Genomic DNA, 57507 nt, shown 5'->3' on the forward strand with positions numbered 1-57507 from the left:
GTATTGTTCATTTGTGTGGGCATAGAAAGGACCCGCCTAAAATTTGGGAAATGCTTTACCCACAGTGGGTTTCACTTATCTCCAGAACGTTCAGGACGGCACTAGTTTGATGATGCGGGACAATATGCTGTTTGACAAGATGTGCTCGGTCATCTCGTAGGCGGCTTTTATACTCGACGGCGTGATCGCAGTATCCCTAAATCGGAAATCGACGCGTTGGACTATCGTCGGGTGGACCGAAACCGGAGTGGAGGTTCGAAAATCTGTCCAATCGGATCGCTTGGGCGCGTATGATCCCACGATCTAGATGGTGTTCATCCTGGACAGGCTATCGCAGTGGATGAATGCGCCAATCGCCTGATTATTTTTTTTGCCGGAATACACGCACCGCATTCATGGACTGATGCGCTTCGATGACCAATCCACGCTGCCAAACACGAAGGTTTTGGTACCGGCCAATCGCTGTCGAGCTTGCTCATGCAACGCGGCTTCTCTCCACCACCAGCCAGGGCGAGTTGAACTATAACAAAGTTTGGGAGATCGCCATTGTTCTTCCAAGTGGGTGCGACGCGAGCCAGAATGTTCTCAAGAAGCGGGTTGAGCCCCATTTGTCTTCGATATTCAAGGCTATCCGGCGCAGCTGTTCCACAATACGGTCCCATGTCCCGCACATCATCGAGCAGGCAGCCCTTGTCGATTGTTGGTCGCTTCACACAAAGGCCGTTGCTAATGGCTGGTGATGCCGAGATAAGGTTGTAACAGAGTCTTTGGGACTTCTATGATAATCAGTACGAATACAAATGGGTTTGCGTGACCCGAACAGGCTGTAGCTCACTGAACGGGACGCTCACGCAATCGAGATTATGGGAAGGCACAATATCTGTGTGGATCGAAAGTTTGCGGATCGATGGAGGGGTCCTCGATGGATTTAACCAGAAGTTTAGCCCCGGATTGAACGTGATTATCGGCGGTCGAGGAACAGGGAAGAGTTCCGTGATTGAATTGTTGCGGTACTGTGTGGGTGCGAGACCTTATATTGAGACGTCAAAGCGATCCGCGTACGAACATGCAGTTGGCGTCCTTCGCGACGGGCGCGTAGAAGCGACAATTATTGATGGTGGTGACCGTATTACGGTTTCCCGCACAGCGCTTGAAGATGCCAACTCAAATGTTCCATCGTACTATGCTCCATTTGTCTTCTCTCAGTCGGAGATCGAAGCTATCGGGTTGCAGAGCGCATCTCGCTTGAGACTAATTGATGACTTCCTCCCGGCAGAGCCGAGTTCAAGAAGTAAGCAAGCGATAGTAGCGCGAATAAAATCCATAACAGCCGAAATTCGGTCTCTCATGACTGACGCTGAAGATATCGAGGAGCGACTGGCTGACCTTCCGACGCTCAGGCTTCAGCTCGAAACCGCCATAACAGAACGAAGAATGACCGCTGCGACTACCGAAATCGGGCAATATCGAGAGCAGCTTGAAATTCTCAGCCCACAGCTGACCGCCGCCAACGTTGAAAATGAATTCCTCTCGGTTGTAACCGAGAGATTTCAAAACTGGTTTTCACAGTTAGAACGGCTTGTCGAAATACGCCCTGGGTATGAGACGTTACCGGAAAAACTCGCACTCGACGCCGAATTAGGCGATTTGAGAAAGAAACAGCGGTCCGCCTACCAGCAAATGGAAGCCGCACAGGACAAACTCCGCGAGGTCGCCGATCTTTTGGATCAGCGCACTGCAGCTTCCCGAGAACGCTTAAGTGCAATTGAAAATATTGGTCGTGTATACCGCTTGAAAATTGAAGAGCAGCAGGTGGGAGCCAGTTCGATTGATCGTCAGATCGCTCATTTGACTCAACAGATATCTGTGCTTGAGACGCTCAAAGCGACATTGGATGACCGAAAAGTCAAAGTAGCAAGCCTGTCTACGCTTCGTGCATCGCTGCTAATGGAAATTGACGCAATTAGGCAGGAGGTGACCAACAACCGGCAGCTTATCGTTGACAGGCTCAACATGCATGTCTCGCCTTCCATCCGGCTTACTTTGGAACCGTTTGCTCAACAGCGTGGCTATCTATCAATTCTTGCGGGGGCGCTAAGGGGAAGCGGACTGAGATATAACGACCTCTCCGAGCGCATAGTGTCCTTATTTAGTCCTTTGGAGTTGGCGTACTTGGCTGAAACCGGCGATGTGGCAGCTCTCGGGGCTGCATTGAAAATTTCAGATGAGAGAGCTTACCGAGTCTTCAGCGCATTGAAGACCGATGAAGCGTTGGGACTGTTTACGGTCGACGTCGAGGACGATATGTGTATCGAGTTGCTGGACGGCAAAGATTACAAGCCCATCGGATCGCTCTCTACCGGCCAGCGCTGCACCGCTGTTTTGCCGATCATACTGGCTCATGATGAGCGACCAATTATCTTAGATCAGCCAGAAGATCACCTCGACAACGCGTTTGTGGTCAAAACTCTCGTCCGTTCACTAGCGACTCGTGACGCTAGGGCTCAAACCATTGTTGCCACACATAACCCAAACATTCCGGTGTTGGGTGATGCTGATCGAGTAATTCATATGGATTCCACCGGATATAACTGTTTCGTACGCAATGCAGACAGCTTATTTTCAGCGAGTGTCATTGATGCGATTTCAACCATAATGGAGGGCGGTAAAGAAGCGTTTGCGCGTCGAGCCTCATTCTATCGAGCACCCAATGACAACATCTTCAATTGAAGTCGCCCTAGATCAAATCCTGTCGCTGTCGTACAGCGAACGTCTCACGGCAGCACGGTTTTTGGCACTGCACGCAAGGCCGAAAGATATTGATGTCATCCGGCAGGCGAGAGCGCGAGAAAATATTGGCTGGATACGAAAAGCGCTCGATGATGCAATTGTTCGGCTCAAGCCTGATATACCAATCAGCGATCCAGATGCTGAAGCTCAGCCAATTCCCAATGAAATTTTGGACGGTCTCAACGCAAAGGCGCTTGAGACATCGACGGCGCTGTTAATTCATGAGCTGGAGCCTCTGATTGGCAGATTGAAACTAGTTGCATCCGATGAACTAGCCAACTTCGATGATTCTCAAACTGCAAAAGCGATTGTTCGTATAGACAATTTTCTTGCCGCTTTAACACGTCTAAGGAAGGCGGCAAGTGCACCAAAACTAGATGAGTTTGCGTTGGATACGTTGATCCAAGAGGTCGTTGCTGAGAACGATCATCGCCCCGATATCGCTTTTCAGCTGTCTGGCCCAGCGCATTGTATAGTTGTAGGCGACCGAAGTTTGATTGAAATGTGCGTCTCAAACGGCGTCAGGAACGCCGTCGAGGCAACCGAGGCTCTGGTAAATGGAAAAGTGAACCCAGTCTTGTTGAGCTGGTCTAGTACCGACACTTATAATTGGGTGTCGATTGTCGATGTGGGCATCGGCTTCACCGGTAATCCCGTTCACGCGATGGAGATTGGAAAAACGACTAAGGCCGGGCACTTCGGTATGGGTTTAGCTATCGCGCAAAAAAGCATCGCGTCGATGTCGGGCGCTCTTCATCTTATATCGAACACTCGCGGCGTCCGTTTTGAAATTCAATGGCCTAAAGAAATGGGCGGTATCTGATGCGCGTTTTGCTGGTCGAAGACAATATCGGGGTTGCAGAGGACCTTGAAAGAGCACTTACGCGTCATGGTGACTGCGAGGTGATCTGGGCCAAGAGCAGGAACTCCGCAAGACGTCATTTAGTCGACAATTCCTTCGATCTCTTAATTTTGGACCGGAACATCCCAACCGACGACGATGCGTTGGATGGCGATGCCGCACACGGATGGGCGATTTTTCAGGAAGTCTGCCAAAACTGCTCCGGACTTCCTGTTTGGTTCCTGACAGCAACAGAGGATGCGGATTTCGCCGCGAATGTGGCAAATGACTATGCCCGTCAGGGCGATATCCATGGAATCAGAGAACAGCAAGCGGTCGTACGAGTTATATGGAAGAAAAATCTGAATGACGTGGTCGCGAACGCAAGAACTTTCATCGACCAAGTCCGGCAGCTTGAAACTATTTCAATCTTAAATGCGAGCGGCGTAAATCTCACCTCTTACGAAGAAAAGAATTTACGCATCTTCGGCAGACGACATCTTGCGACGTCATTAGAGATTATTGGTTTGAGTGGAGGGCTTTCAGGGGCGCGAGTATTAAAAGTATCTGTCAAAAACTCCGCCGGGGCGGTTAGATTAACGTCAGTGGCCAAAATCGGAAAATCAGCAGCCGTCGAAGACGAAGTGATGCGATACAATGCAAATGTCGTTCGCTTGCACCCCGACGGTTTTCCTCAACTATCGGCCTTGGTTGATGTCGGATCAGGTAAAATCTATGGCGTCTATTATGGACTTGTGTCCGAGAACGTCCAAAGTACGCTCTCAATATTGAAGGCAAACCCTTCTTCGGCAGGTTACATCCCGGCAGAACTTCGCCGGATTTCGGCATCTTGGGAACGAGAAACCCGCCAAGAGACCGTCACCGTTGGGGAAATTCGCCGAAGACTGCTACCGGACACGAAACGTGACCAGGTCATCCAGCAACTGCAAGGTATCGATCTCACCTCTGTCGAAGCGGTTCGCGTAACAGCGAATCGCTCGACGCAACATAACGATCTTCATGGTGAGAACGCTCTGATTTATGATGACCGAAAAGTTATGGTCATAGATTTCAATGATGTGGGCGAATCTTTTGCGGGGCTGGATGCTGTCACGCTTTCGCTGAGCACAATTTTCCACAGAGATAGTGCTAATTTGCGTAGCGGTTGGATGAATCCTTCTAAAATTGAAAACTGGACTGATCTTGCGTCATATATTGACGGCTGCGCTTTCGCGGACTTTATTGCGGAGTGCAGAAGGTGGGCCAATGACGTGGCAGGGTCACCTAAAACCACGTCGGCCTTAGCATATGCCTATGCCTTGAGACAGTTGAAGTATAGCGACACCGACAAGGATTTGGCTAGGGCACTTCTGCGTGCCACGATCAAAGACATTCTAAATTGATCCTCGTACGCAGTTGGACATACCCCGCCTGTCTGAAGTACCATGCAATCACCGGGTATATATCGCGCTGCTCATCTGATTTGCATTCTACGCTGCCGAGTCAGCCGCTCCATGTCGAAGAATCTCCGCGATTTTCAAGGGCCTCCGAACTGCTTCCACCGCACTGGCGTTCGAGAATGACCCGAACGTGACCGACAGGGAATTTTCTCGCAACCCGAATAGGTCCTACGTAGTAGCGCCCTTCCACGTTAAAGGTAATTCGCGAAATCCAGAACCGTAGCGAATTGTGCCCGATGTCCTATTAATGAGAAAGAATGACTGTACTGCACCAGACGTGCAGCATAATCGCGAACTGGTGCGCAGCAGCCCTCATCACGCGTGCTAGAAACGCTAAAGTGTTTTCTTTACTGGTTGAGACTTTCCGGATTGCCAAGCCGTAATATAGTTTATCACTTTCTGCAGTTCCCCAACAAAAGATGCGTTTTATGCCTATTCAACTTCACGAACGACTTTCCGAGTTTTCTTACGGGTACGGGGTCACACGAGAATTCGAGAGATCACTCGCTGCCCAAGGTCTGTCCGCAGTGCCGTTTCTCCCGAGTCTCCTCCATGAAGCCCAGCTCGGTTTTGACGTCGGTTTTAACAGGGTGGGTGTGCCGCTTATGATTCAATTTAAGCTGGGACAGGCGATGCGACGATTTTCGCCTGGCCCCCGGCCGTTGTTGAACCAGCCGTTTTGGCGTTTCAAAATCGATACTTCGGAGCCAGACGGGCAGTTCGAACTGCTTCTGAAAGCGGAACGAGACGGGGCCGATGTGTTCTACGTTGCGCCCAAATTCCATGACTGGGAAATCTATCTGCGAGCGTTCGAGACAGGAAGCATTGTCAGGCAATCTGTAATAGTTAGGCCTTCGACCATCCGAGAGACGATGGACGTAAACCGCGTTGCTGATGGGAAACACACCGTCGTTTATGACGTTACGAGGAGCTACTTGTGTTCAGACCCTCTCAGACTTCAGCCTCTCAATCCTTTCACGGTTGCCGCAACTGTCCGGAGTCAGCTAACCGAGCGCCAGGAAACACTGGTTGAGAATTTGGACCGGGTCTACGATGGATTTTTCAACCGTACAGAAATTCGGCGGAAAAACGATAGCTCTGCTCCGGTTGGAAAAAGCGACAGACTAGTGTTCGACATTCCGTCAGACGTTGATGGGCAGGGACTTTTTAGAGGCCAACGCGTCGAGCGGCTCATCGGAGGCGGATATACGAGAGAACAGGCCGTGGGATTAGCGGTCGCGGCGGAAGCATGGTCGGTCGGAGCGCAGACGATATTTGTCACCGAGAAATGACTTGGATTGAGGGGCGTTCCGTGTGCAGGCGGGCAAGAAGACACACATACACGAAAAAGTTAGAGGGCTCAAAACCTCGCCCTCGAAAACACCGGCTGTCGCTCTCCAAGCTCGGTCAGAATTTCATCGAGGCATGTTATGCTTACTGAGGAGTTGCTCAAGGTCAAATTGCAAATTGGATAAGCTTGAGCGCTGCTCAGCTCGCAACCTCTGAGCATCTGTCCAAATCCTATCAAACTCTCGCCAAGCGTCATCTTCCATATTTTTTCCTGTCAGCATGGTAGCCTTCCAAAGAGGAAAGCTTCTTTACTGCTCAACTGCCGTTCGTGGGTTGCGCTTTTGGACCTCAAATATTTCGGGTGCCACGACACGTAGGGAAGCGGGAGCATCCCCAGAAAGCCTTTCCTGTCCGAGCGCCGCGCCGTGCGGTCCGATATCGCATACGAGAACCGCAGATCGGGCAACTCGGCGTGCCGGATGTTGCTGCCGGTTGCGCTGGCGGCGTCGCAGTGGGACGATGGACGCCACTCGCCGTAGGTGACCATGTAGGCGAGGCTTGGTAAGTCGATGCCTTGGTGACATGCGGCGGTACGGATTTGATGCCGGGAACCGGCAGCTTGAGATACACAAGATCGGCTTCGGCCTGACCGACCTCTTCTACAAATTGCTGCAGCTGAGCATCGCTTCCTCCAGAATAGTTTTGCACTGCAGCTATATGCTTTCGAAAGTCGTCGACGAGCTTGTTAAGGCTGTCGGAGCATCCTTGCTGCCTAGAAACGATGTTGTTCTTCTTCAACTGAATGGCGTGCCGATCAGCATCTGAGTATTGAGCCTGAAACTGGAACTTCTGTTCGACCGTTTTCACCCATGCCATGATTCGCGAGGCCTTGACTGGCCCGATGCCGTAAGCGTCTTGGACGTCACGCGTCTTTGCATCGTATGCGGTCGTAAAGCCGTACGAAGAAAGTGAAGCGAGGTCGCCCGCCGTCAACTTCGCGCTGCGGGCTCCCCTTATCATATGGGCCGACAGGTGAGCGTCGAGTTGCTCTTTATGACGGATCGATCCGTAATCCTTTTCGACATCCTTGAAGTCAGCGACTAATCGCTCATACTCAGAGAGCTTCCTTTCGATCTCATCTTTTGCCCCATATGCCTGGGATACGGGAGCATTTGACTGCAGGAATTGGATTCGGGACCGAACTTTCTCAGCTGCGATGTTGTATCTGTTCGTTGCATCAAAAGAGCCTTTGTTCCCAGACTGGGTCAAGATGAACGATATAACGCCACCAATGATACCCAGAATAGGAAGGGCGAAGAAGGCGATTAGCGACAACGCAATGCCGATTTTTCCAACATTGCTCCATGTCAACGTCGAAGTTAGGGAGGAACGTGATTTCTGGGCCTCCGTGGACGGCGGGTATGTTCCTCTGGCTTTTGGAACCACTAGTACGATTTGAGACGGTATCTGGTTCGATGCCAAGATTGACCGAACCGCGCCGACGTCGAAGCTGAATCCGACTGCATCGTTCATCAAACCTTTCGGGATGTGAACGGAGGTGGCGTCCCTAACGACGAACATTGGAATCCCAAATGCCTGCTCCATCCTGCACCATGGGCAATTCGCTGCGAATCGAGAGTAATGATGGGCTTTGTTGCTGGGGCACGGCCTCAGGGATGTTTCAAGTTCTTCGAGCGCCTCGATCCATTGATCAGCCGTTGGACGGCTGATAACGCCGCTTTGTGAAAAAGCCCGTTCAAAGTTCACGCCAATTTTCGGGCTCAGATCGTGTAGAGCGACACTAGCCGGTGGCGCATCCATCTTAGTGTCGCGCGAGGAGTATGCGAATCGGAATTCCTTGATCGCCTGCTCGACAGTGATGTCCCCTTTGCCTTTGTACCGGCCTGCGAATGGGTGTCGATCCATGCAAAGAAGCTGGAATATCGCAACAGCAAGGCCAAACGCATCATGATTTGCCGTCCGGACGATTGTTTTCAGAGATTGCCCCTGAAGCTCTGGCGGTGTGTAATCCGGAACTCCGACGACGCATAAAAATTGTTGCCCCCTCTGGGTGACCTGAAAAGAGTCCGTATCGATGAGCGCAACTGTGGCTTTGTCTGAAACTAAGATACTGCGCTGATTGATGTCGCCGATAACGCAACCTGAAGCGTGGACCTGCCCGAAAGATCGCGCCACGTTCATCGCCGTCCTAACTAAAAACCGATAGTCGGCAGACGGGAAGTGCCGCAGGCGAGAGGATGGAGTTTGAAGCTCGTGGATTTCTTTGTGATCCGGGACTAGCCGCATCAAGAAACCAACGAAGGTCCCCGACTTGTTAACGACAATGTTGGTCGGAAATGCTACCGATGCTATCGAGGCGTGAAGGTTCGCATCCACCATCGCTCTGATTTTAGCTTCTCGGGACGCGACGATGTTTGGTAGATACGCCTTAAAAGCGATGCCTGGCTTATTGGTTACGGTGAAGACTTCACCTTCGCCGCCTTTCCCAATGCGCTTCCCAACGTTTAGCTCACTACCACCGGCAAAAAGCTTATCAAGGCTCATTTTCTGACCGCGATGATGAGTGTCTTGTCGTCGTCGGTATGTTCAGCGAACTTGTCGCTGTCCAGGTATGCGGCCAAGCGCTCCGAGAGCTGGTGGTTCCTCCCAACCAAGTCGCTGTTTATGAAGGGACGGGCCATCGGGGTGAAAAAGTTGACATACGGCTGGCCGGAGACAGCATCTAAGACCTGATTTTCGATCCCGTCAGAAAACAGGAATAGTGCATCGATGCTTTCTTTTACTGTTGATGTCCGGAGCTTTGGCTCGCCGGGATCAGTCAGAAAATATGTCGTCGAAGCGTACTCGCCATTCTCTGACGCACTAAGTAGTTGCCATTCTTGATTTTGAACATGCCGCCCAACAATCGCACCATCGCCGATATGTGCGGTAAACGTCTCCGATCCGTTGGTAACAGCCAAGACCATAGTGGCTGCAAAGTCTCGCGGCGTCAGCATTCGTCTTGTCGCCGCCATGGCGATTCTATCCCTTGCCTCGTCAACCCAGTCCCATACCCTGTTCTGTGTCGGAAGCGCTAATTCAGCAGATGCGAAGTATTCACGGAGGTTTTCAGCCATTGTCCGGCAAACGAGCGAGGCACCTTCGCCTCCATGAGATGCAGAACCGGCACCATCGGAGACTACAGCGCAAAAGACGGTCGTTCCCGTAGATTTTCGGGTTTCAAAACAACGCTTGGCGTCCTGAATGCGCGTGTCGCGCCTTACGTGAGAAACCCCGCGTACAGACGCTGCGCCGAATACCCATCGGCTCATCCTGCAACCGCCCAACCATCCGGTGCAGTGGGATTGCTTAGCGGAACTTGGTCACCGGGGTTTGAGCGAGAAACCGCGCCCAAGGAATTCGAAAGCCACGCAAAAAACTCCTTAAACTGAAGGCCTCGGAGCTTGAGCGGCTGTCGGACTGCGATTTTACCCAAGGTATCGAGGTTCGCGCCTTCAACCCCTATGGCGTAGAACATGAAGTTCTTCGCGTCCTCTCCCTTGCGTACCTCGTCCGCCGCGCGTTGCCAGCTATCAGTGGGAGCGCCATCTGTGATTAGGAAGACCCACGGCCGATAGAAGTTGATCCCATTCTCGCGATAGCGGTCTTTTCGCTCGCGGAGCATCCGAAGACCGGTTTCGATAGCTTCGCCCATGGGCGTATTGCCTTGAGATGTTAGCGTAGGCGGATAGAAGTTTTCTGCGCCCATGAAATCCATTTCGATTTGGACCGGGCCGAACGTCACCATTGCCAGCTCGACGCGCTTCGCCGCCAAGCTGTCGCTCTGGATTTCCTCTTGCAAGGTACGAAGCCCTTCGTTCAACTCATCAATGGGTCGACCGCTCATGGAGCCAGAAACGTCCAATATCAGGACGCACGGACATCTCGGTTGTGGGTTTGACTTAAGATCGGCATCTGCAAACGGCTGTTGATCGTAATCTGACATAGAGGCTCCTCTAGCTCTTCAAAGATTTATACAACCAGTATTCTACCAAACAACTTATTATTTTCGCGCCCGGCATTTAGATGTACGCGCGTGGATGACGCGTTGCTTTGATCCCTCCCGAGATTATCAGGTTCCAGAGCAACTTGGCCACCTTGATGCGATCAAGGAGCTAGTAGACTGGTCCCTGTAGCGACCGAGCTACTGGCCACGAAGTGCGGCATTGAAATCTTGTAAATCTAAAGCTTCCTCAAGTTCCGCAATCGAGTTAGCATATGTAAGATAGTGCGAAAGAACGAGTTCATAATGCGAAGCATCTGGGTCAGGATAGGCAAACAGCTCGCGAACAACCGGGCTACCTAGCGTGACTCGGCGGGTTTCGCTGATCTCGTCATTGATAACAGGGCGGCTGACGAAACAGCAGAGTAACAGCTTTTGGAATGCTATGGTGACCCTGTAAATCGCCGACCCAAATGGGGCGGGATACACTTTGTCTTGTCCAAACTCTAATTTTAGGGAGTGTTCATGAAGACCGGAGGCGAATGCGACCAGGTCTTCTGAGGCTTTGCTGAAATCATTCAAAGAAAGAGGTGGGATTGTTGTGGGAGCGACAAGTAATGCTCGTCGTAGGGCGCTAATTCCATTCGAGAGAACAGCTACGTCGTTACTTGAATTCGGAGGGTCAATTTTTATTTTACTGGTACTTATCACCTTACCTTGGGTGGTTATTTCAAGATCGATCTCTCCAATTTCGCTCCACTTGGTAACTCGCTCATATGAGTACCAATTGATAAGTGGATATGGAATTTCTGGGTCGGAGATCGTCATCCTGAAAATTGCGCCCGCATCTGGATTCCTGATGACTTCGAGAGGTGGTGCGGAGAACCTTAGGTAAGGTTCAGAGGAGCCGGGGTGCCTGTATCCGTAGACATCCCCTGAGACAGAATGTGATGGTTCATTGGAGAGGCCTCTCAGACGAAATGAACATTGTCCAATTGGCGTGGGTGAAATAGTTACTGAGCCTGATTTTGAATCCACAACAGGTTGGGGGTCTGCCAATCCAAACCTCGTCTTAGTGAAAGAAAAATCGGCTTTTGCCCCGGTACTTATTCCCAAAAACACGTTTGCCCAGCTGTCTTGATCAGTATCGTGAAGAGATATGATTCCCTTCCCATATCCATCTTTGTAGCCCGCCGCGTTAACAGCCTCGGCCTTTGCCAACTCGTAGTTCGGCCCGACCAGTTCTATCTCTGCCAACATCCATTCTGCTGGATTTTTTTTCAGCTCGGTTTTCCTGCCAAAATTTACGCTTACTTTGGTCGAGTGAAGAGGCTTACCGTTTACAGAAGCCTCCCGAATAGCTTCAAGCCACTTGTTCAGCACCGGTCCCCATACATGAATGCCCCGAAGACTTCGATCTTTCATGACCTTGATGAGAAACCAGGGGGCTCGTGAAACACAGGCCTCTTGCACGTTCGAAAGCTTGATTTTATCCCCTGTATTCCCCGAAGCTGTCGACTTAACTTGGACGAAAGCATATTTCCGAGGCGGACGGTCCTCGGCCGACCCGTCGAATGAATCGGTGTCGAATTCGACAAACAAATCCCATCCGGAACGATCTTCTTCGGGTGCAGTCGCTATTGTCCCACTGAAGTACATGCATTCAGTTTTGACGAGATTTTCAGCTGCCTTGTGCTTTGTCACAACCTTTTAGCCTATCTTTGAAAACTTTGGCGACGCCAAGATTCCACCGACTCGACCGTGTCAGATTTCGGCTCCTGGTCGTTCCACCGACTCCAGAAATCGATAGTCTGGCTGTTCGGGCGCTGCCGGGGCTCGGCAATTCTCACTCTTGTTGGAAGTAGGCTCGCGTCGCCTACCACTAAGGCTTCGCCAAGATCGAGGATAGGAAGCAGATCACCAAAACTCCCAAGGCTATCTGGCAGCAGTCGACGGATCACGCTTTGGTCATCGCCATTTGTTAGTCGCATCGCAATTACGTTGTTGCATTGGCTCAACACTGTGCGGTTAACCTCAGCTGGCCGTTGACTGATCACCACAAGTCCGACGCCATACTTTCGGCCTTCCTTTGCGATCCGCTCGAAAATCTGAACTGAAATCGCGTCGGAGCTATCTGAATCTGCCCGTTCTGGAATGTAGAGATGAGCCTCGTCACAGAAAAGCGCGATGGGGTGTCTGTTTGAGTGGTTTGTCCATTGGCTGGTGGTGAATACTAGACGAGCCAAAAGGCTGACCATGAGGGGTAGGACGTCGGATGGCACTTCGGAGAAGTCTATGATTTTTATACCGCCGCACTTGTCCTGCTGCGATCCTCGTCCGCCGATCAAGCAGTGTGTAATCTCCGCGAGCCACTCAAGTTTCATGCATTCGGCAGGAGCCTGAAAGATGAAGCCCAGTCTGCGGTCATTCTTCTTGGCTTCGAGACGAGCAATCATACGGCTGAGCTTGTCGAAGTATGGTCCTTGTTTTTCGCCTCTCGTTCCCTGCACCATTTCTTCGTTGAGATTTGTCAATTCTTTGATGACGGACTCGATGTCGAAGGGAACAGGACTATCAATCGTAAAATTGTCCAATATGGCCTGAGCTTTTGCCTGCTCCAGTGTTTTAACCTTTGCTGACGTAATGCACCGGCTCATCATCATGGCTTGATTTGGTGCATTCTGATCGCTGCGGTCGACAAACAAAGAAACCAGCGCTTCGTACCCAAGCAGCCAGTAAGGCAAGTGGAGCACACCACTAGCAAGCCCCGAACCTTTTTCGATATCTCCTGGACCCGCTATCCGAATGTGCCGAAACTCTTTGCCTTCCAGAGGTTTATATTCACCGTGAATGTCAAAAAGGATGACGTTCGCTTGTGGCAGATGTGCAATTTGATCAAGCAGCCGCGCAGTAGTCCATGACTTCCCCGAACCGGTGCTACCTACAATGACCGCGTGACGCTGGAACAGCTTATTGCCATTTAAGAATGCCTCGGCTTCGTCGTCGAGAGTAAATTTACCAAGCGAAAGACGTGGGCCATCCTCGGTCACATTCGAGATTACCTGCATAAACTTGGTAAGCCGCTCGCCCTCCAGTGAAAAACAGTTCGCTTCAATCTCGGGAACAGTTTCCAGGGTCCGGCGGAATACGTTGTGGCTCAGACCCAACCGGTCGTGGTGCGTTCCGATCAAGGTTATGCGGACCAGATTGTTTTCAGGCAGGAGCACTTCGGCTGGTTCGTTGATGACGGCCAGCTTCGTCTCATCGGCTTTTCTGGTGATGCGGGTCACGATTCCAATCAGGTATTGGCCAGCGCGGCTGCTCTGCAAAACCATAAGGCGGTTCACCTGAACCCGCCGCAAGCGATCCATGGCATCCACGCGAATGACGACAGTCGCGGTATCGACCGAGATAACCGCACCAAGGGCCTCGTCGTCGCTGTAGTTGAAAATACTCATGACAGCCCCCTTACGTCACTAGCTTGAGAAATCCATTGACCGACCACCAGTCGACATTTGGTATTTCGATGCCTTGTGGATTGACTTGACAGTAAGCTTTGGAACCTCCCTCACAGTGCTCAATTCCTAAAAAATTAGGACCGGCCTTTTCCAGCAGAAAAGATTTTGCTTCGTCTGTAAGGGTTTTGGAAATGACCACCACCGGCAGTGTCTTCAGCCTACAACGCTCCAAAATTTTCGGCTGGATATGACTGTCGCGGAACCCGAAGCCAATACAAAGATAGGCGTCGGCGTGTTCGAGAGCGCGGTCAGCTCCTTGAATGGCGGAACGGAAAGGCTCATCATGAGTACGTTCGTACTTGTTGAAGCCTGGCGTTACGATCAACGGCGTTAAGCCAGTATCCGGCAGTTCAAACACTGGAGCTGCTAAGGTCGAAGTGTCATCCCTTTCGAACCAATCCAGAGAACCGTGAACCTTCCAGATTCTCACCGACCGTAGCATTCTTCCATTCTGCATAAAAGTAATAGGTTCGCTGCCCTCTCGCCGCTGTATGTAGCCGGGAGTAAAGCCGACGCTATGCAGAGAAGCGCCGGAGTTGCAAGCATACTCAACGACACGATCATAGTTGGTCGTGACAATATCGATAGATTTCTGACTGCTTCCGAACAAGGCGTTAACGAGCCTGGCTAGCGGAAACTCCTCTTGAGATCGAAGTGCTTTCAAAAACAGGATACGGTCCGCATCATTTATACAGTTCCACGTATGCTTTACGATGCTCTGTGTGAGAGATGCGGGAAGAGCTTTTCCGGTTAGCGCTTGTTCAAGGTGCTCGCCAGCAGCAAATGCTTCCGTAACAGACTTCCAACCCGTCTCCTCTTCAGCCCCGTCTGGAACAACCCTTTCCAGAAGGTAGTGTTTCAGATCATTCATACTCGGCAGCCCGTGCGGCGCAGATGCGCCGCTTCCCAAGACTACTACTGGATTACTAGCGAAACCAGCTTGAGCCAGCTTTGCGACATGTTCTTCGGGCAAGGAGCGACTCAGGCTGGAGGGTGTTATGTTAGTCTAATCGTTAGGATTGCAAGCGCAAGGTTGTTCTTGGGTTTACTCGGGAATGGCAATGTATTCTTCAGAAATAATTGTTGGCGCTACGGTGTAATGAGCCGCGAACTTGGGTTTAATCGAAATTGAGTGGGGCACAGCCATGGAAATTACCAAGGCAGACCAAATACGAGCGCTTGCGGCGGACGGCTTGGAAGTCGCTGAGATCGCCCGGCGTCTCGGAATAAGATACCAGCATGCGTATAACGTCCTGACTGGAGGAAACCGGCCCGCTTCGCTCTCTGACGTTGTTGTCCCTGTGCATGTTGCTTCGAAACCTTTCAAGTCGCCATTGCCCGTAGACACCTTGATCGCCGGAGGGTTCACGCTTGCAAGCCGGTGGGTTTTGTCCGCTGACGGCGATCTTGTCCTTGATATGCCAGTGCCAAAGGCCGTCGGGGTGTATTCTTTCGTGAAAGACGGCTTTGCAATCTATGTTGGCGTGGCGACCGTCGGAATACACAAGCGGCTTTATACGTATGGCAAGCCAGGCGGGTCACAGCGGACAAACATTCGCCTGAACGGTTTCCTTAAAGAAGAGCTGAGCCAGTCCAGATCGATTGATATTTACGTCGCAACGCCGCCTGACTTGGAATGGAATGGCCTGCCGGTCCATGGTGCTGCTGGGTTGGAGCTTGGATTAATCAGCAAATACATGCTGCCGTGGAATATGCGGAGTGCACGCTAGCAGATGGTCACCCAGACTGATGCGATCAAAGCTTCGGATCGAGACATGGCGGGAGGCTTCCATCGTGAAACCACCGGCATTCGAAAAACGGAGGTGACTTGTGACGAGCGTTCAATTCACTAACGGAGGCTTGCAGTCATTCCGTGCATTCTATTGAAGTTGTCTGCTATATTCGGCCGGGGATAAAAGCGGGGCGACTATGAAACTGACGACTAGGATCAGGCGATATTTCATGTGGCGGGTGTGTGACATTTCCCTTCGCAATATTGCGCCGAACGTATTCACGACATCGCGGCCTAAGAGCCTGCAGAACAATTTCTATAGCCTCTACTTTATCGACCGCGACGGGATTACACGGTTCCTTGCAAGTGAAATGCGGCCTGAAGGGGTGTCGGGGAAATGGTCGACCAGCGCGGCAAATTTTCACGCCAATGCTGAATGCTCGGTGCCTTACGAAGCGTTCGATCATTTCGTTGTAGATATCCATTATCACTATCGCGGGTGGACCTTCTACACTCGTGGCGTCCCGATGTTCGCACTGCAATATGTGATCAGTTATCCGTTTCTGAGGATTTACACTGAGCGCATGATTCAGGCTCTATTCAATCTGCGCCCGCTTGCCCGTCGCGACCGAATGAAAGTCCTTTCGTATATTCTTAGGCAGACGATCAAAGACCCTAAATTTCATGCACACTCCACCAGCGTTTTGACGCATTTTTATTCGGCGCGGTGGGTCCTCCGAAAAGACCATCTTGAGCTAATGACCTATTACGGTTTGTTGCTCGACTCACTGAAACATACTGGCGATCTCGCGGCGGGCGATCACGGCGGATATTTGATGAAGCCGCAAGCATTAAACACAATCGCTGCTTTCCAGCGCGAAGAACGCCGTCATCGCGACAACTACAAAATCCAGCGAGGTATTTTTGGCTTAACGGTCGTCCTGACGCTTGTTGGCATAGCTCAAGCGGTGACTGGCGGCTATCAAATGTGGGCAACCTACAACAAGCCGCCCGCGATCTCTGATCGCAGTAAGGGTCAATGACACGCATCGGAGCCAGCATAGCGCCGAACATGAGCCCAAGATGGATGACTTTCCATGGGCCAGTCGACAGTTCCTGCTGGTCTGCTCTGCTTTATTGAACGGCGGTAGAGACGATGAGGCTGAACATGCACCTACAGCGTTCGCAGAGGCTGCAAATGATGCGTTTTTTTTGTTCTGCCCAATAAAATATCGACCTGTTTTGAAGAGGCGGCTTCACTGCTATTGAGGAACGATGAAGTCAGACAACCCGCCGATAAAACATCATTACATTCCGGCCTTCTATTTGAGCCGTTGGGCAGATTCGGGCAAGGTGCTTGAGTACGCCAAGGTGTATGGCGGAAAGGTCGTTTCCAAAGGAAAGGCGCCAGAGGCTACAGGCTTTCAAGAACGCCTGTATGAAATGAAAGGGCACGACCCAGACACAGCCCAGCAATTCGAGGAAAAGTATTTTAAGCCGGTGGACACGATGGCGGCGGATGCGCTTGAACTGCTCTACAGGCATGGCCACGCTGCGCCCTGGACTGCTAAAAGCAGAACGGCATGGACAAGGTTCATGTTGTCGCTTCTGCTCCGCTGTCCCGAAGACATACAGGCATTTCGGGACTGGTGGCATGAAGATTTTGGCCGCACTACCGCCAAGGTCGAAAGCGATTATCAATCAAAGCGAAAGCCGAACGATCCAGGGACATTCTCCAAATATCTGGTCGGGCAGCCTATGGCAGTAAAAGAGGCGTATATGTTCAAGACCTTGAACACGCTGCTTGAGCATGACAGCGTAGGAACGCTCATCAACGAAATGCAATGGCGGATTTTGGAAACATCTGCCTCGGCCCCGCTGCTCCTGACGTCTGATCGTCCCGTTATCCGCACCGCAAGCCTTAGAGGCGAGCGCGGCCATATCGCCTTACCGATTGGCCCCAGACTGCTTTTCATAGCCTCGCATGACACCCGCTTTTTGGATGAGCTACTGCGAGCCGATCAAACAACGCTGGTGAAGGAAATAAATCTGCAGGTCGTTGAGGGCGCGGTGAGGTTCGTCTTTTCGAAAGACGGAAGTCAGACCCGCTTTATCGTGAACCGGTTCGGCAACTCCCCGCAAACGCGGCTTATGGAACAGATCATCTGTCGTCGGCGGGCTTCTGACAATGCTGATTGTTAGCATTGGCCGACTATGCAAAACCTCGTTGTGTGCTTACCTACGTAACGCAATCAAACAGGGGTTAAAAAGAAACTGCTTGAGGCCTATTACATTGATAAAGACCGCCATTGATGAAGCGGCAAATGATATGAAAGATGGCGCGTCGCTGTTGACTGTGGGTGCTGCGGGCCTTGTGTCTCAAGGCGACAAAGGAATAAGCGGCGCACTCGATGAAACCTGGTCATCGACGGTCGGTCCTGTCGAACTGCGCGTAAATCACGCTTGGCACGACACGTCCAAAAGCATCGCGGTTCGTTCTGATCGAACACGAGTAAGACTTGGTTTGGTCAAAGATGGCAAGCAGATTGATAGCTAGACAAACGGCTATCAATTATAGGAGGTGGGCTTATGAAACTGCATGATTTAGTCGCACTGGCGGTAGACGGGGTGATTTCCCCCGAAGACGCAGCCGAACTCAATCGCGATCTGGCAAGCAAAACGCTATCCGATATCGCTCCTGAAGAAAGGCAAAACGTGCTGGATTACCTCCTATCGGCAATGCGCCATGATTCTGTTGATCATGATCTTCGCGGCAAAATTGACGCGCTGATTATCGAACTTCAAGGGCGATGACGGCGTGATTTCCAAAGCATCTACACGCCGTTTTCTAAGTCATTATCAGTAAGGCGCTCGGAAATAGGGCCAAGACGCAATCATATGGGTTTGGGACGTTAGAGCGAATACTTCCGTAAGCAAATGATCGCCCGCTGGTTGCAAGGACATTGAATCGCGCCTACATCGAGACGATCTGTTGGTAAAAATTGGGGGGAATATGAAGATATTTGAAGCGATTGAAACGATCAAGGCGGCGATAGACAATTCGTCTGAACAAAAAAGCGATGGCCCTTGGGCAAATGCCGTAGAGGCTGCGGGCCTAGTTGCCCAAAACAAACCGTCTGATGTTTCGCGCACTGATGAGGATTATGTGAGGGCTTTCGGCACGGTAGAGCTGCGCGTAAATCACACATGCCGCGACACTTCTAAGACGTTTCAAATGCGTCCTGACGTAACGGTAATTAAGCTTGAACTCGTCCAAAACGGCAAGGTGATCGATAGCTACGCCAACGGGTATCAAAGCTAAGGACGAAGGGGTGCCATGCGAATTACTCTGGACACCAACCTCTCTGACCGCGAGACTTATCTTATCGGCTCTATAGTCTCGCAATGGGGATTTTTAGAAGCCGATATTTTCGAGCAAACGCTCGTTGCGATGAGTGGTAATGTGGAGCCTTTTCCACCGGCGATGAACAACACGAATTTCGGCCTCGTCTTACCCCTATGGGTTAAATGGGTTGTCGAGCCGAGAGACGATGAAAGGCGATCCGTTCTTATGGCGCAATATGCGAGCATAATTGCGCTAAACGAATTTCGGCAAGCCCTTGTTCATTCTCGATGGGAATGGACCCCTGACAAGCGAGATAAAATTGTCGCTGTCAGGGCTAAAAAAAAGGAACTTATCAGGACGATTTTCACCGTCGATGATCTAATCGACATGGCCTCAAGGATTGGGGAGATTCGTTATCTAATCCGATTTCCAAGCTCACAAGATCGTGCTGACGAGGTGGCAGATGACCGTACTCGCGTCAGTCGCAAGGGCTGGGAAATGATACTTGGGCCATCTTCTTCTGCTGATCCGAATGGCGGAACTTTGTAAACGGCTAGTCTGCTCGCGCACAGACTACGGTAAAATCTAATAGCCTCGTTTTGTAGCGGCGTCATTTTGGCGTTGAGCCGACCAGGTGCGCCTACGGCGAACCAGAAAGGAGTGAGCGGCTCTTTCGTGCAATAGTTTACGAGCAACAATTATATCGCGTCTGCATCGGCTCACATCCGAGGCCGAGTATGGATGGCGCTTGCGATCTACGCCATCATTAAACATAGACGTCACCAAATTCAGGCTCAGTCGCCGCATCAGGCCAAAGACTTTCCAGCAAATCACCCTCAAGCCGTCTTTTCTCCACCAGCGTGGTCGCGAAGACGGCGAGTGTGCTGAGTAGTCCGTCGAGCATCCCCCGGGCGCGATTAAGTTCTGTTTCCAGGATTTGGTTGACCTCGTCGGCCAGACGCTGATCCTTCCAAAGTTCCATAGGGTTGTGGATGTCGATGGAATTTTCGAGGAAATACGGTGCAGAGCCGAACCCCCGCTTTGTCACCATTTCAATGGCCAACATAGTCGCTGTCGCGAAATCACTGTCTTTACCGCCAGAGGCGAGTGTAGATGGCGTCTTGTACCACAGTTCCTCGGCGGCAGCACCTGCCAGATTGAAAGCGACAAGCTTCATCATATCCCATTTTGTGGTGATCGGACGGCTATGAAACTTCGTGACAGTAATGCCGTGGGCATCGATTTCCGATGCGAATGTGTTGACATTATCAAACACTTCGACCCGCTGGATATCGCCGAGGTTGAAAGCATGTCCCACGAGCGCATGCCCAGCTTCATGCACAGCAATCTTAAACAGCTGTTCAAACGTCAATGGCTGTGGGGTTTCGATAACTCGGCTAAGATCACCGATCACCACTGATCTGCCCGCCTTGCGAGCGCTCCGCCGAGCGTCGCGGCACAAGCGCTCAAGGTCCGCGCCGCTCTTTCCTGGTAGGCGGTCTGCGATTTTCTTTAGTGCTGGCTCACTCGCGAGTGTTGGCAGGTGAAACGCGAGGATGCCCGCCCGCGCATTTGCGTCCGGCAAAGGAAATTCGACATGCTTTTCCAACCGACCACTCCTCAATATTCCAGCATCGATCATCTGCGGGTAGTTGCAGGCACCCACCACGATCACTCCCTCTCGGCTTTCGATACCGTCAAGGCACTCCAAGAGCGCGTTGACGACGGTCGTAGAGTAAGTCTGATGTCGCGAGGGGAAATTTGATCTGTCACCTATTGCATCAATCTCATCGATAAACAGCAAGGCGGGCGCATTTTCCTTGGCAGCATCAAAAGCGGTGAACATTGCCTTCAGCATGTCGCCCAAATCGCCGTCTTTGAAGCTTTGCCACTTTGCTACCGATGTCGCCTCAAGATGTATTCCGCATTCTGCTGCGAGTGCCGCCGCGAACCTCGTTTTTCCTGTTCCCGGCGGTCCATACAACAAGCATCCTTTGTCAATCTCCGACCAAGGCAATCGCCCATCTTGCCAATCTCGAAGCTCTTTCTTTAATTCCTGCGCCCAAACGCCCGCCTCACCAAAACCTTGTGAGAGGTTCAAGTGCTCGGCTGGCTTGGTCGCGTCCTGATCGCGCTCTTTAATAAGTCTGTCAGCTGCGCGAGAAGCCGGTTGTCTGCGTCGGAAGATCGCTTCCATCCGTTCCGCTGGTTGTCGCAAAATCACCTCGACCTGATCATTTGAAAGTGCACCACAGCCTCGCAGCTTACTGAGCGCAGAGACGTGCCGGGCCGTCGCTAAGTCAAGTCGATCTGTGATCGTGGCCGCCAGTTCCAGGTCCTCATGAACGGCAGAGCCGTCTCGGGCGAATACGATCAGCTTGTCCGAAGCAAGCAATTGAGCTGCATCAATTTCCCATCCTCTTTTATGTTTGGTTGTTGGATGAATGCAGATGTTAATTCGCTTATCATCCCCAAAGACCAATTTTGCAGCGGTTTCAACTTTCTCGGGATGCCATTGTGAAGGAACCAAAACTAATGCAACGCATGACGGTCGGGCAATTTCCGCAAGGTTGCGTCGAACGAACTGAACCAGTGCACAGTAAGCTAGAAAGTCCTGCGGAGATTTGTTTGCGATTGCCGTATTGTTTCGCTTCAAGTTGAAAAAGCTTCCCGTTCGGACAAGCTTCAGGCCATGCGAGGCGTTTTGAAGTTTGGCGATGTAGCGATCAAGATTTTCGGTAAGTGCCTTGTCCATCTCAGTTACCCTCACACACTGTTAGAGAAGACCCTGGTCGAAATGGTACCAGCGGCTGAGCGTCCTGCCCAACTGCCGCTTCCGATCCAAGTAAAAGAGTTCGCTAGTTGCTCCTGGGCCGTCTTTGATAGTGGGGTGCCCAATCATTTCTCCGACAAGGCAAGGCGCGGCTCGGTGCGTCAGCATGCAGTTACGGATAATGACTGCCTCGTTGGGACCGGCGTACCCGCCTGGGGATGCAAGAGTCTCAAGATCAGCGAGCAGCGACTGAAGTCGAGGTATGATCACGCTCGCTGGAGTTCCAAGCCATTTATCCATTGGATAAGTCCTTTGATTCGGTTTCGGTAAAAGTCTTCGACAATCAAAAAAGCTGATTCGTGACTCAAAATCGAAGGAAAATGACGCAAAAAGTATGAATATGACGCATGGAGAATAATGTTGACATTTTTCCTTAGGCGGATTTTTTCAGCTCATGAACCATGTCATTCCTTTGCTGCGAGCTGCGCGTTTTTTGCTTGGGTCGAGCCAAGCAGAAATCGGAGCAGCGCTTGCAATCAAGGCGAAAACGATCCAGCTAATTGAGGGCGGCAAGTACAAACTTTTGCCGCGCGAAGTCTGGATTCTGCATGGACATTACCAGGAGACAGGGATCGAGTTCACTCAGCCGAGCAATGGGTGTGGGCACGGAGTGCGTTGGCGCAAGGCCGGGATCGTACTCGAAGGAAAAGACCCCGATCATTTTGGCGGAGGACTAATCAGAGCTGCGCGTGGCCTTGCTGATATCAGTCAAAGAGAGTTGGCAATGGTGGCTGCCGTCGATCCAAGCTTTGTCGCACGTTTGGAAAAAAACCGTTATGGGGCTGTCAATCAAGACGCCCTTGCTAAACTTGTATCAGGACTTCTCACCTACAACGTCGAAATGATGTCCGGTACAACTACCCATGGCGCTGGCGTTCGTTGGGTTATTGATCCGAAACATCCTGTTGTTAGCGAGCCTGCGAGTGATCACAACGAAAGTTAAACTCGACCAAGTTCTCGGATTTCTCGTTTCATTGTTGGATCGAAAGCTTTACGGGCCTATCAGCTAACTAAATTTTGGTAGAATGCCACCCGGTTATAGAGAGCTTTTTAAAAGCGATTGAGTAAGCCTTTGACCGATTAGTCCTTGTGAACGTACAACGGAGCAATGACCATTGCTTTTGACCTGTGAACACTACGATCCCATATAAGGTTCGAATCCCGCCGCTCCGACCATTTTTCTGAGGTATCCCCCATACCTCTGTTTCCTAATTTTATTGAAAATAAGAACGCGGATGCGGTCTTCACCGGTCAATCCGCATGTTCGTGCGGATTACCAAGGTTCAGATGATCTGCGCCGGTAGGCTCACCATACTGCCGATGGTCTTGGCGCTCTCTATATCTTCCCAGGTTCTGTCCATTGCGTAGGCTGATGACAGATAGGGGATGCCAAGGTGACCGAAGCGTATGGAGAGTTGGCGCTCGGCGGTGTCCTCATCCATCCCGGCGACGCGATTGACGTAGATGGCTGCGGCGAGGCCTGTGCGGTCTGCGCCGGACTTGCAGTGGAGGAGAATGGGTTTTGGTGCGTCACGCATGATCTGGATGAGTTGCGCCACACGTCCCAGATTAAGCTGCTTGTAAGCCGACATGCCAAAATCGACATGCTGTACGCCTAGCTTTTCGGCTGTCTCAGTCTCGTTTCGGTACCACGCAGACTTTCCGTTTTCGCCTCGCAAGTTGATGATGGTCTTGATGCCGTTCGCCTGCACGTAGTCAGCCAGTTGCTTTCCCGTCAGTTGACTGGAGCGGTACAACTGGCCGGCGATGACCTCATGGAAGTTTCCGGAGAGCTGGAGGACGCCGAAATAGATCAGAAAGATCAAAGGGGCGGCGGCCATTGGCAAAACACCCCGAAACAAAATACTGCGCATCATCATATTTCCTGTTTGTCTGACAGGAAAATGGAGGTGAATGCTGACACTAGGCTGAATGGCATAAAACTGTGCAGTCAACGCTGACTGACGACGGCAAGCCAGACGCGACATGATGGGCAGCTTGATCTACCCTGGGCTGTTTTTGAAGCAGTTTGAACAATTATTACGCAAAATCATCGCCATGATCTTGCCGTATTTCATTCGGCGTGCTTCTATACATTTGCCCTGACTGGAGGGGTAAAAGGTTGAGACCCGCCATCTGCTGGTGGGACAGCGGCGGGTCTCCCATTTTTTTCCATCATAATTGCGTATCTGGCTTCGGCCATGTGAAGTAGTGGAATTTGTTTGCCACAGCTCCGAAGAATGCGCTCTCGCCTGTGATGAGATCTACGTAGCTGCCATCTGCGTCCTTGGCATAGGACAGGCCGTCCTTACGCTTAACATGCTGCTTCAGGAATTGGCTCCAGCCGACGGCCTCGATTTTGCTGCTCAGGATTTTCGCGGGTAGTGCTGTGGAGACATCCCACGCTGAAATCACGACACCTCCAATCGGATCAAAGACTTTCAGCGTGCCCAGGCTGAGGGCCTGCGACATTGCTTTGCCCTGCGCCGAACTGGTTGGGTCAGCGGATAACTCTGCCAGCCATTCCTTCAATGTCTCCATCAACGCCAGAGTTGCGGCGTCGCCATTGGCGTCAGCTGCGGGTGTGGGTTGAACAAGCGACAGAGTCGGCCGTTTCTCAGCCAGTGATGGTATATCTGGTTCAGGCAGTAGTGGATGCAGGCTTTGTGAAAGATCGAACGGCTCGCAGTCCGGGCGCTCTCGTGTCGCTGCTTGGTGCTTCTCAATAGCTTTTAACGCGAGCTCTGTGGACAGAAGCTGTACGTGAGAAACGAGTCTCGAGACCATCGCCGACGATTTCCTGATTCTAAGGCATGTCGCATTTCATCTGCGCCACGACATTCGCTTAGTTAAGCGAGCATTCTCTGTTGATCTCTTCTCATAAAAAGACCGGTTTTTGTCATGTAAAAAAACTGACACAAACCGGTCTAGATTTCTCAACCTGCGCGAAGCTTGAGTTGATCAATTCTCCTGGACGGAAACACCGTTGGGGCCGATATTCATTTCAATGCCCTTAGGCTTGCTTTCTTCGTGCCAGACATAGGCACCAAGGCCTGCGACGGCGATGATCAATGCACCGATGATGAGATAGAGATTGTTTGACTGCGTCATGGAAGTCCCCTGTTTAAAAATCCGCAGCAGCCAAACGCATGAAATCGCAAGAGGTTCCGTGTCGCTTTAGTAGGCATTCTCGGATTTCAGCAGGCGGATCGGGGTCAGGACCAGAATTTTCAGATCGAGCCAGAGAGACCAGTTCTCAATATAGTAGAGGTCATGGGCCGTGCGGTTTTTGATCTTGTCGCCATGGTCGATTTCGCCGCGCCATCCGTTGATCTGGGCCCATCCGGTCACGCCGGGTTTAACCTTGTGACGTGCAAAATAATGCTCGACGACCTCGGTATATTTCAGATCTCCTGTCTGAGCATGCACGGCATGTGGGCGAGGACCGACTAAAGAGAGGTCTCCCGCAAGCACGTTGAACAGTTGCGGCAACTCATCGATAGACGACTTCCGCAGAAACCGGCCAACCGGTGTCACGCGAGGATCGTTTTTCGTAACGGCTTTCTTGGCGGTCGGGTCGCTCAACTCCGTGTACATCGAACGAAACTTCCAGACATTGATCGTTTCGTTGTTGAAGCCGTGGCGTTTCTGCTTGAAGAGAATCGGTCCCTTGGAGGTGCTCTTCACAGCGATGCCCGCGCCGAGCATGATCGGCCAGAGCAGGGCGATGCATATCACGCTGAACACAACGTCGAAGACCCGCTTCGCGACCGAATCCCAGTCCCGCAAAGGCTTGTCCATGACATCGAGCATCGGTACGCTACCGATGTGAGAATAGGAGCGGGGACGGAAACGCAGCTTATTGGCATGAGCGGCGATTCGGATATCGACAGGAAGCACCCAGAGCTGGCGAATAAGCTCCAATATGCGCGCCTCGGCGCTCATGGGAATGGAGATGATCAACATATCCAGCTTGGTCAGGCGGGCGAATTCTACAAGTTCTGCGAAGGTGCCCAGTTTCGGATAGCCGGCAACCACCTCTGGAGAGCGTGCGCTTTTACGGTCGTCGAAAATGCCGCAGATGCGTATGTCGTTGTCATCGTGCTCGAGCGAACGGATCAGATCCTTTGCTGCCTGGCCGCCGCCGACGATGACCGCGCGACGTTCCATCACGCCGTTGCGGCCCCAGTGGCGCATCATCAGTTCAACGATAATCCGCTCTATCAGCAGGAAAACGATGCTGGCACCATACCAGAGCCCCAAGGTCCGCCACGAATAGCTGTCTTCAGGTAGCAATGCCGCGGTGAGAAGAACGGTGAGGACAAAAGACGCCAGCAGCGAAGCCTGGATTCGAGGCATCGACGCCATGGAACGGCGAAGGGTAGGGAGCTGATAGGTATCTGTGATTTGCAGCAGAATGGAGCAGAAGATGCTGTTGCAGAAGCAGATTGCCAGCAGCGCCACGCGCGACCCAAAGGCATCCGGCACTTCCAGAGCGTTGATGAGGATGCCAAGAATGGTCAAAATGACGAAGTCGAAAAGTCGTAACTGGCCAATGACGATGTTGGGCGAATGGCTGGTTGCGCGCAGCTGGTTGGCGACTTGAAGTGCCAAAGGGTTGAGCGTAACGGGCTCACGCTTCTTGGCATTGCTGTCCTCGATATTGCGGGAAAGCTTTTTGCGCAAAGCGTCCAGATCGATAGGGGTGCTGTCGCCTCCGGCCTTACTCATTCTGTGTTTCCGCGGTCTTCATGCAGGTGAGCATACAAAAAACTTACTAAGAAACGCTTAGGCCAAGAGACGCAAAGCGTCTCTTTTAATGCCAGCATGTCGTGTATATATGTCTTTTCTAAAACTCACAATGGCCGTTTTTTTTACAATTTGCAGATGTCGGACATTTCACAGATAGGGGCGGGATACGCAATACTTGTTTACCCGCAGCCATGAGCAATTTGAAAGCCGTGTTCCATTGAACCGCGATGCTTTCAGACCGCAAACTTTATGTAGAATCCTTTTGGGTTGAGCCGCCTATATCAGGGCGAGGGATGATGTTGCGGTTTAGAAGAAGCGTTCACGGACATAGATCGTGTCACCCGCAATGACCGGTGCCGATATGATGACTCTGCCGGTCAGCACATTGGCGTTGATCTTTCGAGTGATGTCCACATCGCGCTGATTGGCCCGAGATGTGAAGCCGCCTGCAATAGCGATGGCATTTTGCGCCGTCATGCCTGGCACATAGGAATATTGACCGGGTCTGCCGACTTCACCCATGACGAACACGGGACGGTAGCGATCGATCTCGATCGTCACGTCTGGATTCTTGAGGAAGCCCTGGCGCAGCTTCTGTGCAATGCCTGATTCCAACTGGGCAACGGTCTTGCCGCGCGCCGCCACCTGCCCGACGAGCGGGAAGGCGACATAGCCAGCCTGATCGATCGTATATGTATTGGTCAGGCCGGTCTGATCGAAAACATTGACGCGCAGACGGTCTCCGCTATCGAGCCGATAGGGCTGAAGCGCTGCTTCGTTGAAGGTGCGGGGAGCGGGCTTGTAAGCCGAACAGCCTCCGAGCAACGTCGCGAGAGCAACGAGGAGTATGGATATCAAACGTGGGGCAGCGAACGTCATCCGCAATCATGCTCCAAAGACATTTATTCATTCGGTTATCAGGCCTTCATGGTTAATGCCCGGTAAACAAAAGAATTTTCGAAGTTGCTTTCATACGTTTTCGCATCGGCCGGTCTAGAGTTTAACGCTTGCGTTACCTCAGAGACGTAAAGTCATCACCAATACTGGTGTTGTCACTATCCAATGAAACAGAGAAAAAAAGTGAACAAAAACGCTCCTTACGCAGATGATTTCGATGAAGCGACAGAAGAGCGCTTCAGCCTTTCTGTAAACGGCGTCGCGGATTTTCTCTCCATGCGCGGTGCAAAACCGACCGTGGCTTTGCTTTCACCCAGTGGCGATGACGGATCGACGGCAAGCGTCATGCTGGCAAGGTCTATTGCTGAACTCGGCAGGTCTGTTGTGGTGGTCGACATGACCTCCTCAGGGTACCCCACGCAGTTGATGGCACAGGAGGCCGGACTTGCAGGTGTTTCGGATCTGCTCTTCGGCGAAACACCTTTTGGCGAAACCATCCATCACGATCGGCTTTCCAATGCCCACATCGTGCCGCAGGGCACGGCGCAGCCTCTGCACACCATGCGAATCATCGAACGGCTGACGATGGTCTTGCATGCGCTCGCGGATACCTATGACACCGTTCTTCTGGAGTTTGGTTCGGCAGATATCGAAGGCGTAACGAAATTGTTGAAATATATCGACGCCGAAATCGTTTTGTCGCTGCCGGATGGAGATAACCCGCTGGCGAGTGAAACCCTGCTAGAGCTTCGTGCGCTCGGCTATGCCGACGTCGTCATGATGAGCGAATCATATTCGGGCGATCGAACCGCCGCCTGACGGTTATTTCTGCTGTTTAGGGCCTGCCATCCATTTGATCACGAGCATGGCGGGCAAAATCCACAGCAGACCGGAGCCAACAAAATAAACCAGATGCACCCACCATGGCTGCGCAGCAAGGGCAGCCGATGCGAAGCTGGTCGCAACCACCGCGTAAACCACCACCAGGCAGATGATGATGATGGTGCCGATGAATGATTTGAGGCGCGTGGGCATGCCGTTTTCCGTCTGCTGAAGTGATCGGGACATTATACAGGCGCGACCCAATGCCGCAAAGCTTTATGCTGGAGGGAGGGGCTCTGAGGGCTTGTTTTGCACGATGCGTTGTTGCAAACCATCGCAAAGACTTGTGGAGTGTCAAGAATGCAGGCGAACACGGTGGCTACGGCTGAAACCTCTGTCGAGCAGCGCCGGGTTGCGGCGTTGGCAAAGCAGGAAAAAGACCGTCGCCTTTTGCGCATCTGGCTGCGCGTCGTGCTGTTTACTCTGTTCTGTCTCGTGCTTGTGGGTGGCGCGACCCGGCTGACGGAATCCGGCCTTTCGATTACCGAATGGAAGCCGATCCACGGTGCCATTCCGCCGCTTTCCGTTGCCGAATGGGAAGAGGAATTCCAGCTTTACAAGCGCATTCCGCAATATCAGGAAATCAACAAGGGCATGTCGCTGAGTGAGTTCAAGACCATCTTCTGGTGGGAATGGGCGCACCGCTTGCTTGCGCGCGCCATCGGCCTGATTTTTGCGCTGCCGCTGGCCTATTTCTGGCTGACGGGGCGCGTTGAAAAGCGCTTGAGGCTCCCGCTGGTCGGCCTGCTCGCGCTTGGCGGCTTTCAAGGCTTTGTTGGCTGGTGGATGGTGTCATCCGGCCTTGTCAACCGCACGGATGTGTCGCAGTACCGCCTGGCCACCCATCTGACCATCGCCTGCCTGATCTTTGCCGGATGCATGTGGATTTTGCGCGGCCTGTCGCTCCACTCCCCGCAGGCTGCGAACGAGCAGCGGGGCAGGGGCTTTGCTGCACTGCTGGCCTGCCTCTGTCTATTCCAGATCTATCTCGGCGCACTCGTGGCTGGCCTGAATGCCGGACTTTCCTACAACACCTGGCCACTGATGGATGGCTCCCTCGTGCCGGGCGACCTTTTCCTCCAGCAACCCTGGTGGATCAACATTTTCGAAAATCCAAAGACCGTTCAGTTCATCCATCGGCTCGGTGCCTACATACTGTTTGCCGCAACGCTGTGGAACATGGTTCACCTGACCCGCACCCTACCCAACACCCCCCACGCCCGCCGCTCTGTGCTGTTCTTCGTGCTGGTCTGCATTCAGGCGGGGCTTGGCATAACCACACTGCTCACACACGTCGATATACACATCGCACTGGCGCATCAGGGCATGGCCCTGCTGGTTCTAGCCTTCGCCATCGCGCACTGGCGCGGTTTCGTTGGAGAGTATCCTGCGGCTGTTCAGGACTGATTTCGAATGATCTGAACCGACCGCCCCTCGGTTTCTTGGTCGCGAAGGCACGAACATGAATCTGATCGAAGAACGAGTGGCAATGGCGAGAGCGGGAAAGAACCCCTTCGTCATTTCGCGGATGCCGTCCGGATGGCTTGTGATAGGAGACGTCCAGCCTCTGCCTGGCTACTGTCTCTTGCTCGCAGATCCCGTGGTATCGAGCCTCAATGCTCTCACCCAGCAGGAACGAAGTGCATTTCTCAGCGATATGGCCTTGGCTGGCGACGCGTTACTCGATGTGACGAATTGCACGAGAGTGAATTATGAGATTTGGGGAAACTCCGAGCCTGCACTGCATGCGCACATCATGCCGCGTTACGAATCCGAGGCCGAAGAAAAGCGTCGTTTACCAGCGTGTATGGGTTACTCTTGGAGCGATGCACCGAAATCTTCCGGGGATGACACACTGGCTTTGATGGGGAAGTTAAGGGCGTTTTTCGTGGACTGACCTTGATAGCGCCTAGCAGTTTTTCCCATCTAGTGATCGAGTAGTCTTTAAATAAGGCTGGCTGCCACGTTGAAAAAAGCCAGTCTCTCACGGGCGTTATCGTTGGTGAGGGCCGTGCCTCCGTCTTCTAGCGACCAGCAAATAGACACACCGGTATGGGCGAGCGCATAGCGCAGTATTTTTTCTTCATGACAGCCGAGAACATCTGCAAACAGCGAAACCAGTGTCGCAATGCGGGCAGGGTTGATGATGTCGTCAAATGCACCCAGCGGATTGCCGAAAACATTTGCGACGTCATAAGCAGCATCACCCAACAGGCCTTGCGGGTCGATGGCCAGCCAGCCGCGATCGTGACTAAAAATGATGTTGTCGTGATGAAGGTCGCCATGCAGAGGCCGTACACTCGCCTGGTTCGAAAGCAGATATTCGGCAATGCTGGCGGCGTGACGCAACACAGGCGATAACTCCTCGTTCGTCTCATGCAAAGCCCGATGGAACAGGGCCTCGAAATGTTTCCGAAGAGGCGTCAATTCAGGTGTTGGGCAAGGGCGATCTGAATGAAGCTTTTTGAGCGTATCAACGATGATGGCATTGCTGGACATTTCGCCATGGAGGACCCGGTACTCCCGTAAGGTCATATCACCTGCATCTTCCAAAAGGCAAATATAGTCGACGCGGTCGATCAATCGAACCGCTCCATATCCATCGCACCACTCCAAAAACGCCATGCCCGGTAGCTCACCCATGCCCTTTGGTTTCAAGGCTTTGACGATAGCGCTGGATCTATCGGCGAGAGTGACGCGGTAGACAAGACTCTTGGGCGTATCTGCAATAAGAAAGGCGGAGGAGATGCTCCACCGCCTTGCGAGTTCAGCTGGAATAGATGTCTGTGCCAGATTTTCGGTCATGCCGAGAGCATGAGTTCCATATTCTGGACTGCGGCACCCGACGCGCCTTTGCCGAGATTATCCAGCAAGGCGACGAGGTTGACGTGTTCGCCATTTCCGAACACGAAGAGCTTCATCGTGTCCTGATTGGCCAGTTCTTCAGCGTCGATCCGTGAGAGCGACTTGCTGTCTTCAAGCGAAACGACCTGAACGATGTTCTGCCCGGCGTAATGCTCGACCAGCGCGGCGTGAATGGTCTCGACTGTAGCGCCTTCCTTCAGGTCGGCAAGGAACAGCGGGACCTGGACGATCATGCCCTGCGGGAATCGGCCAACCGATGGCGAGAACAGGGGCGAGCGGTCGAGCTGGCCGTGGATTTTCATTTCCGGCACATGTTTGTGCTTCAGCGTCAGGCCGTAGAGAAAATTATTGGCGCTGATGGCATCATCGCGTCTCTGGTCTTCCATTTGCGCAATCATCTGCTTGCCACCGCCCGTGTAGCCGGAAACGGCGTTTACGCTGACCGGATAACCATCCGGCAGAATGCCAGCCACGCGCAGAGGGCGGATAAGACCGATGGCACCGGTGGGGTAGCATCCTGGATTCGCGACAAAGCGGGCGGAACGTATCTTCTCGGCCTGCGCCTTGTCCATTTCTGCAAAGCCGTATGCCCAATCCTGATGGATCCGATAAGCCGTGGAGGTATCGATGATGCGAACCTTGTTGTTGCCGGAGACCATGGTCACGGCTTCCTTGGAGGCATCATCCGGCAGGCACAGGATAGAGATGTCCGCATTGTTGAGCATATCTTCCCGCATGGCCGCATTGCGGCGCTCAGCCTCGGGAATGGACAGCAGTTCAATATCGCGGCGGTCGGCAAGGCGGGTGCGGATTTGCAAGCCTGTAGTGCCGTGTTCGCCATCGATGAAGATTTTTGCTGTCATGTCCTTGTCCTGAATTATCAAGTGTTTACGGGAATATGCGGAATCATTTTGCCACGCGTCTGAATCAATCTCTCAACTTGCTCTCACAAGCTGTTTAGCGCGCAGGCAAAGCATATACATTGCTACGGTTGCTCCGGCAATGGCGCTAATATCGGCACGGTCATAGGCGGCCCCCACCTTCACAATGTCAGAGCCACGAATATATCCAGTGGTCCTAGCGCGTTCCGATGCTGGCTCGACTTTAACAAAGTACGATGACGTTCTTATCGGTTGGATCGTGTTTTTGCAGCGGCAAAGGCGGTATTGATGCTGCCCCTCATGCGCGATCAGCAATTTCTTGCATCTATCGCTTGTGGATAATATTGCGTGCAATATTTACTCTGTGGTTGAGTATATTTATCACTTTAGAATTATTCATATTGAAGATGGATTTTTATGAAGTACCGATCCGAGATCGATGGTCTGCGCGGCATTTCCGTACTGGCAGTTATATTAGCGCACGCAAATTTCTCGATATTCGGTGGCGGATTTATTGGCGTCGACGTATTTTTTGTCATCAGCGGCTATTTGATCACGAGCATTATACTGAGCGAATACAAAGAAAACGAATTTTCTTTAATACGGTTTTATGAACGGCGGGCCAAACGCATATTGCCGGCTCTGTGTCTGGTCTTGGTCTGCTCCATTCCTTTCGCTTGGATGTGGTTGCTGCCTGACGCTTACGAGGCTTTTTCCAAAAGCCTGATGATGGCGACACTGTCGTTGTCGAATCTCCACTTTATGCGCAGGAATGACTATTTCGCTCCTGATGCCGCAGAAGTGCCGCTGCTGCACACCTGGAGCCTTGGTGTTGAAGAGCAGTTCTATTTGCTTTTTCCGTTGCTTTTCCTGTTCAAACTGAAGACCAAAACGATTTTGCGTGTGGTTATGTTTGTGGCGGTCGCCAGCCTCGTTCTAAGCGAATTTGGCGCACGTTATTTTCCGTCCGCCAATTATTACCTGTTGCCGACGCGCGCGTGGGAGATCTTGGTGGGTGCTCTATGCGCCTTCTATATCTCTGATAAAGGTAAACCAACGAGCGGACTGTTCGCGTGTCTGGGGTTGGCTTCGATTGCCTCGTCGGTTTTCTTGTTCGACGCATCGGCAAGATTCCCGTCGCTTATCGCACTTCTGCCTGTTGGCGGTGCTGCCCTGTTTCTGCTGTTTTCATCTGGCGAAACATCGGCCGGGCGCTTGCTTTCCACGCGGCCATTGGTGTGGATCGGGCGCATCAGTTTCAGCGCTTATCTCTGGCATCAGCCCGTATTCGCCTTTTGGCGCATCAGAAGTCCCGAGCCGCCATCGCAACTTGTTATGATGGGGCTGATCCTCCTCGTTTTCAGTCTCGCGGCTTTGAGTTGGTATTATGTTGAGCAGCCATTCAGGCGCAAAGCGGTGAGCACGAAACATGTCGTTCGCGCTGTTCTTTCCGGCGTCGTCGTGTTCGTCGGCTTTGGCGCATGGGGTGACATCAAAGAGGGGCTACCATTTCGTCTGACGTCAGAACTGCGCAGCTTCATCGATAAAACGACCTGGAGCAAAAAATGTCTGTTTCAGGTCAAGGACGGTATGCCATCCCTGCCGGATGAAAAGTGCGTGTTTAACACCGCCGCCGCATCCGGTGAAACTTACGCCGTCTGGGGCGATTCCATCGGCGCGTCCATTTCTCCTGCTTTGCTTCACAAGTTGGAGCCACGTCACATCCGCCTGCTGCAACTCACACACGGTCTATGCGCCCCTATCGACCGGGTTTCTATTGCACGAGACCCTGCGGCGGCAAACTGCGAGATATTCAATCAGCGCGCTATCGACTATCTGGTCAAAAGTGATGTCGACACGGTGGTCATGGCTGCATCCTGGGTCAACTTCCTCAATGCCCGCCATATGGAGATCGACGACAGGGAGTTTTCAGGCGTTGATATCACCGTTGCCGAAATAGCCGATAACTTGCGAGAAACGGTGGAGGCGTTGCAGGCAAGCGGCAAGCGCGTCATCGTCGTTTATCCGACTCCTCGCTTCAGTAAGCCAATCGTCGATATCATGGCCAGAGACTTCATCAAAGGTGATGCGACACCAGATTTTGAATATCCATATTCGCGTTTCAAAGCCGAAACGCAATGCGCCTACGCCGTGCTGGATACGGCATTACCTGAAGGCGTACTCAAGGTTGTTCCTGAAGCCATCTTCTGCAGCGATGCTCCATCCCAGCCATGTTACTTCGGCCGCCATGGCGTCGCGTTCATCGCTGATAGAAGCCACTATACCGAAGCCGGCGCGCAGTTGATTGTCGATCGGATCGTCAATTCTGCTTCGAAGAGTCCAACGCCGACGGCCTCTCTCACAAACTGAGACCCCGCAGCAACGCCGTTGTTATCAAACAACAAAAAAGGCGGAGCCGAAGCTCCGCCTTTTCGAGTTGTGTCTTCTGTAAGCGATTAACGCTTGGAGAACTGGAACGAACGGCGAGCCTTGGCCTTACCGTACTTCTTACGTTCAACAACACGGCTGTCGCGGGTCAGGAAGCCACCCTTCTTCAGAACGCCGCGAAGGGCTGGTTCGAAGTAGGTGAGAGCCTTGGAAACGCCGTGACGAACTGCACCGGCCTGACCGGAGAGACCGCCACCGGCAACAGTTGCGATGATGTCGAACTGGCCAGCGCGTGCTGCAGCGATCAAAGGCTGCTGCAGGATCATCTGCAGAACCGGACGTGCAAAATATGCAGAGAAGTCGCGGCCGTTGATGATGATCTTGCCGGAGCCGGCCTTGATCCATACGCGTGCAACGGCGTTCTTGCGCTTACCGGTCGCGTAAGAGCGGCCGAGTGTGTCAACCTTGCGGACGTGCACGGGAGCCGAAGCTTCCGATGCCGGGGCGAGGTCTTTCAGGGAGGAAAGATCGGCCATTATCAGGCGCTCCTTACGTTCTTGCTGTTCAGCGTTGCCACTTCAAGAACGGCAGGCTGCTGTGCTTCATGCGGGTGGTTCGAACCAGCGTAAACGCGCAGGTTCTTCATCTGGCGACGGCCAAGAGGACCACGGGGAATCATACGCTCGATTGCCTTTTCGAGAACGCGCTCCGGGAAGCGGCCTTCGATGATCTGGCGAACGGTACGTTCCTTGATGCCACCTGGATAACCAGTGTGCCAGTAGTACTTCTTGTCGGAATATTTCTTGCCGGTGAAGACAACCTTTTCCGCATTGATGATAATGACGTTGTCGCCATCATCTACGTGCGGTGTGTATGTTGCCTTGTGCTTGCCGCGCAGGCGGGTTGCAACAACAGTGGCGAGGCGACCAACAACGAGGCCTTCGGCGTCGATGATGATCCACTTCTTCTCCACCTCAGCAGGCTTCTGAACGAAAGTAGACATTCTTTTAACTTTCTCTAGGACCCGTCACACTCAAGGGGAGCATGCAGGCGTTTTTTGTTGCTTGAGGCTGAGCGCATGCGCGCAGCCGGAATGACCGTATTTCCAGGGAAATTCTGTCTGGCGCGCTTATAGGCGGTCGATGAAACTGCGTCAACGGATGTGAAAAGAGCGCCTGCAAAAATTATCATTTAAAAACAATGAGTTATTTATGTGGTTTCATGATACCACAATAAAATGCCATCAAAATCAGCCAAGACGCATGATCAGAACGCCCAGAGCGATGATGGCGCCAGCAATATAGCGCCAGATGCTGGCCTTTTCCTTGAGGATGAGAACTGAAATGATGATGGCGAAAAGGATGGATGTTTCCCGCAGGGCCGCAACAACGGCAACGGGCGCTTTCGTCATGGCCCACAGCGCCAAGCCGTAGGACAGGATAGACCCAGCACCGCCCGCAAGCCCACGCCACCAGTGGCGGCGCACATGTGTCGACACCGGTGCCCAGCCCCTCTGATAAAGCGCCCAGGAGAATAAGAGGAGGGGCGGCAAAAGTGACATCCACAGCGTATAGGAAATGGCGCTGGTCGAAAGCCGTGCGCCAACGCCATCGACAAAGGTATAACCCGCGATGACCACGGCATTGGCGAGGGCGAGCAAGATCGCGTGTCTGCCGCCATGGCGGGCTTCAAAAGCAAGGGTCAAAATACCGGCGGAGATGACGGCTATTCCGCCTATCGCGGCGGGGCTGAGAGCTTCGCCTAAGAACAGATTGCTGCTGGCCGCCACGATGAGAGGCGCGACCCCGCGCATGATAGGGTAGACGAGGCCGATATCCCCAACCGTGTAAGCCGCCGCAACAAGCCGGAAATAAGCAAATTGCAATATGGCTGAAACAATGAGGAAGGGCAGGGCCACGGTGCCGGGCAACGGCAGGAAAGGCAAGAATGGAATGCAACAGGCCGCAGCACCAGCGGCAACCAACGTTGCGTCCAGCGCCTTATCCGTCCCGGATTTAACAAGTGCATTCCAACTGGCGTGCAAGACGGCACCCAGCAAAACGAGCAACAATACTTCAATCGGCACGGGCGACTCGCAACTTGTCCAGATTGTCTATTGCTTATGCCTTTCGAAGGCCTGTTGCGACTAGGTCTGGGAATATATTTCGCGCGTCTTGCGAGGTCCGTCAGGGGCGTTTCCTGTTAAAAATAGACCGCATATACAATTAAGGCGTGTTTTCAACGGGTTGACAGCTGATGCTCATTTTAACGACCAATCCACAGCTCTCGATGAAATAAACCGATTAGAGTCGACGTCTCTGGAAAAATTTGATCGTTTCGATGCCGCTCGTGCCGGTTTCCTGCGCATTTTCACCCGCCAATGGTTCAGCGTTAAACAGTTTCAATATGAAACATATTTCTCTAATGTAACTATGAGTAGTTTCTAAAATGCCTGTGAACGTTTGCGGTACAAATAAAGTACGATTGCGGATTGTGGTTGTAGTTAGCGCAAACATTATAGTTGTGCCAAATTCCGTGAAGTTGCGGGACGTCTAGAAAACGCTTTTCTCCGTCACGATATTGCCTGACAATATCTGAAACGGACGCCATGAGGGAGAACAACCATGAACCACGACGCCTATGACGACGACCACATTCGCCGTATTCTGAGCGAGATTAAGACGATCGCGTTGCTGGGCGCATCGCCAAATCCAGCAAGGCCGAGCCACGGCGTCATGAAGTTTCTACTGTCCAAGGGGTACTCGGTTTTTCCCGTCAATCCGGGGCAGGAGGGTAAGGAAATTCTGGGGAGGCCAGTCTACGCCAAACTGGCTGATATTCCCGAGCCGATCGACATGGTCGATGTGTTTCGAGCGGCGGAATATCTGCCTGCGATTGTTGACGAAGTCATTCTTTTGTCCCCACGGCCCAAGGTTATCTGGGGACAGTTGTCCGTTCGCCATGATGACGCAGCCGCAAAGGCTGAGGCCTATGGGATAGAAATGGTTATGGATCGATGCCCGGCAATTGAGTATCCGCGTCTCAATATCGCATCATAGTTAGCACAAGTTGCACTTACCTTTCGCCTTGAGGACGCTATCATCCCTCTGCTCTCAGGGCAGGTAAGAATACATTGGAGGGACACATGTCAGAGACTAATCCGGGTTTTTCAACCCTTGCAATTCACGCCGGTGCCGAGCCCGATCCAACGACCGGCGCGCGCGCAACGCCCATCTATCAGACAACGGCCTACGAATTTCGTGATTCCGATCACGCCGCGGCGCTGTTTGGTCTGAAGGAATTCGGCAACATCTATACACGCATCATGAATCCCACCCAGGCCGTTCTGGAGGAGCGCGTTGCTGCGCTCGAAGGTGGAACGGCGGCCTTGGCGGTGGCTTCAGGGCATGCGGCGCAGCTTTTGGTGTTTCACACGCTGTTGCAATCAGGCGATAACTTCGTCGCGGCCCGCCAGCTTTATGGCGGCTCCATCAATCAGTTCGGCCACTCCTTCCAGAACTTTGGCTGGCAGGTGCGCTGGGCAGATGCGACAGATACAGCCAGCTTCGAAAGCCAGATCGATGACCGCACGAAGGCCATCTTCATCGAAAGCCTCGCCAATCCGGGCGGTACCTTCGTGGATATCGCAGCGATTGCGCAGGTCGCCCACCAGCACGGCATTCCCTTGATTGTCGATAACACCATGGCAAGCCCGTACCTGATACGGCCTATCGAGCATGGTGCCGATATCGTCGTGCACTCCTTGACCAAATTCCTCGGCGGTCACGGCAACTCCATGGGCGGCATCATTGTCGATGGCGGAACCTTCGATTGGTCGGCCAGCGAAAAATTTCCGGCACTATCAAAGCCACGGCCCGAATATTCCGGCGTCGTGCTGCACCAGACATTCGGCAATTTCGCCTTTGCAATCGCAACACGGGTTCTCGGCTTGCGTGACCTCGGTCCCTCCATTGCGCCCTTCAACGCCTTCCTCATCCTCACCGGTATTGAAACGCTGCCGTTGCGTGTCCAGCGCCATTCCGATAACGCACTTGCCGTCGCCAAGTGGCTGAAAGCGCATCCGAAAGTCAGCTGGGTCAACTATGCCGGCCTTGAAGACAGCGAGAATCACGCGCTACAACAGCGCTACTCACCCAAAGGCGCAGGCTCCGTCTTCACTTTCGGCGTGAAGGGTGGATATGAGGTGGGCAAGGCGCTTGTCGAAGGCCTGCAACTGTTCTCACACGTCGCCAATATCGGCGACACCCGCTCCCTCGTCATCCACCCGGCATCCACCACCCATGCGCAACTGACGCCAGAGCAGCAGACCGCCGCAGGTGCCGGCCCGGATGTCGTGCGCCTCTCCATCGGCATCGAGGATGTGAAGGATATTATTGCAGATCTGGAACAGGCGCTGGCTAAGGGGTGATTGGGGCATCCGGGTATCCCCCGTAGCCGCTACCTACCTCTCCCCTGTGGGGAGGGGTAACAATATAATAGTTTTGGCGAATATATCATTCAGGTGAGCCCAACCGCAATGCGGAGACGTCGCTCACCCCTTACTCGCGATTTTTAACACTCAGCTTTGCTCAAGATTCTAAAACTTGTGTTCTCCTCCTCGTGGGAGAGATAAGGCAGGTGCCTTGCACCTGCACACAGGGCAACGATTTTCAAAGGCTTGCTTTGAAATTCAGAACTTAATGTCCAAATCTTCTATTCGTCGATATCGATATCGATATCGGTAACGCCGGCGTCGGGTTCAGCACACGAGAGCCGATCTAGGTTGTCGATCAGCCGACTAAGAAGTTCCACCAGTTTTCGCTGCTCCTCTTCCGAGAAACCTGCCATGGCTTCACGATTACCTTCGAAAAGCGACGCCGAGGCCTGCGGCAGTCGCTCCCGTGCTGCAGGCGTCAGAACGATCCGGCTACTGCGCCCATCCAAAGGATCGCGCGTTCTGGTGATCAGGCCGTCGCGCTCCATCCTCGCCAGCATCTGCGCCATTGGCGGCTGCTCGACCTTCGCGAACCTTGCAAGGTCCCGCTGTGTGCTGGCAACGCCGTTTTCCAAAGCAACAAGGACAGGAAGGTGACCCACACCGAAACCCAGAGGCCCAAGGCATGCTTCATTGAGTCGTGCGAACGCGCGTGCCGCTAGGCTGACGAGATGGCCCGGCGTCTTGAGTACCTGTCCGTCCAATTTTTCATCCTTCACTCGTCTTGACCAAATTTATATATGCACATATGTATTTTGGAGTCGAGCGGGTTTGTGCTCGTAAATGTCCTTAAGAAGGCACAGCGAGGTAAACGACATGCTTGAAGACGACATCCGAACCATCGAGCAGCTCTACGTCTGCTTTAACGCACGCGACATTGACGGAGTGCTGAACGCTCTCCACGAGGATGTTGCTTGGGCCAACGCCATGGAAGGCGGCCACGAGCAAGGGTGCGAAGCGGTCAGGTCCTACTGGACGCGGCAGTGGGCCGTGGTCAGCCCCGTGGTGACGCCGAAAGCCTTTTCGTTAGCGCAGTCCGGCGACGTCGTCGTTAAAGTCGAGCAGCGCGTATACGATCTCGAAGGTCGTCCGCTCGAGGGTGAACAAGAGCACGAGCTTAAGGACAAGACGGTGAAGCACATCTTCAAAATGAAGGATGGGAAGGTGGTTTGCTTCGATGTCGCCTGATAGGTCGACGTAAACGTCGGGCGACGCGCGGGGAGCTTGTCGCAGAAGCCGTCTTGAAAGCGGCGACTGCCAATTCGCCGAAGCTGCTGTCGATGACCAAGTCATGCGACCTGGGCGGATGATCCACAGCAAATGCCTCTCTACGCATTTCTTGCGCGGATGCGATACCGTTACGGATTTTCCAGACACCTAAGTGTCTGGAAAATATAGCGTATCGTATCTTTAAACAGTTCGCTGTCTCTGCGTTCGAGAGAACGTGACATTCCTTAGGGAGCAATCTGGCCCCTAATAGCCGCCCCAGTGACATTTGTTTCGAACCCATTCACACAAGCAAGAAAAGCAATCAGCTGCAACCGCTCGTCGCACCACAAGTGTCGCACTTCTCACAAGTCCCATTCCGAACCATCGTGAAGTTCTGGCACTCGCCGCACATGTTGCCGGTATAGCCCTGAGCAATCGAGCGTACGCGGCGTTCGGCTTCTTTCTTCTTGGCTTCCGTCTTGGCCGATGCTGCGTCTGCGGCGGCTTTGTCGGAGAAGAGGGCGGTGGCGGCCTGTTCGGATTCGGTGACGAGGCTCTCTTCGGCGATTTCCTCTGCCAGTTCCTTAGCGCGTTCCTCATAGTCACGCTTGAAGGCGATGACTTCTGAAGGTGAGGCGGCGATGGCTGGTTCCAGCTTGCGGACCGTGTTGCCGGAGATCGACGTTACATTGCCGGAAGCACGGGCAGGGGCGGCGGTTGCCGAACCCTTTGGTTCGGACGAGTTGGCGCGTTCGCTGCTTGTGTTGGACACCAGAGTTGGCTTGTAACCGCGGGTCCAGCCGGTGGAAACGAGGTTGGTCTTGCCTTCTTCGATGCCCTTGCCGAGTGCCGTCTGCGAGAAGTCCGACGTATCCACATGGGCCAGATCGTGACGACCGAGGTAGGAGACGGCGAGTTCGCGGAAGACGTAGTCGAGGATCGAGGTGGCGTTCTTGATGGCATCGTTGCCGATGACCATGCCGGCCGGTTCGAACTTGGTGAAGGTGAAGGCCTCCACATATTCTTCCAGCGGCACGCCATATTGCAGGCCAAGCGAAATGGCGATGGCAAAGTTGTTCATCATCGCACGGAAAGCAGCGCCTTCCTTGTGCATGTCGATGAAGATTTCGCCGATGCGACCGTCACCGAATTCGCCGGTGCGCAGATAGACCTTGTGTCCACCCACAGCTGCCTTCTGGGTATAGCCCTGACGGCGGTTCGGCAGTTTTTCACGCTCGCGGGAAACCACGCGCTCCACGACGCGTTCGATGATCTTTTCAGTCAGCGTCACGGCCTGGGCCGCCTGTGGCTGGGCGATCAGATCTTCCAGTGCATCTTCGTCCTCATCGTCTTCGACCAGCGAAGCGTTGAGCGGCTGGGACAGCTTGGAACCATCGCGGTAGAGAGCGTTGGCCTTCAGCGCCAGCTTCCAGGACAGCATGTAGGCTGCGCCGCAATCTTCGACCGTTGCATCGTTCGGCATGTTGATGGTCTTGGAAATCGCACCCGAAATGAAGGGCTGCGCTGCCGCCATCATGCGGATGTGGCTTTCGACCGAGAGGTAACGCTTGCCGATCTTGCCGCATGGGTTGGCGCAATCGAACACAGGCAGATGCTCGTCCTTGAGGAACGGTGCGCCTTCCAGCGTCATCGCGCCGCAAACGTGCACGTTGGCCGCTTCGATGTCCTTTCTGGAGAAGCCGAGATGCTCCAGCAGGTTGAAGCTCATATCGGAGAGCTGCTCGTCGGAGACCTTCAGGGTGTCCTTGAGGAAGTCGGCACCGAGTGTCCACTGATTGAAGACGAACTTGATGTCGAAGGCAGCCTTCAGCGCGCCGTTGACGGCTTCGATCTTCTCATCGGTGAAGCCCTTGGCGCGCAGCGTAGACGCGTTGACGGCAGGTGCCTGATTCAGGTTGCCGTGGCCGACAGCGTAAGCTTCGATTTCGGCGATCTGGCTTTCCGAGTAACCGAGCGAACGCAGGGATTCTGGAACGGCGCGGTTGATGATCTTGAAGTAACCGCCACCGGCCAGCTTCTTGAACTTCACCAGCGCGAAGTCAGGCTCGATGCCGGTCGTGTCGCAATCCATGACGAGGCCGATCGTGCCTGTCGGCGCGATAACGGTGGTCTGGGCGTTGCGGTAGCCGTGCTTCTCGCCGAGTTCCAGAGCCTTGTCCCATGCGGCAACCGCGTGGGTGATCAGGTCCGGGTCCGTGCAATCGGCATGGATGAGCGCAACCGGGTTGACCGACAGGCCCTCATAACCATAGGCCAGGCCCTGAGCGGCGCGGCGGTGGTTGCGGATGACGCGCAGCATGCTGTCGCGGTTCGGTGCAAAGCCCGGGAAGGGACCGAGTTCGCCAGCCATTTCGGCAGATGTTGCGTAGGAAACGCCCGTCATGATGGCGGTCAAGGCACCGGCAATCGCACGGCCTTCATCGCTATCGTAAGGGATGCCAGACGACATCAGGAAACCGCCGATATTGGCGTAGCCGAGACCAAGCGTGCGGTATTCGTAGGAGCGTTCGGCAATTTCCTTGGATGGGAACTGCGCCATCATGACCGAGACTTCGAGAACGACGGTCCACAGGCGAACGGCGTGTTCGTAATCGGCAATGTCGATGGTCTTGGTCTTGGCGTCCTTGAACTGAAGCAGGTTCAGCGAAGCAAGGTTGCAGGCCGTGTCATCTAGGAACATGTATTCCGAGCAAGGGTTGGATGCGCGGATTGGGCCAGCGGCTGGCGATGTGTGCCAGTCGTTCATGGTGGTGTTGAAGTGCAGGCCTGGGTCAGCCGATGCCCATGCGGCGTGGGAAATCTTTTCCCAGAGATCGCGGGCCTTTAGTGTCTTCATGACCTTGCCGTCCTTGCGGGCGGTGAGGTTCCAGTCGCCATCATTCTCGACGGCGCGCAGGAAGTCGTCCTTCAAAGACACGGAGTTGTTGGAGTTCTGGCCTGAAACCGTAAGGTAGGCTTCCGAATCCCAATCGGTGTCGTAGGTCTTGAAATCGATGTCCTTGTAGCCCTGCTGGGCGAACTGGATGACGCGCTTGACGTAGTTTTCCGGAACCATGTCCTTCTTGGCAGCGCGAATTTCGCGCTTCAGGGCAGGGTTCTTGGCAGGGTCGAAGCAATCGCCCCGAGTAGCTTCAGAGCCGGCTTCGCAATTGACGCAGGCCTTCATGATGGCCTTGAGGTGCTTGGCGACGATCTTGGAACCGGTAACGAGAGCGGCAACCTTCTGCTCTTCGTTTACCTTCCAGTCGATATAGGCTTCGATATCCGGGTGATCGGCATCGACGACAACCATCTTGGCCGCACGGCGGGTGGTGCCGCCGGACTTGATGGCACCGGCTGCGCGGTCACCGATCTTGAGGAAGCTCATGAGGCCGCTTGAGCGTCCACCACCGGACAGCTTTTCGCCTTCGCCGCGCAGGTAGGAGAAGTTGGAGCCGGTGCCGGAGCCGTATTTGAACAGGCGTGCCTCACGCACCCACAGGTCCATGATGCCGCCTTCATTGACCAGATCGTCTTCGACGGACTGGATGAAGCAGGCATGCGGCTGCGGGTGTTCGTAGGAGGACTTGGACTTGGTCAGCTTGCCGGTGAAGGGGTCGACATAGAAGTGGCCCTGGCCAGGACCATCGATGCCATAGGCCCAATGCAGGCCGGTGTTGAACCACTGTGGAGAGTTCGGCGCAACGCGCTGGGTGGCCAGCATATAGGCAAGCTCGTCACGGAAGGCGAGGGCGTCTTCTTCGGTGGAGAAATATTTGCCCTTCCAGCCCCAGTAAGCCCAGGTACCGGCAAGACGCGAGAACACCTGACGGGCATCAATTTCAGAGCCGTAACGTTCGTCTTCGGGAATGTCCTTCATTGCCTTTTCATCGGCAACGGAACGCCACAGGAAGGAAGGAACGTCGTTTTCCTCAACCTTCTTCAGAATTTTAGGCACACCGGCCTTGCGGAAATATTTCTGCGCCAGAACGTCGGTCGCGACCTGAGAGAACTGCGCGGGAACGTCGATATCCGCTAGGCGGAAAACGATGGAGCCATCCGGGTTCTTGATCTCGCTGATACCCTTGCGGAATTCGATCTCCGCATAAGGAGACTGGCCGGGCTTGGTAAAGCGACGTTCAATGCGCATTTTATGGTCCTCGTTTCGTGGCACCCGTGAACAGGGCGCAAAAATTCTCTCCCGCGTCGCGCCTCGTACGCGCCGCCGGTTTTCGCCGATCTAGGTGGGATGGTCATCCGCAGATGCGATCCCTGTATCTCGTGGTGATTTCGGCTGCAATGATACTGTTCAATACTATATATAGTATTAACAGCCTTTTGTCGCCATATATCCCGCATTATGTTTTTGGCGGAAAATCCAGTTCACAAACAGGCCTTTACGCTCCACCCCCTCATGGTTGAAACGCAGGCAAACGCGTGAACTGGAACTGAAAAGAACCTGAGATGAGACACCCGATTCTGTTGCCGCCGCAACATGAATACACCTTGGAAAAATGTGGTGATTCCGTCAAGGCCTAGTTTGAAAGGGTTTGTTAACTACCAGATATTGTGTGCAGGGGCTGTGGAAAACGGGGAAAGAAAAACCCGCTATAAAAATCAGGCACTTGAGTGGCGGGATAAATTTAGTGCCGGATTTCCCTTACGTAACGGAAGGCCGGTTTTGCGCGGTTTTCAGAGGTGCGGCAAAAAGGCGACACCCCAAGTTTTACACATTCCTACAACACGATTACCGATGATAATAGCAAGCTTTGGGTGGTGGCCAGGTGCGTATCGCTCATGCCGCCGCTGGTTGTTTCGTCGGAAGTGTCATGGCAAAGACGCCGCCGACGACGAGGACGAGACCAACCCAAACCGTCGAAGACAGGCTTTCTCCAAGAAATATGACGCCTATGCCGACCCCGATCGGTACGCGCAGATAGGCTTGTGCCGTGGTGCCCACCGAACCAAGCGTGTGGATGAGTCGAAAATAGATGACGAATGCCAAGGCGGTGGAAAACACAGAAAGCGCCAGGAGAGCAAAAAGCGAAGACGTCGATGGCGATAGCGTCCAGGGCTGGTCGATTACGAGGCTGAGCGGTGCCAGCATGATCGCCCCGCACAACAGCGAGCCCGCTGCCGGCATCATGGGGTCGAGGCCTTTGAAGTTTTTGCCGAAAATGACGGCACCCGCGTAACACACGCTGGCCGCGACGACCGCGAGCTGCGCCAGAAGTTCCTTGCCCACGCCATTGAACGCCTGCACGCCGACGATAAACACGATGCCGCTGAAGCCAGCAGCAATCCCGAAGATCTTGCGACCATTGACGGGTTCATGACGAACGAGAAGCGCCGTCAGCAAAAAGGCAAAGACCGGCGTGGTGGAGTTGAGGATGACAGCAAGCCCGGCATCCGTGGTGGTTTCTGCCCAGGCAATCAACGTGAAGGGAACGGCGGTGTTGAGACAGGCCTGAATGAAAAAGCGTCGCCATATGGCAGGGTCGCGTGGCAAGCGCAGACCGCGAATGCGCAGGACAATCAGCAGCACAGTCGCAGCGAGCAGCGTTCTTGCCGCAATCAACGTGATTGGCGGTATGGTGGCGACGCCCAGTTTTATAAAGGTGTAGGCCGCACCCCACAGTGTGGCGAGGGTGAGAAGAAGGGCGAATTCTCTTGTCATGTTTTTGTCGGCGGGCATGTTCGGTCCTTGGGCTCGCAGGTGTCTACGAACGGTGGTAGCCGCAAAAGCGGCAAAGATGCTTCGGCCGTGACCGAAATGTGTGTGACTGACAAAGCGAAACCGCGCTGTTATGTTGGCGTCATGACAAATTTTGCTTCCGGTAGTGCAATCGCCGAAGTTGCCAGCCTCCTGGGCGACGCAGCCCGCGCCAATATGCTCTCGGCACTGATGGGCGGGCAAGCCCTGACGGCGGGCGAATTGGCGCGCCACGCGGGTGTGACCGCGCAAACCACGAGCGGCCATCTGTCCCGACTGGCAGACGCGCAATTAGTGACGCTCGAAAAACAGGGGCGGCATCGTTATTACCGTCTGGCATCGCAAGAGGTGGCGCAGGCTATCGATGCGCTGATGGCTGTCGCATCGGCCGGCCCCAAACGTTACCGTCCTGTCGGCCCGAAAGATGAGGCGCTAAGAACGGCCCGAACCTGTTACGACCACATGGCGGGAAAACTCGCAGTGAACGTTGCGGACGCTCTGTGTGAGAAGTCCTACGTCGCCTTGTCAGACGGTGCCGCGTTGGTAACGGAGGAGGGCCAAAAGTTCTTCTGTGACTTCGGCGTCGACCTCAAACCCGACAATGCGTCGAAACGGCCGCTTTGCCGGGCCTGTCTGGACTGGAGCGAACGGCGGATGCATCTGGCTGGAAAGCTGGGCGCGGAGCTGCTCGACCGCTTCACCGCGCTGGGCTGGGTTGCCCGCATATCGGAAACGCGGGCTTTGCGCGTCACGCCCGCAGGCGAGGTGGGTTTTCGCACCACATTCGGATTGCCGGTGGAGTGGCGATTGTCGTCGCCAGCCGAAACAAAAAATGACGGCCGCGAGAGCCGTCATTTGTGAGTTTATCCGCGGGAGCCTTTCGCGATTGGCTCCTGATAGGTGAAGCCCAGATCCCATGGGAAATAGATCCACGTATCCTGGCTGACTTCTGTAATGAACGTATCGACCGTTGGTACGCCCTTTGGCTTGGCATAGACGCAGGCAAAATGTGCCTTGGGCAACATTTCGCGCACTTCGATGGCGGTTTTGCCCGTGTCCGTCAGGTCATCGATAACGAGGATGCCTTCGCCATCTTTTTCCATCAACTCGGGAGAAATGCCCTTGAGAAGCATCGTGTCGCCCTGGTTGACGTAATCATGGCGCGTGGCGATGCAGACGGTATCGATGAGGCGGATATTCAGTTCGCGCGAAATAATAGCCGCTGGCACGAGGCCGCCGCGCGTGATGCAAACGATGGCGCTGAACTCCTGGTCCAAGCCTGCCAAGCGCCATGCAAGGGCGCGGGCATCACGGTGAAATTGATCCCATGAAACGGGAAAAGCTTTATCTGGAAGGGACATGAGGTGTCTGCCATCTGGTCAAAATTGTCGATGGCTTTGGCTAATAGCGGCAAGAATGCGTGAAAGGCAAGCGGATCACGCAGTTCTGAAACGGTTTCTAATGCCATCGGGACGAATGTCGCCAGCTGTTCTAGATGCTTTTATCTGCAAATACGCCGATCACCGTGTTGCGTCCCGCGTCCTTGGCTCTGTAGAGCGCGGTATCTGCTCTGCGCAGCAATTGCTGTAAACGTTCATCGGTCGCGGCTTGCACCACGCCGAAACTGCAGGTGATGCGGCCTTTGGGCAGAGGATCGAGATAGCTGGTCTCGAAAGCGACGCGCAGGCGTTCGGCAATGTTGATAGCATCTTCGCCGGAGGTGCGCGGCAACAGGATGCAGAACTCCTCTCCGCCGATACGCGATGCAAGATCATAGGGTCTGAGGGAATCCTTCACGATCTCGCCCACGATCATCAAGACATTGTCGCCGACATCGTGACCGTAATCATCGTTGATCTGCTTGAACCGGTCCAGATCGAACAGGACGAGAGACAGAGGTTCATTCGCCCGCTCGGCTTGAGATTGCGCAGCCGGCAACTGTTCCGTTAGCCAACGACGATTGCCAAGGCCGGTCAGAAAATCCGTCGTGGCTTGATGCTTGAGCTTCTTGGTAAGCTCTTCCACCTGCCAAAGCATGGATTTAGCCGCATCGGTAACGATGGCGATTTCATCGGCACCGCCGGAGGGAAGTTTCAGAACGCTTTTATCCTGCGGATATTTCATCAGCGCTTCGGCCAGATGGTGCAGCGGACGGATGAAGCGCCAGATGGCGAATAGACAAATGGCGGTGCCGATAAGCGTTGCACCCAATATCAAGGAGAACACAGGCACGGGCCCGGTGTCGAAACCGCTCAGCAGATGAATGATCAAGGCAATCAGCGGAACGTGGACGCTTAAAAATGAAACTAGAAAAATTTTCGCAATCAGAGACCGTCGAAGTGTCGGCATTATCTGTCGTTTCTCTGATTGCATGGTCAACCTTCCGTAGTCTCGATAATTCTTAATTAGAAATCTGCGTCGAAAGAAAGCAATTCGATGGCGAGAAGGGGATTACATCGTCTTTTGACCATGGAATTTCAATCCAAGATGTCGAATTCGGCGCGTCAGGCTTATTTTTTATCGATGGAAACTACCATAAGCGGTACCGGCGTCCTTTATAACGCGACCTTTAAAATTGCTGGCGCGCAAGGCTGTGAACAAGCAGTCTCGGCGTCATGAAACGCCGTTGCTTGGACATGATTACTGGTCGACCGACCGAGAATTAAAGAATTCCAAGCGCACGAAACGGCGTTGCCGGAAAAAATAAGCCTCTGTTTTGAATGGATAATCCTTGTTTTCCAAGGGCTGCGAGACAGTCCGTCATTTTTTTGTCAAAAGGCGCACTTTCCCGCTTGCGGTATCGAAAACCTCTGACTATAAGAGCGCCACACCACAAGTGTACGCGCCCTTCGTCTATCGGTTAGGACGTCAGATTTTCATTCTGAAAAGAGGGGTTCGACTCCCCTAGGGCGTACCACTTCTCCTAAAAAACTCCCCATTTTTATCGTACTTCGCACACGAATGCTGGTCGCTGTTCCGTTTCTGGATCATGCGCAGTTCGAATGTGGAGGAGTGATTGGTTGTGCGGATTGTTTTGATTGGCGGCACGTCGCATGCCGGCAAATCGACACTGGCCGAAACCATCGCCACACAGCTGGGTTGGCGTTTCCTGTCCACCGATAGTCTCGCCAGACATCCCGGACGTCCATGGCGGGATGTGCCTGACATGCCGCCGCCGCATGTGGTTGAGCATTATCGCGATCTTGAGGTGGATGCTCTGATGCAATCGGTCCTCCACCACTATGATTCGATGTGGGCAGCACATGTTTTGCCATTGATAGAAAATGATTCCGGTCTTGTGATGGAGGGCTCGGCCTTGCTACCCGCTAGGATCGCCCCACTTTTGTCGAGCGATGTGCAGGCGGTCTGGCTGGTCGCATCCGATGACCTCATCGAGCGCAGAATCAAATCGGAAAGTGGATATTCATCCCGCGACAGTGACAGCCAGTTCCTTATCGAGAAGTTTGTGAAAAGGGCGCTTGCGTTCAACGGCTTCATAGCGGGGGAGGTAAGCCGTCTTAATCTCCGAAAAATCGACATCGATTCCGACAGCCAAAGTCATGTCCTATGTGCGCGATTGCTGGATGCATTGCGCGTAAATGCCAGCGCTTCGTTATTTATCGATTGAGTTTCGCAGTTGACCCTGCGCACCATAACGCGATTGTACGTCTGACATCTTGGAGGAGATATCAGTGACATCAAGCATACCATTTTCCCTAGTCGGGATTGATCACGTCGTTCTGTTGGTGGACGATATGGACAAGGCGCTGCGTTTTTATCATGAGGTGATGGGCTGCCGCCCCGGCTACACTTATCCGGCGCTTGGCATGGAACAGGTATGGTGCGGGGCTTCGCTCATTGTGCTGTGGGACATAACGCATCCCGGCGGGCAAAAGGCGGCACCGCCTGTAGCAGGCGGGCGAAATGTCGACCATATCTGCATCGCAACCGGGCCTTTCGAGCATGATGCGCTGCGCGCACATCTGGAAAGCCAAGGCGTTGCCATTCATCGTGAGGCGATGCATGGAGGCGCGCGTGGCATGGGGCACTCTTTCTATATATACGACCCATTCGGCAACATGCTGGAAATCAAGGGCCCCGCTGAATATCCAGACGGGCGTGTTTGAGCCAGCAGGTCACGGTGGATTGATGATGTCGGGTGCAACCGCGATACGCCTATGGCATTGTCTTCGAATCCTGACCCCGTGGAGCTCGCGATGAACAGTATCATTCAATCCCTTACCGCTGCCGTAGCATTTTCTTGCCTTAGTGTTTCTCTCGTTGGCGAAGCCAAGGCAGAACCAGCCGTAGCGCAAACCGATCGTTCGCATTATCAAGGTAAATGGCTGGAAATTGGCAGAACACCCATGTGGCTGACAGATGGTTGCGTGGCGGGCTTCACGGTCTACAAGCCCGGTAATGCCCCCAATCAGGTTCTGGTACAGGATGGCTGTCGCGAGGGTTCTCCGCAAGGGAAGCTCAAGACTATCGAGGGTATCGGCACTTTGACCGACTCGAAAACGACCAAAGCCAAGCTCAGGGTCCGCTATCCGCTACTGATCACCTTCAATTACTGGGTTCTGTACAAGTCGCCAGACCGCAGCTGGTTCATCAGCGCAAATCCCGACATGAAAAATCTCTGGATCTATGCACGCAGCGTGCCGTCCAAGAGCAAGTTGGCAGTGATGGTGAAGAAAGCGAAAGAACTCGGTTACGATACGAGCAAGCTTGAGTTTCCGAAGTTCTAACCTTTTGCAAACTGCCCAAACAAAAATGCCCGCGTCATCCGCGGGCATTTCTTTTAGAACGATGTTACCGATTATTCGATAACTGTATCACGGCGTCTCTGGGTGTGGGCAGCACCGATATTGCCACCGAAGAGAGCTGCGACAGCACCAAGCAACAATGCGCCAAATGCGACATAGGAGCCTGCGGAGACAGCAGTCGCTGTTGCCTGTGCGGCTTCAGTTGCGCGAACCTTGGCCTGCTCGACGGCCTGCTTGTACTGGTTTTCATAGTTGGTAACCTGCTGGCGGGCCTGATCGACAGGGATACCCTGAGCACGGGCCAGAGCGTCGGCAGCACGGTTGCGTGCATCTTCGGCCTGAGCCTGATCGCCCGTCAATGCAGCGCGGACAGCGCTGACTGCCGCATCACGCAGAGCCTGCGGATCGTTGCCGCCGCTTGCTTGACGAATGCTCTGTTCGATGGACGAAACAGGATCGGAAGCTGTTGCCAGCGATGGTGCAGCTGTGGTCGCGGCAGTTGCGATGGTCGAGCCTGCACCAGAGAACACGCTTGTTACGCCGGAGAAAGCACCGCCGACAAGCGCGCCAACGGATGTGGTGAGCAGATAAAATACGACCAGCGTTGTTACGGCCCAAGATGTCAAACCATGCAGTGCGCCAGTGGTACGAGCGGCGCGGCCAGAGAGACGGCTTGCAACGTAAGCGCCGACGAAGGCTGCGATGAGGCCGCTGACGATCATCCATACGATGGAGCCAATGGAGAGCGATGTCGCAGTCGGCGTATCATTCTGCGCGGGGTCGATGACGCCAGCGCCGATCGCAAGGCCGAGAAGGTTGAGGATGAGGTGCAAGGCCAGCGCGATTGCGACGCCGGCAAATATGCTGCCCCAAGAAATATTCGTATTCGATTCTCTCAATACAGGAGCACGAATGCCTGTTTGGGATGCTGTATACACGGTCTGATCAGTCATTTCGCTCTCCTGTTACACAACGCTATTACGCGTCTGCGGCAGAAACGAGCGGATTATCGGTTTGTTCCGGCTCCGAACAGGAAATTCAAATTGTTTTACAAACAAGAACGATCATTATAGCTGAATATTTTCAACCATTTGGGGTTTTTATTGTTTACTGAAAGAAGAACGTCTGCCGCTGATCTCAGCTTTTGATCGTTTTACGCATTTTTCCCGCAATATCCTGAATATACTGCCATGCTACACGGCCAGACCGGCCACCACGGGTTGTAGCCCATGCTAAAGCCTCATGATGAAGTGTTTCACGCGCAAGGCCGAGGTCGAAATAGTCGGCATAACCGTCGATCATCGTCAGATAGTCTTCCTGGCTGCATTTGTGGAAGCCAAGCCACAGACCGAAACGATCCGATAGCGAGACCTTTTCCTCGACCGCCTCGGATGGATTGATGGCGGTGGACTGCTCGTTCTCCATCATGTGGCGCGGCAACAGATGGCGACGGTTGGATGTGGCGTAGAACAGGACATTGTCAGGACGTCCCTCGATGCCACCATCCAGCGCAGCCTTGAGTGACTTGTAGGCCGTATCATCATGGTCAAAGGACAGGTCGTCGCAAAAGACGATGATGCGATGATCCGAAGACTTCATGATGTCCATGAGGGCAGGGAGGGTGTGGATGTCTTCGCGGTGGACTTCCACGAGCTTCAGCGAAACACCACTCGATGCTCGCACGTCTTCGTGAACGGCTTTGACCAGCGATGACTTGCCCATGCCGCGCGCACCCCACAACAGCACGTTATTGGCCGCAAAGCCTTCGGCAAAACGCGCCGTGTTTTCGTGGAGAATGTCGCGGACATGATCGACACCGCGAATGAGCTGTAGCGCGATGCGGTTGGGACGGGCGACGGGCTGAAGCCAGGAATTGGCGGGCACCCAGACAAAACAATCGGCGCTATTCCAATCGTTTACGGCAGGCGGCGGGCCAGCCAGTCGCTCCAAAGCATCGGCCAGACGTCTTACTTCGGTGAGCAGAAGTGTATTCGTTTCTTCCGACGACATCGTAAAGTCTCCTGCAAACAATCCGTGGCGCGCGTCATGCGGCATAAAACTAGATTTTCTGCGGGTTAGCATGGTGTTTGTTGCCTTGAAAGGTTATGAGGCGTGGAAACGGTACGGCGCACGGCGTCTGTCTGTTGCATTCTAAGGAAGCGCAACTATATTCCGGCGGCTTGAAAGCCGGCCAGTGGCTAAGACTGCGCCCGAAATCTGAGGAGTTTTTTATGTTTATCAGCCAAGCTTTTGCCCAGGACGCGACGGGCACACCGTCTGCATTCGGGTCTGGCCTCGAGATGCTGTTCCTGTTCGCCCCGTTGATGGTGGTCTGGTACTTCTTCCTGATCCGTCCGCAGCGCGCGCAGTTGAAGAAGCGTCAGGAAACGCTGACGGCCATTCGCCGTGGCGACCAGGTCGTTCTTGGCGGCGGCATCGTTGGCAAGGTGACCAAGGTCATCGACGACACTGAGCTGGAAGTCGAAATCGCCGATGGCGTCAAGGTTCGTGCATCGCGCACCTATATTGCAGAAGTGCGCGTCAAGGGTGAGCCGGTGAAGACCGAAGCCCCGGCAGCCGCTAAGTAATAGCCGCGTCCACAATAAAAAGCAGGTTGCGGCAAACGCAGCCTGGGTTCTGACACCCAACCCTGACCGAGACCTAAATGCTTCATTTTTCCCGCTGGAAAACAGCCTTTATCTGGCTTGCCGTGCTTATAAGCGTCGTTATCGCTTCTCCAAACCTGTTTACCGACAAGCAGCTGGAAGGCATGCCGAACTGGTATAAGGATAATAAGGTAACGCTAGGTCTCGACCTTCAGGGCGGTTCCCACATCATGCTCAAGATCGAGCGTTCCGATATCGTAAAGGAACGTCTCGAAACGATCGTGGGCGACGTGCGCACCCAGCTGCGTGATGCCAACATCAAATATTCGGGCCTAGCAGGCAATGGCCAGCAGGTTCAGGTCCGCATTACCGATCCTGCTCAGTACGAGGCTGCAAAGACGGCACTTCGCGATCTGACGCTGCCGGTTTCGTCCGGTACTCTGGTTGGCACCTCCATCACCGAAGTGACCATGAGCGATGCGGGCGACAACCTGCTCCGTCTCAACCTGACGGATGACGGCATCAACTATCGCCTGTCTTCTGCCGTCTCGCAGTCCATCGAAGTCGTTCGTCGCCGTGTCGATGAAGTCGGCACCACCGAGCCCTTGATCCAGCGTCAGGGTTCGGACCGCATCATCGTGCAGGTTCCAGGTTTGCAGGACCCGCAGCGTCTGAAGTCGCTTTTGAACCAGACCGCGAAACTGTCCTTCCGCATGGTCGATACGTCCATGCCGGTGCAGGAAGCGCTGAATGGTCGCCCACCGGCAACGTCCGAAGTTCTCTATTCGCAGGACGATCCACCGGTTCCTTATCTGGTGGAACGCCGTGCGCTCGTTTCCGGCGACAACCTCGTCGATTCGCAGGCAAGCTTTAACCAGCAAAACAACGAACCCGTTGTCACTTTCCGTTTCGATAGCCGTGGCGCGCAGCGTTTTGCGCAGGCGACACAGCAGAATGTCGGCAAGCCTTTCGCCATCATTCTCGACAATCAGGTCATCTCCGCGCCGGTCATTCGTGAGCCAATCATCGGTGGTTCCGGACAGATTTCCGGTAACTTCTCCGTTCAGGGCGCGAACGACCTCGCTGTCCTGCTGCGTGCCGGTGCGCTTCCTGCCACGTTGACCGTTGTCGAAGAGCGCACAGTCGGCCCAAGCCTTGGCAGCGACTCGATCAATGCCGGTCTGATGGCCAGCGCCATCGGTGCCATCGGCGTCGTGATCTTCATGTTCGTTTTCTACGGCTTCTTCGGCCTGCTGGCGAACATCGCACTGATCGTCAACATCGTCATGCTGCTGGCTGTGCTCAGTATCATCGGATCGACGCTGACATTGCCGGGTATTGCCGGTATCGTGTTGACGATCGGTATGGCGGTGGACTCCAACGTTCTGATCTATGAGCGCATACGTGAAGAGGTGAGGAGCGGGAAACCGTTGATCTCATCGCTGGAGAACGGCTTCACCCGCGCCTTTGCCACAATCATCGACGCCAACCTGACGACGTTGATCGTCGCCAGCGTTCTGTTCTATATGGGCACCGGCCCGGTCAAGGGCTTTGCAGTAACGCTTGCCGTCGGTATCGTCACCACCGTCTTCACGGCTTACACGCTGACAGCCTGGCTGTTTGGCATGTGGGTTCGCCGCAGCCGTCCGAAGCATCTTCCGAATGGTATCCGCACCGCCATATTCGACGGTAAAGACTTCCCCTTCATGCGGTATCGTCGCTACGTGTTCATCTTCACCGGTGTGGTGATGCTGGGATGTATCGGCGGTTTCGTCACCAAGGGTCTGAACCTCGGCATCGACTTCCAGGGCGGTTCCGTCATCGAAGTGAAGGCAAAGCAGGGCGACGCCGATATTGCCGATATCCGTGACCGTTTGAGCCAGCTTAATCTCGGCGAAATCCAGGCTCAGGGCTTCGGAACACCACAGGATGTGTTGATCCGCATTCAGGCGCAGGAAGGCGGCGAGAATGCCGAACAGTCTGCCATTACGCTGGTACGTGGCGAGCTCGAGGACAAGTACGATTTCCGCCGCGTGGAAGTGGTCGGCCCCGCCGTTTCCGGTGATCTGACATTCACCTCCACCATTGGTATCGTTCTGGCCATGGTTGCCATTATGGGCTACATCTGGATCCGGTTCGAATGGCAGTTCGCGCTGGGTGCGATCATTTCCATGGTCCACGACGTGGTGTTCACCATCGGCCTGTTCGTCTTCCTCGGCATAGAGTTCAACCTCACCAGTATCGCGGCGATCCTGACGATCATCGGCTATTCGTTGAACGATACAGTCGTCATCTATGACCGTATTCGTGAGAACCTGCGGCGTTACAAAAAGATGCCGCTGTCGATGATCATTGACGTTTCGCTGAACCAGACGCTGTCGCGCACGATCCTCACGGGTCTGACGGTTATGCTGGCGCTGCTGTCGCTCTACCTGTTCGGTGGAGAGGTCATTCGTTCCTTCACCTTCGCCATGCTGTTCGGTGTTGGTATCGGCGTCTTCTCGTCGGTCTACATCGCAGCGCCAGTGCTGATCGCCTTCAAGCTGCGTCCAGGTGGCAATGATGCCGAAGACGATAAGGCCGACGCCAAGCGTGAGGCTATCGGCGGCAAGCCCGCCGTCTGATGGCAAGTGGTATAGAAATACGCCCGGCCCATTTTCCTGGCCGGGCACCCATCGATGCCTATGGCAATTACGGATTTCGTTTTGCCGACATGTCGCATCGCGGGTCGCTTCTTTGTCTGCCCTCCGGCATTCACGGCTGGAGCGTTGACGACGCAGCAAAGCTGGCAGTCGAAGACATCTCCAAGGTTCTCGATCAAGCCGGTGACATCGAGTTCCTGTTGATCGGTACTGGCGATTCCATGCGCGTTATTCCCAAAGAGCTGAGAGCAGCTTTGAAAGAAGCCGGTATTTCAGCCGATTCGATGAGCACCGGTGCGGCAGTGCGGACCTACAACATCATGCTTTCGGAATCCCGCGCCGTTGCGGCAGCACTGATTGCCGTCGAAGGCTGAAAGAGCGAATATTCATGGCGGAACGGATGGCGGACAAGGATACGTGCCTGACCATGTTGCGTGATCTGGATCGCGATCGCTATCTCGCATGCCTTCTTTCGCCGGAAGACAAACGCCCGGCACTCGCGGCACTTTACGCGTTCAACGCCGAAATCGCCCGAATCCGTGATCTGGTTCGCGAGGCGCTTCCCGGTGAAGTCCGGATGCAGTGGTGGCGTGATCTTCTCGAAGGCACGCCCCATGGCGAAAGTCTGGCAAATCCCGTTGCTGCGGCGCTTTTAAACGCGATCGACACACATAATCTTCCGCGCAAGACTTTGATCGATATGATCGAGGCGCGGATTTTCGACCTTTACGATGACGTCTTTGAAGACCGCAATGCTTTGGAAGGCTATGCCGGGGAAACGGCGTCGGCGCTGATCCAACTCGCCAGCATCGTGCTGTCTCCCGCAGACGCGGTGACCAGCGCGTCAGCCGCGGGCCATGCAGGTGTTGCGCAGGCAATGGCCGGTATGCTGCTGTTGATGCCGCTGCATAGGCGGCGTGGGCAGGTTTATATTCCACTCGATATGCTCGTCGCCGCCGGTCTGGACCGGGAGAGTTTTCTGGAAGGCAAGGATACAGCGCGTATCGCTGTTGCCATCGAGATATTCTGTGTGCATGCGCTGGATCATTTGAAGAACGCCCGGCAGGCAGGCATACCGAGAGCCGTTTTCCCGGCGTTTATTCCGGTGTCTCTGGCCGGCCGCGTGATTGGAGATGCGAGGCGCGCAGGGGCTGGTCTGTTTGAGCAGGATATCCAACTCTCCCAGCTTCGCCGACAATGGCTGCTTGGGAAATCCTCATTCCTGCAACGGTTTTGACAGGCTCAATATTCGCGCAAGGCTTGGTGGTTAAGAACCGGCACTTATGAGAATGTCACGTCCCATCAAGAACAGCCGCACGGAGCGACGTCTATGAACCCTGCAATCTGGATCGTCATTCTCTTTCCTGTCGGCATGCTTGGTTACTACCTGTTGCGCATGAGGCGGGATCCCGACGACGACGATCGTCACGATACGGGGCAGGCGATCCTTGATTTTGCACGGGCCTTTCCGACCGAAGCCATCCGCAGCTTGCACATGACCATTGATGGCAATGCCGTGTTCGTGCGTTTGCACGACAACAAAGCCGGGTTCATGCGCAATATGGGCAAACATCATGCCTGTATGCTGCTCGACCCGG

At 53.7% G+C, this 57507-nt stretch carries 53 protein-coding genes, 1 tRNA gene and 1 pseudogene (1 of these 55 only partly in view); 29 read left to right on the forward strand and 26 right to left on the reverse strand.

Annotation, left to right across the window (positions count from 1 at the left end; all coding sequences use genetic code 11):
* Positions 1-882: 882 nt before the first annotated feature.
* The 4 genes from DSM25558_RS21660 to DSM25558_RS21675 all read left to right on the forward strand — a co-directional run bounded on the left by DSM25558_RS21660 (position 883) and on the right by DSM25558_RS21675 (position 6383).
* Positions 883-2730, forward strand: a complete 1848-nt coding sequence (locus DSM25558_RS21660; protein WP_077106753.1) for an AAA family ATPase — start codon at positions 883-885, stop codon at positions 2728-2730.
* On the forward strand, positions 2711-3613 hold the full coding sequence (locus DSM25558_RS21665; RefSeq protein ID WP_077106754.1) for a sensor histidine kinase: 903 nt from the start codon (positions 2711-2713) through the stop codon (positions 3611-3613). Before DSM25558_RS21660 ends, DSM25558_RS21665 begins: the two co-directional genes overlap by 20 nt.
* A complete protein-coding gene (locus DSM25558_RS21670) occupies positions 3613-5034 on the forward strand; it encodes a response regulator (protein ID WP_077106755.1) in 1422 nt (473 codons plus the stop codon). The genes DSM25558_RS21665 and DSM25558_RS21670 overlap by 1 nt, the downstream gene beginning before the upstream one ends.
* Positions 5035-5519: 485 nt before the next feature.
* Positions 5520-6383, forward strand: a complete 864-nt coding sequence (locus tag DSM25558_RS21675) for a hypothetical protein (protein WP_143240199.1) — start codon at positions 5520-5522, stop codon at positions 6381-6383.
* Positions 6384-6729: 346 nt separating this feature from the next.
* Here DSM25558_RS21675 and DSM25558_RS21680 read toward each other — a convergent pair whose 3' ends face one another.
* From DSM25558_RS21680 to DSM25558_RS21705, 6 genes are all read right to left on the reverse strand, one after another.
* On the reverse strand, positions 6730-8946 hold the full coding sequence (locus DSM25558_RS21680; RefSeq protein ID WP_077106757.1) for a helix-hairpin-helix domain-containing protein: 2217 nt from the start codon (positions 8944-8946) through the stop codon (positions 6730-6732).
* Positions 8943-9713 carry a PP2C family serine/threonine-protein phosphatase gene (locus DSM25558_RS21685; protein ID WP_077106758.1) on the reverse strand — a complete coding sequence of 257 codons (771 nt, stop codon included), beginning with the start codon at positions 9711-9713 and terminating at the stop codon, positions 8943-8945. The genes DSM25558_RS21680 and DSM25558_RS21685 overlap by 4 nt, the downstream gene beginning before the upstream one ends.
* Positions 9710-10387 (reverse strand): vWA domain-containing protein, encoded by a 678-nt coding sequence (locus tag DSM25558_RS21690; protein WP_077106759.1) that lies wholly within the window; start codon positions 10385-10387, stop codon positions 9710-9712. Before DSM25558_RS21690 ends, DSM25558_RS21685 begins: the two co-directional genes overlap by 4 nt.
* 198 nt (positions 10388-10585) lie before the next feature.
* On the reverse strand, positions 10586-12088 hold the full coding sequence (locus DSM25558_RS21695) for a hypothetical protein (RefSeq protein ID WP_143240200.1): 1503 nt from the start codon (positions 12086-12088) through the stop codon (positions 10586-10588).
* Positions 12089-12099: 11 nt separating this feature from the next.
* Positions 12100-13842, reverse strand: a complete 1743-nt coding sequence (locus DSM25558_RS21700; protein WP_077106761.1) for an ATP-binding protein — start codon at positions 13840-13842, stop codon at positions 12100-12102.
* Positions 13843-13852: 10 nt separating this feature from the next.
* Complete coding sequence (locus tag DSM25558_RS21705; RefSeq protein WP_077106762.1) at positions 13853-14875, reverse strand: SIR2 family protein; 1023 nt, start codon at positions 14873-14875, stop codon at positions 13853-13855.
* A 172-nt stretch (positions 14876-15047) separates the two neighbouring features.
* On the opposite strand from DSM25558_RS21705, the gene DSM25558_RS21710 reads away from it, so the two are divergent.
* The 7 genes from DSM25558_RS21710 to DSM25558_RS21740 all read left to right on the forward strand — a co-directional run bounded on the left by DSM25558_RS21710 (position 15048) and on the right by DSM25558_RS21740 (position 19529).
* Complete coding sequence (locus tag DSM25558_RS21710; RefSeq protein ID WP_077106763.1) at positions 15048-15632, forward strand: hypothetical protein; 585 nt, start codon at positions 15048-15050, stop codon at positions 15630-15632.
* Positions 15633-15831: 199 nt separating this feature from the next.
* Positions 15832-16677: a hypothetical protein gene (locus DSM25558_RS21715; protein ID WP_077106764.1), complete on the forward strand. Its 846-nt coding sequence runs from the start codon at positions 15832-15834 to the stop codon at positions 16675-16677.
* A 232-nt stretch (positions 16678-16909) separates the two neighbouring features.
* Positions 16910-17836 (forward strand): DUF4238 domain-containing protein, encoded by a 927-nt coding sequence (locus tag DSM25558_RS21720; RefSeq protein ID WP_077106765.1) that lies wholly within the window; start codon positions 16910-16912, stop codon positions 17834-17836.
* Positions 17837-17927: 91 nt separating this feature from the next.
* Positions 17928-18191: a hypothetical protein gene (locus tag DSM25558_RS21725; RefSeq protein ID WP_077106766.1), complete on the forward strand. Its 264-nt coding sequence runs from the start codon at positions 17928-17930 to the stop codon at positions 18189-18191.
* Between the two features lie 32 nt (positions 18192-18223).
* A complete protein-coding gene (locus DSM25558_RS21730) occupies positions 18224-18448 on the forward strand; it encodes a hypothetical protein (protein ID WP_077106767.1) in 225 nt (74 codons plus the stop codon).
* Between the two features lie 199 nt (positions 18449-18647).
* Positions 18648-18956: a hypothetical protein gene (locus DSM25558_RS21735; protein WP_143240202.1), complete on the forward strand. Its 309-nt coding sequence runs from the start codon at positions 18648-18650 to the stop codon at positions 18954-18956.
* 15 nt (positions 18957-18971) lie between these two features.
* Complete coding sequence (locus DSM25558_RS21740; RefSeq protein WP_077106769.1) at positions 18972-19529, forward strand: hypothetical protein; 558 nt, start codon at positions 18972-18974, stop codon at positions 19527-19529.
* Between the two features lie 217 nt (positions 19530-19746).
* Here the strand turns inward: DSM25558_RS21740 and DSM25558_RS21745 are convergent, their stop codons facing one another.
* Complete coding sequence (locus DSM25558_RS21745; protein WP_077106770.1) at positions 19747-21735, reverse strand: AAA family ATPase; 1989 nt, start codon at positions 21733-21735, stop codon at positions 19747-19749.
* 472 nt (positions 21736-22207) lie between these two features.
* Between DSM25558_RS21745 and DSM25558_RS21755 the strand changes: the two genes are divergently transcribed.
* Positions 22208-22756 (forward strand): helix-turn-helix domain-containing protein, encoded by a 549-nt coding sequence (locus DSM25558_RS21755; protein ID WP_077106772.1) that lies wholly within the window; start codon positions 22208-22210, stop codon positions 22754-22756.
* 340 nt (positions 22757-23096) lie between these two features.
* On the opposite strand, the gene DSM25558_RS21760 is transcribed toward DSM25558_RS21755, so the two are convergent.
* The 5 genes from DSM25558_RS21760 to DSM25558_RS21775 all read right to left on the reverse strand — a co-directional run bounded on the left by DSM25558_RS21760 (position 23097) and on the right by DSM25558_RS21775 (position 27444).
* Positions 23097-23654 (reverse strand): fused DSP-PTPase phosphatase/NAD kinase-like protein, encoded by a 558-nt coding sequence (locus DSM25558_RS21760; RefSeq protein WP_077106802.1) that lies wholly within the window; start codon positions 23652-23654, stop codon positions 23097-23099.
* Positions 23655-23988: 334 nt separating this feature from the next.
* Entirely contained in the window at positions 23989-24600 is a 612-nt protein-coding gene (locus tag DSM25558_RS21765; protein ID WP_077106773.1) for a hypothetical protein, read from the reverse strand.
* A 174-nt stretch (positions 24601-24774) separates the two neighbouring features.
* Positions 24775-24924 carry a hypothetical protein gene (locus DSM25558_RS28555; RefSeq protein WP_103583890.1) on the reverse strand — a complete coding sequence of 50 codons (150 nt, stop codon included), beginning with the start codon at positions 24922-24924 and terminating at the stop codon, positions 24775-24777.
* A 66-nt stretch (positions 24925-24990) separates the two neighbouring features.
* A complete protein-coding gene (locus DSM25558_RS21770; protein ID WP_077106774.1) occupies positions 24991-26544 on the reverse strand; it encodes an undecaprenyl-phosphate glucose phosphotransferase in 1554 nt (517 codons plus the stop codon).
* A gap of 327 nt (positions 26545-26871) precedes the next feature.
* Positions 26872-27444, reverse strand: a complete 573-nt coding sequence (locus DSM25558_RS21775) for a polysaccharide biosynthesis/export family protein (protein WP_077106775.1) — start codon at positions 27442-27444, stop codon at positions 26872-26874.
* Between the two features lie 201 nt (positions 27445-27645).
* On the opposite strand from DSM25558_RS21775, the gene DSM25558_RS21780 reads away from it, so the two are divergent.
* The gene (locus tag DSM25558_RS21780) at positions 27646-28281 is read left to right on the forward strand and encodes a tyrosine-protein kinase family protein (RefSeq protein WP_077106776.1); all 636 of its coding nucleotides are present in this window, start codon (positions 27646-27648) and stop codon (positions 28279-28281) included.
* A 3-nt stretch (positions 28282-28284) separates the two neighbouring features.
* Here DSM25558_RS21780 and DSM25558_RS21785 read toward each other — a convergent pair whose 3' ends face one another.
* A complete protein-coding gene (locus tag DSM25558_RS21785; RefSeq protein ID WP_077106777.1) occupies positions 28285-28497 on the reverse strand; it encodes a DUF2842 domain-containing protein in 213 nt (70 codons plus the stop codon).
* 147 nt (positions 28498-28644) lie between these two features.
* Here DSM25558_RS21785 and DSM25558_RS21790 point away from each other — a divergent pair, with 147 nt between their 5' ends.
* Entirely contained in the window at positions 28645-29751 is a 1107-nt protein-coding gene (locus DSM25558_RS21790) for a COX15/CtaA family protein (protein WP_083716609.1), read from the forward strand.
* Between the two features lie 55 nt (positions 29752-29806).
* Positions 29807-30241 carry an HIT family protein gene (locus tag DSM25558_RS21795; RefSeq protein ID WP_077106778.1) on the forward strand — a complete coding sequence of 145 codons (435 nt, stop codon included), beginning with the start codon at positions 29807-29809 and terminating at the stop codon, positions 30239-30241.
* A gap of 47 nt (positions 30242-30288) precedes the next feature.
* Here DSM25558_RS21795 and DSM25558_RS21800 read toward each other — a convergent pair whose 3' ends face one another.
* From DSM25558_RS21800 to DSM25558_RS29465, 3 genes and pseudogenes are all read right to left on the reverse strand, one after another.
* Positions 30289-31149 carry an aminoglycoside phosphotransferase family protein gene (locus DSM25558_RS21800; RefSeq protein WP_077106779.1) on the reverse strand — a complete coding sequence of 287 codons (861 nt, stop codon included), beginning with the start codon at positions 31147-31149 and terminating at the stop codon, positions 30289-30291.
* On the reverse strand, positions 31146-32072 hold the full coding sequence (gene argC / locus DSM25558_RS21805; protein WP_077106780.1) for an N-acetyl-gamma-glutamyl-phosphate reductase: 927 nt from the start codon (positions 32070-32072) through the stop codon (positions 31146-31148). The genes DSM25558_RS21800 and argC overlap by 4 nt, the downstream gene beginning before the upstream one ends.
* Before the next feature lie 72 nt (positions 32073-32144).
* Positions 32145-32273, reverse strand: a pseudogene (locus tag DSM25558_RS29465) (agmatinase); the annotation flags it as partial.
* A 234-nt stretch (positions 32274-32507) separates the two neighbouring features.
* Between DSM25558_RS29465 and DSM25558_RS21815 the strand changes: the two are divergent.
* Complete coding sequence (locus DSM25558_RS21815) at positions 32508-34460, forward strand: acyltransferase family protein (protein ID WP_077106782.1); 1953 nt, start codon at positions 32508-32510, stop codon at positions 34458-34460.
* Positions 34461-34546: 86 nt separating this feature from the next.
* On the opposite strand, the gene rpsI is transcribed toward DSM25558_RS21815, so the two are convergent.
* From rpsI to DSM25558_RS21830, 3 genes are all read right to left on the reverse strand, one after another.
* On the reverse strand, positions 34547-35014 hold the full coding sequence (rpsI, locus tag DSM25558_RS21820; protein ID WP_077106783.1) for a 30S ribosomal protein S9: 468 nt from the start codon (positions 35012-35014) through the stop codon (positions 34547-34549).
* A gap of 2 nt (positions 35015-35016) precedes the next feature.
* Positions 35017-35481, reverse strand: coding sequence for a 50S ribosomal protein L13 (gene rplM, locus DSM25558_RS21825; protein WP_067643588.1), 465 nt, complete (start codon positions 35479-35481; stop codon positions 35017-35019).
* A gap of 246 nt (positions 35482-35727) precedes the next feature.
* Positions 35728-36564 (reverse strand): DMT family transporter, encoded by an 837-nt coding sequence (locus DSM25558_RS21830; RefSeq protein WP_077106784.1) that lies wholly within the window; start codon positions 36562-36564, stop codon positions 35728-35730.
* Between the two features lie 538 nt (positions 36565-37102).
* Between DSM25558_RS21830 and DSM25558_RS21835 the strand changes: the two genes are divergently transcribed.
* Positions 37103-37537 carry a CoA-binding protein gene (locus DSM25558_RS21835; RefSeq protein WP_077106785.1) on the forward strand — a complete coding sequence of 145 codons (435 nt, stop codon included), beginning with the start codon at positions 37103-37105 and terminating at the stop codon, positions 37535-37537.
* An 86-nt stretch (positions 37538-37623) separates the two neighbouring features.
* Complete coding sequence (locus tag DSM25558_RS21840; RefSeq protein ID WP_077106786.1) at positions 37624-38907, forward strand: O-acetylhomoserine aminocarboxypropyltransferase; 1284 nt, start codon at positions 37624-37626, stop codon at positions 38905-38907.
* A gap of 284 nt (positions 38908-39191) precedes the next feature.
* Here the strand turns inward: DSM25558_RS21840 and DSM25558_RS21845 are convergent, their stop codons facing one another.
* Positions 39192-39677, reverse strand: a complete 486-nt coding sequence (locus tag DSM25558_RS21845) for a MarR family winged helix-turn-helix transcriptional regulator (protein ID WP_077106804.1) — start codon at positions 39675-39677, stop codon at positions 39192-39194.
* A gap of 112 nt (positions 39678-39789) precedes the next feature.
* Here DSM25558_RS21845 and DSM25558_RS21850 point away from each other — a divergent pair, with 112 nt between their 5' ends.
* The gene (locus DSM25558_RS21850; protein WP_077106787.1) at positions 39790-40161 is read left to right on the forward strand and encodes a nuclear transport factor 2 family protein; all 372 of its coding nucleotides are present in this window, start codon (positions 39790-39792) and stop codon (positions 40159-40161) included.
* Between the two features lie 343 nt (positions 40162-40504).
* Here the strand turns inward: DSM25558_RS21850 and DSM25558_RS21855 are convergent, their stop codons facing one another.
* Together DSM25558_RS21855 and DSM25558_RS21860 are read right to left on the reverse strand one after the other, a co-directional pair.
* Positions 40505-44332, reverse strand: a complete 3828-nt coding sequence (locus tag DSM25558_RS21855) for a vitamin B12-dependent ribonucleotide reductase (protein WP_083716610.1) — start codon at positions 44330-44332, stop codon at positions 40505-40507.
* Positions 44333-44977: 645 nt separating this feature from the next.
* Positions 44978-45877 (reverse strand): DMT family transporter, encoded by a 900-nt coding sequence (locus DSM25558_RS21860; protein ID WP_077106789.1) that lies wholly within the window; start codon positions 45875-45877, stop codon positions 44978-44980.
* Between the two features lie 123 nt (positions 45878-46000).
* Here DSM25558_RS21860 and DSM25558_RS21865 point away from each other — a divergent pair, with 123 nt between their 5' ends.
* Entirely contained in the window at positions 46001-46756 is a 756-nt protein-coding gene (locus tag DSM25558_RS21865; RefSeq protein ID WP_077106805.1) for an ArsR/SmtB family transcription factor, read from the forward strand.
* 2 nt (positions 46757-46758) lie between these two features.
* Here DSM25558_RS21865 and gpt read toward each other — a convergent pair whose 3' ends face one another.
* Positions 46759-47256 carry a xanthine phosphoribosyltransferase gene (gpt, locus tag DSM25558_RS21870; RefSeq protein ID WP_077106790.1) on the reverse strand — a complete coding sequence of 166 codons (498 nt, stop codon included), beginning with the start codon at positions 47254-47256 and terminating at the stop codon, positions 46759-46761.
* 130 nt (positions 47257-47386) lie between these two features.
* On the reverse strand, positions 47387-48166 hold the full coding sequence (locus tag DSM25558_RS21875) for a GGDEF domain-containing protein (RefSeq protein ID WP_159442514.1): 780 nt from the start codon (positions 48164-48166) through the stop codon (positions 47387-47389).
* 571 nt (positions 48167-48737) lie between these two features.
* Here DSM25558_RS21875 and DSM25558_RS21880 point away from each other — a divergent pair.
* The 4 genes from DSM25558_RS21880 (at position 48738) to DSM25558_RS21895 (ending at position 50643) form a co-directional block, all read left to right on the forward strand.
* Positions 48738-48812: transfer RNA gene (locus DSM25558_RS21880), tRNA-Glu, on the forward strand.
* 105 nt (positions 48813-48917) lie between these two features.
* Positions 48918-49523, forward strand: a complete 606-nt coding sequence (locus tag DSM25558_RS21885) for a nucleoside/nucleotide kinase family protein (protein ID WP_159442515.1) — start codon at positions 48918-48920, stop codon at positions 49521-49523.
* Between the two features lie 64 nt (positions 49524-49587).
* On the forward strand, positions 49588-50022 hold the full coding sequence (locus DSM25558_RS21890) for a VOC family protein (protein WP_077106793.1): 435 nt from the start codon (positions 49588-49590) through the stop codon (positions 50020-50022).
* A gap of 90 nt (positions 50023-50112) precedes the next feature.
* The gene (locus DSM25558_RS21895) at positions 50113-50643 is read left to right on the forward strand and encodes a lipocalin family protein (RefSeq protein ID WP_077106794.1); all 531 of its coding nucleotides are present in this window, start codon (positions 50113-50115) and stop codon (positions 50641-50643) included.
* 71 nt (positions 50644-50714) lie between these two features.
* Here DSM25558_RS21895 and DSM25558_RS21900 read toward each other — a convergent pair whose 3' ends face one another.
* Positions 50715-51614: a TIGR04086 family membrane protein gene (locus tag DSM25558_RS21900; RefSeq protein WP_077106795.1), complete on the reverse strand. Its 900-nt coding sequence runs from the start codon at positions 51612-51614 to the stop codon at positions 50715-50717.
* A 184-nt stretch (positions 51615-51798) separates the two neighbouring features.
* Positions 51799-52671: an ATP-binding protein gene (locus DSM25558_RS21905; RefSeq protein WP_077106796.1), complete on the reverse strand. Its 873-nt coding sequence runs from the start codon at positions 52669-52671 to the stop codon at positions 51799-51801.
* Positions 52672-52892: 221 nt separating this feature from the next.
* Here DSM25558_RS21905 and yajC point away from each other — a divergent pair, with 221 nt between their 5' ends.
* The 5 genes from yajC to DSM25558_RS21930 form a co-directional block, all read left to right on the forward strand.
* Entirely contained in the window at positions 52893-53249 is a 357-nt protein-coding gene (gene yajC / locus DSM25558_RS21910) for a preprotein translocase subunit YajC (RefSeq protein WP_077106806.1), read from the forward strand.
* A gap of 77 nt (positions 53250-53326) precedes the next feature.
* Positions 53327-55891: a protein translocase subunit SecDF gene (gene secDF / locus DSM25558_RS21915; protein WP_077106797.1), complete on the forward strand. Its 2565-nt coding sequence runs from the start codon at positions 53327-53329 to the stop codon at positions 55889-55891.
* Positions 55891-56283: an Mth938-like domain-containing protein gene (locus tag DSM25558_RS21920; RefSeq protein ID WP_077106798.1), complete on the forward strand. Its 393-nt coding sequence runs from the start codon at positions 55891-55893 to the stop codon at positions 56281-56283. The genes secDF and DSM25558_RS21920 overlap by 1 nt, the downstream gene beginning before the upstream one ends.
* Before the next feature lie 14 nt (positions 56284-56297).
* Positions 56298-57146 (forward strand): phytoene/squalene synthase family protein, encoded by an 849-nt coding sequence (locus tag DSM25558_RS21925; RefSeq protein WP_077106799.1) that lies wholly within the window; start codon positions 56298-56300, stop codon positions 57144-57146.
* Between the two features lie 93 nt (positions 57147-57239).
* Positions 57240-57507: the 5' portion of a hypothetical protein gene (locus DSM25558_RS21930; protein ID WP_077106800.1), read on the forward strand. 230 nt of this gene lie beyond the right edge of the window; 268 of the gene's 498 nt are visible here — the first part of the coding sequence; the start codon lies at positions 57240-57242; its stop codon lies off the right edge, out of view.

Origin of the sequence: Agrobacterium sp. DSM 25558 (assembly GCF_900100825.1) — a bacterium.
Taxonomy (GTDB): Bacteria; Pseudomonadota; Alphaproteobacteria; order Rhizobiales; family Rhizobiaceae; genus Agrobacterium.

What these genes read in the sequence shown, in the direction of transcription:
- DSM25558_RS21675 (WP_143240199.1), top strand. Translation starts at nt 5,520, where the DNA reads ATGCCTATTCAACTTCACGAACGACTTTCCGAGTTTTCTTACGGGTAC.
- DSM25558_RS21715 (WP_077106764.1), top strand. Translation starts at nt 15,832, where the DNA reads ATGAAACTGACGACTAGGATCAGGCGATATTTCATGTGGCGGGTGTGT.
- DSM25558_RS21740 (WP_077106769.1), top strand. Translation starts at nt 18,972, where the DNA reads ATGCGAATTACTCTGGACACCAACCTCTCTGACCGCGAGACTTATCTT.
- DSM25558_RS21710 (WP_077106763.1), top strand. Translation starts at nt 15,048, where the DNA reads ATGGAAATTACCAAGGCAGACCAAATACGAGCGCTTGCGGCGGACGGC.
- DSM25558_RS21790 (WP_083716609.1), top strand. Translation starts at nt 28,645, where the DNA reads ATGCAGGCGAACACGGTGGCTACGGCTGAAACCTCTGTCGAGCAGCGC.
- DSM25558_RS21865 (WP_077106805.1), top strand. Translation starts at nt 46,001, where the DNA reads ATGACAAATTTTGCTTCCGGTAGTGCAATCGCCGAAGTTGCCAGCCTC.
- DSM25558_RS21920 (WP_077106798.1), top strand. Translation starts at nt 55,891, where the DNA reads ATGGCAAGTGGTATAGAAATACGCCCGGCCCATTTTCCTGGCCGGGCA.
- DSM25558_RS21895 (WP_077106794.1), top strand. Translation starts at nt 50,113, where the DNA reads ATGAACAGTATCATTCAATCCCTTACCGCTGCCGTAGCATTTTCTTGC.
- DSM25558_RS21905 (WP_077106796.1), bottom strand. Translation starts at nt 52,671, where the DNA reads ATGTCGTCGGAAGAAACGAATACACTTCTGCTCACCGAAGTAAGACGT.
- DSM25558_RS21735 (WP_143240202.1), top strand. Translation starts at nt 18,648, where the DNA reads ATGAAGATATTTGAAGCGATTGAAACGATCAAGGCGGCGATAGACAAT.
- DSM25558_RS21770 (WP_077106774.1), bottom strand. Translation starts at nt 26,544, where the DNA reads ATGAGTAAGGCCGGAGGCGACAGCACCCCTATCGATCTGGACGCTTTG.
- DSM25558_RS21665 (WP_077106754.1), top strand. Translation starts at nt 2,711, where the DNA reads ATGACAACATCTTCAATTGAAGTCGCCCTAGATCAAATCCTGTCGCTG.
- DSM25558_RS21900 (WP_077106795.1), bottom strand. Translation starts at nt 51,614, where the DNA reads ATGACTGATCAGACCGTGTATACAGCATCCCAAACAGGCATTCGTGCT.
- DSM25558_RS21720 (WP_077106765.1), top strand. Translation starts at nt 16,910, where the DNA reads ATGAAGTCAGACAACCCGCCGATAAAACATCATTACATTCCGGCCTTC.
- DSM25558_RS21685 (WP_077106758.1), bottom strand. Translation starts at nt 9,713, where the DNA reads ATGAGCCGATGGGTATTCGGCGCAGCGTCTGTACGCGGGGTTTCTCAC.
- DSM25558_RS21760 (WP_077106802.1), bottom strand. Translation starts at nt 23,654, where the DNA reads ATGGCCGCCGCCCCTTTGATCTTTCTGATCTATTTCGGCGTCCTCCAG.
- DSM25558_RS21745 (WP_077106770.1), bottom strand. Translation starts at nt 21,735, where the DNA reads ATGGACAAGGCACTTACCGAAAATCTTGATCGCTACATCGCCAAACTT.
- DSM25558_RS21690 (WP_077106759.1), bottom strand. Translation starts at nt 10,387, where the DNA reads ATGTCAGATTACGATCAACAGCCGTTTGCAGATGCCGATCTTAAGTCA.
- yajC (WP_077106806.1), top strand. Translation starts at nt 52,893, where the DNA reads ATGTTTATCAGCCAAGCTTTTGCCCAGGACGCGACGGGCACACCGTCT.
- secDF (WP_077106797.1), top strand. Translation starts at nt 53,327, where the DNA reads ATGCTTCATTTTTCCCGCTGGAAAACAGCCTTTATCTGGCTTGCCGTG.
- argC (WP_077106780.1), bottom strand. Translation starts at nt 32,072, where the DNA reads ATGACAGCAAAAATCTTCATCGATGGCGAACACGGCACTACAGGCTTG.
- DSM25558_RS21860 (WP_077106789.1), bottom strand. Translation starts at nt 45,877, where the DNA reads ATGCCCGCCGACAAAAACATGACAAGAGAATTCGCCCTTCTTCTCACC.
- DSM25558_RS28555 (WP_103583890.1), bottom strand. Translation starts at nt 24,924, where the DNA reads ATGACGCAGTCAAACAATCTCTATCTCATCATCGGTGCATTGATCATC.
- gpt (WP_077106790.1), bottom strand. Translation starts at nt 47,256, where the DNA reads ATGTCCCTTCCAGATAAAGCTTTTCCCGTTTCATGGGATCAATTTCAC.
- DSM25558_RS21815 (WP_077106782.1), top strand. Translation starts at nt 32,508, where the DNA reads ATGAAGTACCGATCCGAGATCGATGGTCTGCGCGGCATTTCCGTACTG.
- DSM25558_RS21775 (WP_077106775.1), bottom strand. Translation starts at nt 27,444, where the DNA reads ATGACGTTCGCTGCCCCACGTTTGATATCCATACTCCTCGTTGCTCTC.
- DSM25558_RS21785 (WP_077106777.1), bottom strand. Translation starts at nt 28,497, where the DNA reads ATGCCCACGCGCCTCAAATCATTCATCGGCACCATCATCATCATCTGC.
- DSM25558_RS21925 (WP_077106799.1), top strand. Translation starts at nt 56,298, where the DNA reads ATGGCGGAACGGATGGCGGACAAGGATACGTGCCTGACCATGTTGCGT.
- DSM25558_RS21670 (WP_077106755.1), top strand. Translation starts at nt 3,613, where the DNA reads ATGCGCGTTTTGCTGGTCGAAGACAATATCGGGGTTGCAGAGGACCTT.
- DSM25558_RS21800 (WP_077106779.1), bottom strand. Translation starts at nt 31,149, where the DNA reads ATGACCGAAAATCTGGCACAGACATCTATTCCAGCTGAACTCGCAAGG.
- DSM25558_RS21855 (WP_083716610.1), bottom strand. Translation starts at nt 44,332, where the DNA reads ATGCGCATTGAACGTCGCTTTACCAAGCCCGGCCAGTCTCCTTATGCG.
- DSM25558_RS21700 (WP_077106761.1), bottom strand. Translation starts at nt 13,842, where the DNA reads ATGAGTATTTTCAACTACAGCGACGACGAGGCCCTTGGTGCGGTTATC.
- DSM25558_RS21755 (WP_077106772.1), top strand. Translation starts at nt 22,208, where the DNA reads ATGAACCATGTCATTCCTTTGCTGCGAGCTGCGCGTTTTTTGCTTGGG.
- DSM25558_RS21840 (WP_077106786.1), top strand. Translation starts at nt 37,624, where the DNA reads ATGTCAGAGACTAATCCGGGTTTTTCAACCCTTGCAATTCACGCCGGT.
- DSM25558_RS21765 (WP_077106773.1), bottom strand. Translation starts at nt 24,600, where the DNA reads ATGGTCTCGAGACTCGTTTCTCACGTACAGCTTCTGTCCACAGAGCTC.
- DSM25558_RS21850 (WP_077106787.1), top strand. Translation starts at nt 39,790, where the DNA reads ATGCTTGAAGACGACATCCGAACCATCGAGCAGCTCTACGTCTGCTTT.
- DSM25558_RS21795 (WP_077106778.1), top strand. Translation starts at nt 29,807, where the DNA reads ATGAATCTGATCGAAGAACGAGTGGCAATGGCGAGAGCGGGAAAGAAC.
- DSM25558_RS21835 (WP_077106785.1), top strand. Translation starts at nt 37,103, where the DNA reads ATGAACCACGACGCCTATGACGACGACCACATTCGCCGTATTCTGAGC.
- DSM25558_RS21730 (WP_077106767.1), top strand. Translation starts at nt 18,224, where the DNA reads ATGAAACTGCATGATTTAGTCGCACTGGCGGTAGACGGGGTGATTTCC.
- rpsI (WP_077106783.1), bottom strand. Translation starts at nt 35,014, where the DNA reads ATGGCCGATCTTTCCTCCCTGAAAGACCTCGCCCCGGCATCGGAAGCT.
- rplM (WP_067643588.1), bottom strand. Translation starts at nt 35,481, where the DNA reads ATGTCTACTTTCGTTCAGAAGCCTGCTGAGGTGGAGAAGAAGTGGATC.
- DSM25558_RS21680 (WP_077106757.1), bottom strand. Translation starts at nt 8,946, where the DNA reads ATGAGCCTTGATAAGCTTTTTGCCGGTGGTAGTGAGCTAAACGTTGGG.